Origin of the sequence: Vibrio sp. 10N.261.51.F12 (genome assembly GCF_041471725.1) — a bacterium.
Taxonomy (GTDB): domain Bacteria; phylum Pseudomonadota; class Gammaproteobacteria; order Enterobacterales; family Vibrionaceae; genus Vibrio.
In genome coordinates, this window is sequence record NZ_JBFROV010000037.1 from 144592 (window position 1) to 199114 (window position 54523).

A 54523-nucleotide genomic window follows, 5' to 3' on the forward strand; every position below is an offset into this window, starting at 1 on the left:
TTCGTGATTCGTGATTCGTGGTTATAGTGGATGTTTACGATACCTGACGAGAAGAATGGCTTAATTATTTGGCGTTTAGCGCTTGATACCTAGCAGGTGTTTGGCCAGTCCAGCCAATAAAAGCACGATTAAAGTTAGAAGGGTCATTATATCCACAACGCCATGCTGTTTCGCTAGGTGACAATCCCTCCTCGTTAAGCATTGATTTGGCTGCTTTGCAGCGAGACTTGTCCCTGAGCGCTCTAAAGCTGGTATTGTTCTCTGTTAATCGTCGTTGAAACGAACGAGCTGACATGTCTATCTGTTTGACAAACCAAGTGATATTGAACCAAGGAAGCGTCGCGTAGGTATCGATGAGATTTTTGATGTTATTTAACCAGTCTTTACCTGTAGACAGGGTATTGAAGGGGATAAAGTCGGCAGGTAAGTCGATTGACAGGGCACCATAAGGTTCACCAAAACTAAATTTAACAGGGGCGAAACTCTTGGGAAGGTTTTTGTTTAAATGAGCAGGAGAGCTCATGAGCACTTGATTCGGCTTCCAACTGGCACCATTAAATTTACGGCAAAATGATAGTAAAGCAAAACTGCGAAACCATTCTGCTTGATCGTAGCCGGGCATTGTTGGCCGGTATGCGCCGCGATGGCAAAGAAACCACTGCCCATTAATACATTCAACCCAAAGGACAATATGGCTACTGAACTCGGGCATGACCTCTATTATATGATGAATGGCACTTGCTAAATCGTCATAATTTGAGAGCGAACGGTCAAGATCGGGTGATATTTGTTGAATAGAGATTAAACGGCCAACTTCCAAGCCAATTTTCTTTTGGGTGGATGCGACCATGGCCATCAGAAAGTTCATGGCATGTTGTGTCGGAACCCAAGCGGATTTACTCGTAAGATCTTGAGGAATGTGGTGTTGACTTGCGATATCACGCCACGCAATGCCATGCTGTTCAAAATAAGCAATAAAGGGAATAAGATTATTGGTCTGGCTGATGTTAATTTTATTTGGCATCAGAATATAATCACCGATTTTTTAGTGGTAGCTTAGTTTGACTCTGAAATGGGTATCTGAACATCTTTAGCCATATAAATCGAAATTCTCAATACCAAATAGCTTAGTCATTAACTCAAGACTAAGCTACTCAATATTAATAATTTCAGTTATTTAAGACGCGTTGTTTTATTTGATTTGTTCTTTATTGCACGTGCGAAACGCAGGCGGCGCTCTGCAGAGCTTTGTTCATCTGAGTTGTTGCTTCGGCTTTGACGGTCTTTATAAGCTGGTTTGTTGTGCATTTTGTCTAGCAATGCATCGCGGCTAGCCGGTTCATAACCAGCAAGTTGAATACGCTTGATTCTTTGTTGAATCAGCTTTTCAATTTGTACTAGCGTTAGTTCTTCTTCGCGGCTTACAAAAGAAACAGCGTGACCTTGTTGTCCTGCTCGGCCGGTACGACCAATACGATGCACGTAATCTTCAGCTAGGAAAGGCATGTCGTAGTTAACAACGTGAGGTAGACCTTGAATGTCTAATCCACGTGCGGCCACTTCGGTTGCAACCATTACGCGTGCTTTACCTGTTTTGAACTCGTCTAATGCACGGCGGCGGGCACTTTGTGCTTTATCACCATGACAGAGCACGGCGTTAATGCCATCCAGTTTTAGCTCTTTAACCACTTCATTAGCGGTTTCTTTGTAGTTCACAAAAACCAGCACTTGTTGCCAGTTCTTTCTACCGATGAGCTCGGACAATAACTCACGCTTGCGAGTTTCATCTACTGGATAAACAACATGTGCGACGGTGTCGGCTGTTGAGTTTTCAGCACTCACGATGATGCGTTTCGGTTTCTTTAAAAGGTCTTGTGCTAATGCGTTCATTTGTGGTGATGAGGTCGCAGAAAACAGCATTGTTTGCGGATGGCGGCTTACCCCATTCATGATGGTACGAATCGCACTGATAAAACCCATATCCAGCATACGGTCGGCTTCATCAAAGACTAAAAAGTCTAGGTGGGCGAAACTGACGTTGCCTAGCTCAAGGTGTTCAATTAGGCGGCCTGGTGTTGCAACAAGAATATCAACACCAGCACTAAGTTTGCGCTCTTGAGAGGACATTTTCGCGCCACCAAACACAGCGGCAACCGAGATGTCGACGTATTTTGTGTAGCTCTCGATGTTCGCTGCGATCTGGTCAACAAGCTCACGTGTTGGCGCTAGAATTAACGCACGTACTTTTGCACGGCCACGTGGCTTCGGCTGCTCAACGATCTGCTGAATGATAGGCAAAGAAAATGCAGCGGTTTTACCGGTACCAGTTTGTGCGTGTGCAAGGATATCCTGACCACGACGAGCGTGTGGGATAGCTTGTTGTTGAACGGGCGTGAGTTTTTCGTAACCACACTCAGTTAGTGCGCGCACAATATCCGGTGAAAAACCTTGTGATAAAAATGACATTCTTTGTTCCTAAAAGCAGATGGCGGTTTTATATGGCTTTCATTTGAGAAAGAGAAAACAGCGGCTGACCAAAAATACGGTCGCTGATTATAGAGGAATAATCGGCGTTGGTCGTGACTAATTTTGAATGATCGAATGAAATTTGTACAGGAAAGGCGCTAACAGCCTGAAAAGAAACGTGTCACGGCATGGATGAATGCTACCAGCGTGCTTGTGACCCAAGGTATTGGATCGAAAAACACCTTGGTTAACGGTTTTATCACCGTGAATCATCGGTGATAAAACCGTTAAGGCGCACGTTGAATCAGCTAAGGCCGATAACTTGTATCGTTAGTACGATTTAACGAGCTCTAGATTTCCGCGTTAACGTCTATTTGTCGAATACATCTAATAAAGATGTTTTGTCTAACGGCAGGGTTTGACCTAGGCGGCTACTTTCCATCGCTAACTCAATGAGCTTGATGTTCCAAAGTGCATCTTTGGCACTGACGGGTGGGCACGAACCGTTCCGAATAGCGTTTGCTATTTCAGCAAAATATCCTTGATAGTGGCCCGGTTCGGTAGTGATGACTTCGACAGAATCGTCACGATACAAATGCCCGTAATGTTCAGGGTCTTCTTCTGTCCAATTTTTGTTGAGCGGCGAAACTCCGGCGATCAAACGTGCTTCTTGAGGGTCTACCCCCGTTTTCTCATAGCTTCCTTGTGTTCCTTTTACACTAAATCTTGGGTTGGGTCCGGCACTAAAAAGATCACCATGTAAGCTCGTAATGTGGTTTGGGTAATGTAAGACAACGTTAAAGTAGTCGACGTTGGATGAGCCTTCACGCAACATTAAGCATTGAGCGGTTACGGCATCCGGTAGGCCGAACAGAACCAACGCTTGGTCAATAAGGTGAGAGCCGAGATCGAAGAGAATACCGCCACCATTTGTGGTTTGTTCGCGCCAGCGCTGTCGGACCTCAGGACGAAAACGGTCAAAGTGTGATTCTATATACTTAACGTCACCGAGGCGCTGCTCTTCGATTAGTTTTTTAACCGTGAGGAAATCGCCGTCCCAGCGACGGTTGTGGTAGACACTTAGGACACGTTGCTGCTTTGCCGCCAACTCAATTAATGCTTCACCGTCTGATACCTGAGTGACAAATGGCTTTTCCAAGATGACGTGTTTGCCGTTCTCTAATGCTTTTTTTGCTAAATCAAAATGCACATCATTGGGCGCAGTAATAATGACCAGTTCAGCATCCGATTGGGTCAGAAGCTCATCAGCATTTTGATAGTGAGCGACATCGGGCCAATCCTTATTGACTAAGTCGGTTTGGCTGGTGCTGATCGCGCTAAGCTCAAATTCTGGCATGCTAGCAATAAAAGGGATATGGAACGTTTTTGCTGAAAATCCGTAGCCAATGATGGCCGTTTTAATTGGGGTCATGGTTATGCTCGCTGGCTCTTGATTGAAGGCGTGGTGAGGATCAGTTCAATATCATTGGCAGAAATGATATTGGCAATGGCGGCAGGTGGTGTTTTATCGCAAATGATGACATCAACCTGTTCAAAGCCACACACATGAAAAAAGTGTTGCTGGTCAAACTTGCTACTGTCGCAGACGAGTATGGTCATCTCCGCTTGAGCGATCATGGCTTGCTTCATCGAGGTTTCCAAATCACTGGTTGTCGATACGCCATGTACCGATAATGCACACACACCAATAAATGCTTTATTAATTCTATATTTTGTAAGCTGTTGAATAGCATACGTTCCCAATATTGCTCGATGAAAAGGATTAAACTCACCGCCTAATACGTGGACGCCGATGTTGGCGTCTGAATCTTTGGTCAGCGCTGACAAACCATCGACGGAATTAGTGACCACTGTAAGAGGCGCACGCAGGTAACTTGCCATCGCCGATAATGTGGTGCCTGTGTCCATTAAAATGAAATCGTTAGGATCAACAAAATTGGCGGCCGCTTGGCCAATATCCCGTTTTTCTTGGCTCATGGTTTTTTGTAGGTAAGCGGTGGCATGAGGGGTGATTGGTGCAGAAATTGCACCGCCGCGAATCCTTTGAATACCAGGTAGCTGGGTTAATTTGACGAGGTCACGCCTTGCTGAATCTCTTGAAATTTCAAAGTGCTGGCACAGATCATTTAATGTGATCTTTCGTTTTTGCTCTAGCAATACTTGAATTTCTAACAATCGTTCGTCTTGTGTCATTCGCTTATTATTACTTGTTTTGGTAAGTGATTGTGTGTGATTGTAAGGTGATATAAGTGATTGTGCACGTGGTTATCGATGTGAAGGTGACTGAATAATCTTGAATTAAGCCTGCCTCAAGAGCTAAATCTTAAGGCGCTATCTACCTTGATTTTAACCAATATGGAAAATAGTGTTCGACTGTCAATATAGTTTAGTTTGCATAAAATCGGTGAGGACCGCAGTGAAAAGCTGAAGTTTAATTTGTTGCTATGCTGAGCGGGGGGTCGACTTGCTTAAAGTGGCACTATCGAATGTGATTGAGTCTATGTTCTGGATACATTCTGATCTAAGTTGAAATTGGCATATCCATTAATAATCTGGATATGCCAATTTTTCATTCTACGGTTAGCTCTGTGGATTACTTAGCAATCCCTAGCGGTGAAAAGACGACGTACAAAATAACTACACCAACACAGATAATTGCGGCCATCGGTTTTGCAAACTTCCAATGCTCTAATTGAACGACATTCGCAAGTTTTGGTTGATATTCAGATGCACTAGGAAAGAGAGCCCCAATAATCAGCATCAGAATAGCTGTCGCGACAAATAGCACACCAGTCAAATGTAGAAAATGGATATCAAATTTAAACACAAACATCGATAGAATATAGCTGATCATAAAGAACGCAACTCCGATATTTGCAGCCATTGTTGGGACTCTTCGTGTAATAAAACCGACAACAATAATGGTACACATTGGTGCCATATAAAAACTGTTAATTGTCTGAAAGTATTGGAAGAAACCTTGTGGGGCATAATAGATAAATGGGGCAACAAAAATTGAGCCGAAGCCTATGATCCCACTGAACCTACGACCTACCTTAACTAATTTTGTATCACTCGCCTCAGGGTTAATCAGTGGCTTATAGACGTTTAAAGTAAACAAGGTAGAAGTACTGTGAAGCACATTATTGAACGAGCTCAGCACCGCGCCAAACAATACTGCTGCAAAGAACCCAAGCATTGGTGCGGGTAGTACTTCGCGAACCAGTGCAGGATATGCAGCTTCTCCAGATTGTAATGAATCACCAAATAAGGCAAAGGCAATAACACCCGGCAGTAGTAAATAAAATGGGCCTGCAAGTTTAACAAGTCCAGCCCAAAGAACGCCTTTTTGACCTTCTGCTAAATTTTTTGCCCCTAGTGCACGTTGAATGATCGATTGATTTGTTCCCCAATAAAAAAGGTTGAGGATAAGCATACCCGTAAAAAAGGTTGAGATAGGTACTGGGTCATCATCTCCACCAATCGCATTAAGTTTTTCTGGGTGCTCTGTCATCAATACTTGGAATCCATCCAAGGCGCTCCCGTGGCCAAGCGCGGCTAAACCGAAGAAAGGAATAAGAATTACACCACCAATAAGTAGCCCAACTCCGTTAAATGTATCGGCATACGTAATCGCTTTTAGGCCACCAAATACAGCATAGGAAACCCCAATAAAGCCTAGTGCAAAAACCATTACCCATAAACTACCCCAATATGAAATTTCGAGTACTTCAGGTACATTAAAAATACCACTTAAAGCAACAGAGCCCGTGTATAGAATTGGAGGTAACAGATTGAAAATATAGCCAAACAAGAATAGGAAAGTACATAAGTACATTGTACTTTTCCCATATCGATCTTCGATAAAGTCTGGAATGGTGCTGAACCCGCCACTTAGATATCGAGGTAACAAGTAGAGCGCAACTAAGACTAGCGTTAAAGCAGCACAGACTTCCCATGCCATAGGCGTCATGTTTGCTGTATAGCTTTGGGCATTAAGCCCTATTAGTTGTTCGGTAGAAAGATTGGTTAAGATAAGTGAAGACGCGATGATTATGCCACTCAAGCCTCTTCCCGCCAAAAAGTAAGAATTCGCATCTTCTTTTTCTGTGTTTTTTTTAACTTTTAACCATGAGCCAATGGCAACCATGGAGGTCAGTAGGACAAAGGTAATTGGAACTATCATAATGAGCTCTCTATATTATTTTTTAATTTTCTAGCAGCTTGATTCTTTTCTCAAAAGCTGGGGGGGGGTATTTGTTGTTCACTTAATTAACTGTGATCACCTTGATGCCTTCCATACGAATATTGGTTTCGATTGCTTCTGTGAGTTCAGATAGTGGGTATTCGTGTGTGACAAGTTTTTTAATTGGGAGCCCAATACGCTTGATGCCTTTCATGCACTCTATTGCGTTCGGATAATCTTCGGGACTATAAGCCCAAGAGCCCACTAGGGTGATCTCTTTGTTACAGATGTCCAGGTGCGGATTCATGGTTGTTTCGCCGTTATCAACAAAGAAACCCACTTCACATAAGCCGCCCCCGCGTTCAATTAATTTAAGAACAGTAGAGGCAGCTGAAGGAACACCGGTACATTGGAACGCAAATTTTGCTCCACGACCATTAGTCAGTGATTTAACTTTTTCAACAATGCCCTCTGTACCGTCATAGTCCATAAAGTTAATCGTCTCAGTTGCCCCTAACTCTTTGGCTAATTTCAGGCGGGATTCTTGACCATCGATCGCAATTATATTTTGCACTCCGAGAGTTTTTAGTACTGCGATCACGGAGAGTCCGATAGGACCAGCACCTTGAATAAGTACCGTAGAAGCAAAGTTAATTAATTGCGTTGTTTTGGCGCGTTCAACGGCATGAACCGCTACAGCAACAGGTTCTATTAGGATACGTTCTTTTAGGTCAAAATCTGACACGTTAAAGAAAGTCGAACCTGACTTAAGTACGAGATACTCCCCAAACCAACCATTAAATCGGTTTTCAGGCTGATCACCCATAAGCCCATAACAACCCATATTTTCGCAGAGATTGGTTCGGCCAGGTGTGCTAACGCAAGGCTCACACTCACCACATGGAATGATACTTGTAATAATTTTCGAACCGAGTCCGACAACGTTACCTACTGTATCTTTAGTGATTTTGCTACCTATTTGAACGATTTCGCCGGTTCCTTCATGGCCAAGGACGATAGGCATAATGCCAAATGGGTCATTGCGATATTCATGAACATCGGTACCACAAACACCACACCCTTCTATTCGAATTAGAATTTCATCATCTTTAATACTTGGAAGTGGGTATTCCATAAATTGGATAGTTTTAATGTCCTTTAGGACAGCAACCTTAGCTTTATTTGGAATGTGCATAGTAATTTTTTCCTTGATTCATCATAAAATTGAGGTTTCCCGCACCAATACATCACTGCGTGGTGCGGGTTGAATTTAGAAATTGAAGCGCGTTGTCAAAACTGTGTGACATCGACAGTTTTGTTGGACTGAATCAATCGCTTTTATACGATGGAGTTGACGGCTTTAAGACGATCTAAAACGACAGCTTGAACGTGAGGGATAACCTCTTTCATGATCGCTGGTGGGTAAGCGGAAGCGACATCTTGAGAAATCTTTGCATGGGCTTCTCGCATATAAGTGGTGTGGACAATCGTGCCGATGTTAATCTTGGCAATACCCATGGTAATCGCTCTTTGAATATCTTCATCGGCGATACCTGTCCCACCATGTAATACCAGTGGATTAGATACGGCATTAGCGATCTGTTGTAAGCGGTCAAAATGGATTTTTGGCGTGGTGGGCGTAAAGCCATGAGCGGTACCGATACCAATTGCAACGCTATCCGGTCCCGCTTCTTCGCATAGAGCAACTACATCAGCGACGGAAGCGAGGTAGTCATCCTCGCTCTTAATGACTACATCTCGGCCCATAATTTTCCCAATCTCAGCTTCAACGGACACTCCCGCGCTACGAGCGTAATCTACGACTTCTCTTGTCATTTTTATATTGGCTCTAAGATCACTATGAGAGCCATCGATCATTACAGAATCGTAACCATCATCAATAGCGCGCTTACATAGATCAACAGAAGTACTATGGTCTAAATGTAAGTAGATTTTTTGATTAGCAATTCGTTCAAAGCCATCCACCATTTTACGGCACAAGTAAGTGCCATTTAGCTCTGCAACAGGAGGGTACGTCATCGCCATAAATGGCAGATTGAGTTCGTTTGCAGCTAGTGCAACGGCATGAAGGTCATAGATATCATTGATATTAAACCCAGCAAGGCATCGTGCTTCTTTACGGTATTGGTTGAGTAGCGCTGTTAAGTTTGTAGACATAATTCATTTCCAATTTAGTTGGTGCAATTAATAATCAAGTTTCTTTGGCAGACCTCGGCCTGTCGTTGTTGCCGCTGTTGGTTCTAACTCACTGATGCCAGTCCAGTAATTGAACTCTCTGAGGTCTTCAAGTAGGTGTCCACGAGCGACAATCCAGTGATGGTCCATACCGTGGTTCATGATGGAACTTGCTACAGATTTAGAGTTAAGTTCTGTTGGAGTGATTTCGCCGTAACAGCCTCTATAGCGCATTGGTGAATCGACAAGGTTTCCCTCAAATGAGAAAATGGTTGATGCATGAGGATATTGATATTTGGCAATGGTGACAGGCCCTGTTTCTTGTAGGAATTCGAACAGCATTCCGTAAGATGTTTCTGGATCGTAATTATCCAATATGCTGTGGTTACGTATTTCAAGCTGACAACCTTCACGCATCAATTTGGTTGATGTACCACCGCAGTGCCACATACCAATTTTATTCTCAGCATGATTAACGAAGGAGAAATCCATTAATGTCGGTAGTCCTTGGCCCATAGTGATTTCATTTAAAACCGTCATGGTAAGCAACGCGCCCATGTCCGATTCATCCGCTACTGGGATGCCAAGGTCTTGCACCAAAGAGCCGGCACCATCGCCAGATATGCCATAATTATCAAAGAGTTCCGGCCAGTTTTTCAATGCCACACCAATGTAGCCTTCTTTGTTCGCATAGTCAGCGATAGCCAGGGCGAGCCTAATTGACTTTTTCATCTCATCGCGCTTTACATCGCACTTTGCAACGACTTGCGAGCTTACTAGCTGATCGACTAATGGGATCAATACGTCATCACTATATTTGGCCTCTCCATGGAGCCAAATGGTGTGCATGTCGATTCGTTCTATCGATAAACCAAAGTGCTTGGCAATCGACATTTCGTTGAGTTCACAGTCATAGAAACCGGGCACCCTCATCCCGCCTACCATCAATAATTTGGCATGTTTAAGGCGAGCTTTTGCTGACGTGGTACGAATAAAGCGGCCTAGTGATTCGTTTAAACTTTCAGCACCAGGCTCTTCAAATATCCATGAATATGGAATTTGCATTGACGAGAGGTTATTAAGTAAAAAATTTTGTCCGCATAAACGGTTAGCGGTTAGACTTCCACCAGTTGTTTCTGTATGGGACCAACTCAAGATCGGTACATTGTGATCAGCAAGCCAGAGTGCCAATGCCAAAGCCAAGTCACCTTGTATGTATGATGCTTGATAGACGATAAGCGCCTTCATGCCTCGAGCGTAATAATTTTCTAACAGAGCTAACATCTGCTCTTTAGTTTGAATTGGCTCCTCTTCTGCAAGCATTGAGTTATGCTGCGAAAAGACGCCAGTAACGTCCGATACTGCTTGTTTATAAGATTCTTTGGCTTTCGCCCAGTCAAAATGTAGCTCGAAACCAATACCGATAAACCCTACAGGTATATCGCTGCAGGTCGCTTTAGGGGTAATAAGTGATTTCATTTCTTGTTCAAGTATTCCAGAACGGAGCGGAAAATTAATGGTCATGGAGTTCACCTGTGATTAATAGTTTTTGATAAACGATTTAACGTCTGAAGGGGATGGGAAATAGGTTCTTCCACCAAAATAGGTCGCGACGATAGCGGCAAATGCTGAAGCGAAGATCATTCTTTCCGGTAAGGCGTCGCCTTGAAGTAGGCTGTACGCATAAGCGGCATGATAGGCGTCACCGCAACCAGTGGTATCAACCACGGCCACCTCAAAACATGGTTGGTAGTGGATTTCGCCCTGTTGTAGACCCCAGCTACCATTAGCGCCATCAGTGACTATTAGAAGTGCATCGGTGAGTTTACTCAGGGTTCGTAGGCAGTTTTCTGGGTCTTGTTCTTTGGATATGAACTGAGCAGCTTCCAGTGGCAGAATGACGTGGCTGCCAAGCTTGAGCATCGTTTTTAGCTGGGTAAGGTTACCTGCTTCCATATCGATAACAGAGGGAATACCTTTAAGTTTAGCTAACTCCAACAAGGCGATGTTGCCATCGACGTCATAACCATCGACATACAACAGCTTTGTGTTATCAAGCCATAAAGGGTCGATATCTGCTTTACTAAGAGCACGGTATCCATTTGTGGTATAGAAAACCGTTCTTTCACCAGATTTGGCATCGACTTGAACTAGCGCTGTCGCGGGTACCATTGATGGTTCAGACAGCATCAAGCTGGTATCAACGCCGCATCGCTTTAGTTCATTACGAGCAATGTTACTTTGTGCATTTTCGCCAAGGTAACCTAAAAAGGCAGTACTTAGCCCTAAAGTAGCCATACCGCATGCACCGTTGCCAGCAGGTGCTCCCCCTTGAATTATGATGTTGTCGACTTCGTGCTTGTTTCCTTGGGTATACTGCTCAGGCAGTGTCACAAGCAGGTCGATAACATTTAAACCTGAAACCAAAACATCAAATGTCATTTGATTGCTCCATTAATAAGAGTGTTTGTTATTGGTATCAGACTACGAGTTATTTATGTGATGGGCTAAATACTCAATTTGATTTGGTGTGTACTATTTTTCCCTTTATGGTGTTTTATTGGTTTTAATTTCGGAAATTTAGAACTTGATCATGGTTTTTAAATCGCTACAAGTCCCGTTTTTGATTTGCACATTCTTCTTTTATCCATAAAGCTCATTTACATGATGAGAGGTTTATATCAACGATGCAGTTAATGTGGGGCGAAACTTTGTATCAATTCAAATGAATTGATTGGGGCCGTTATTTTAAGAATGGGTATTTTGAATTGCCGAAAAAATCAGTAGGGCTTGTTGAATTGGACACCATAAAATGTCACGAAGCCGCCCAAAAAGGAGGGGGGGATATGCACGGCTTATATAATGCACAAGCGTGCGGTTAAGTTTGTTATTCACCCTAACCGCAGCCATGTTTTAGTTAACAGCAGTGGAACATATTGCTGTTGTTATAAAGGTTAACGTCAGAACTATTTTTCTATTTTAAGTCTCCATAACGACTTTCATACAGCGAAGCATGAAACACTTTAGCGGCGTCAACCAAGTCTTGGTATGGCGTATCAGTGACCGTCACAAAACCGTTATTGTAGTTTTCGCCATCCCAAGCACGTCCAGTGACAGGGGAGTCCAAGTATTGGAACCAGTGCGCTCCAACAAAATAGGGGTTATCGACAACACTTTGCATGTAATGCTTGAACATATCACCGCGCCATTTTTGGGATTCGCCACTGATTGGTCCTGGATGGAACATGCCACTATCCATCGCTCCAAAGGCAAATTCACCAATAAAGCTTGGTTTATCCAGTTCTTCTAGTCGACTCCAGTCTCCTTTTGACTGAAGATCATAGGCATATAGGTTATAAGACATTACATCTACATACGGTGCTGCTGCTTTTGTTGCTTCTGGTGTTACGCCCCAATCCGCAAAGCGAGAGCCAAGGTAAAGATGATTGGGTAATTCTTGCTTTACTTCTTCACTAACAATCTTGAAGAACTCGTTGGCGTGTAACGTTAAGAACATGGAAAAATCAGCTTTGAGCGCATCCGTGTATTCACCAGAGAATTGGTACCCGTCTGAGAGTTCATCCCATGATGCGAGTTGCTCACCCCACGCAGTATTGAGAGCACTAATGTCACCATATTCACTTTTCAACGCGTCGACATAGGCGGATTTTGCGAAGCTATTTTTTGCGTCTAAACGCAAGGCTCCGATGGCAAGAGAGTAGTGATTTGCATCAAGTTGCATGTTGCCCCATGTGAGCTCATTATCAACAAAAATACCAATACACCAAGGGGAATCAACGACATCTTGAGCCACACCTTTCACCATTGTTTTTACTGAGTTTCTAAACTCTGGATCAAATGGGTCGTGCATGGCCCCCCAGTAGTCGTTACCCGTTTTTATTGTTTGGTGATTGCCTACGTCCAACCATGGGCAGTGTAGGGGACTTTCGTATTGCTGTAGTATCCGGTATCAGACCAGTTTCCTAATGAAGTAAAGCCCCAATCCATCATTCGAGATAATACAACCTCTCGCCAACTCGCTAGTGCTTCATTAAAGGATTCAGGGGCGAATTTACGTTGTAAGTTTGCACCGTAGAATGAGAAAACTTCGCCGTGATCAAGAGGGCCATCATGGATCATTTTTCTGTATTGATAAGACTGGGCTAAGGAATCATTGTAGTCGGGTAGCCAACTGAACATATTGCGTCGCAAATCAGAAAGCTCAGTCTTCTCACCTTTTTGGTCTAGATACGGAACACCAGAAATCTCACTTGGCCGGTAGTTAGCCGTATCTGGTTGGTCAATTTTGGTAAAGCCAACGCCTGTTGTCGTATACGTATCATCTAACCTAATGTTGTCGAGACCTGTTGCAAAATAAAGGTAGCCTTCAGGATCAACAAGTGCCCATTTACCTTTCACTTTTTCAGTGCGAAAGTAACCCGTCGCATTGAGTTTTGGACCTTCCTTCCAACCGCCAAATTTTGATCTGTCTGGCATTAAGCTGGCACTTTTTACGAGGTTGATGTCTTTCTTTGCTTGTTGTGCAAGTTGCTTGTCATCGGTGACTTTTTCATGCCAATTTTCTTCTTTGTATTGGCCATATTGGTCAATCAGGTTTTCAAAACGAGTGGAGTCAGCGGCGAGGTTAGGCAGTAAAGACACGGCCGATATTTCTAGCGTTGCTTCGTTTTGTGGGTTCATTTGAAACAGTTGAATACTGACAATGTTACTGGTGTCTAACTCATCCGCACCCCACCCAAACCCCATTTGCTGTGCCTGATACGCTTTTCTTGGAGGCAACCCTCTCATACCCGCATCAAACGTTTGGTCTAAATTTTTCAGGGTAAAATAATATGTCCCTTCATCATTGGGTGATAGTTGTACGTACCCTGTACGACTGTGTTTGACGCCGTCTGCTTTACCACCCAGCTTGACATCGACTTCATCATCCACCCGCACATAGAGCTGGATGGGGGTATCACCGGTATATTTGAGATCGAAGCCTAGAGTGATGTCTTCGTATTGACTCCAGTCCCAGGGTTTATCTTGAGCTATCTTGACGGTTGGGTAATCTTCATCCGTACCATAATGAATTTCCAGCGATTGCTTGCCATTGTGATCTACAATACGAATGTCAGAGCCTGTATGACGCTCGATCATGTCTAGATTAGTATCACTGAATGAAATGACTGGTGCGATAATATCAATGGGTGCATCGATCACTTTTGTTTCTCGAACTTCTGATTGTACCAAATCCCCGGTTCCTTCAAGAAAATCGACGTTGTGAATTAGCAACGTTTGTTTTTCCGCAGGTCCCACTGTGTAGAGGGTCATCTCATACAATTGACGTAAGTTGAGCTCTTCTCCCCCTCGATAGCCAGGCATCTTCATGGCTGAACCACTGAAATAAAACTCGACGGTACGCTTCTCATTGGGTTTTAAATCGACAGCAAGGTCAAGTTGATGATCGGCCGCGCCCATGATACCCACGGTGTCGGCAAGTTTTATTTCGAAGTGCAAAGGGGTATCGGTTGGGTTTTCTACCTCCATTGAGAACCCGCCTTGTGTGTTCCAGTCCCAGGTCTCATTTGGAGCGAAAACCTTTAGTCCTGGCCATTTTGAATTGGCTTCGCTTTCGCTTATGGCATCAAACTCAACAGTGAGAGTGTTTTCTTTTTTTTCAAAGGTGACATGGCTTGCTTGCATCTTTGCCATGATTTCGTTGGACGTAAGATCAAGTTCTTCCGCCGTGTTTAAGGTGTTTTGGTTGGTCCAGTATGATATTGAATTAAAGTTCAACCAAAAAGTTTGTAGGTGAACCTATTTCACTCATTGAATTGTGACTGCAGCGACTGAAAGTGGTGAGATTTGAAAAAGATATTTGATTTAGCCCTTACAAACGGCATATTTACGTGTTTGTTCATTACATTTTGGTCGCGTTGATACCATGTGTAGGTTAAGTTGTTTTGATTATTTAAAAATAAAATGGCTTTTGCGATGCGGATCAAGGATTGGTTTGTTATGTTGAGTTAGATTGGTTGACAAATTTATTAAGTGCAGTGTGCTTGTCTTGGTACTGCCAGTTTTGAGGTAATTATCAATATGTCAGTATCAGCTAATGACGCCGTGACGTTTTCTGAACATGATACATCAATTTCGCTATTTGACTTCACTGAAGCAAATATTCCAAGCCAATTTTCGTTTGAAAACATTGAGGCGCATATTGTATCAAGCGGTGAAGGCATTACTGCTGGAAAACATGCGTTAAAAATTCATACCCACAGTAAAGAGAACTTTTATACGTCGATTGTCCTTGAGCCAAGCGACGACGAAGTATGGGATTGGAGTTTGTTGCCAGCGTTTAGTTTTGCTTTTGATGCTACCAATATCGGTCAACGTTCAACACAGCTTTTTATCAATTTGTTTGATCATAAAGGGCAGATGCATAGCCGTTGTGCCACAATTCCATCTCAAACAGATGATACCTACTTAGTTGAATTAAAAGGGGAGTTTCTAAAAGGAAAAACTAACTTTGATTCTGGCTTACGTTCTAATCCGGCATCGTTTGATACTCCGTTTACTTACGCCACATGGATGTGGGGATTAATGAATGTGGATTTGACGAGTATCGTAAAAATTGAACTGAGCATCCATGGCACTTTGATTGATCACGATCTAGTCTTTGACAATTTCCGATTGATGTTAAACCCAGAGCCAAACCCAACCTTTTTAGAAGGTGTGATCGACCAGTATGGTCAAAACCGTGATGCGTTTTATTCTGAAAAAGTAACGTCTGATGAAGATTTACTCGCGCGTACGAGTCGTGAATTGCAACTGCTTAAAGAAGGTGCGATGCCGGATAGAGGTAAATTTGGCGGATACATCGATGGTAAACGTCTGGAAGCAACCGGATTTTTTAGAACGGAGAAAATTGATGGTAAATGGTCGCTCGTTGATCCGGAAGGTTACCCCTATTTTGCAACGGGCATTGATATCATTCGCTTAGCTAATGCCTATACTATTACAGGGGTTGATTACGACCATAATAAAGTGGAATCTCGTACCTCCGATGATGTCACACCAGAAGATTCCAAAGAGAAAGTCACCGTACCGTTTGCCGCCAAAGAAAGTGCGCATGTTGCCAACAAAGCAAGGCGTGACATATTCCAATGGTTACCAAGTTATGAAGAACCTCTTGGTGACCATTATGCTTACATGCGTGAGTTGTTTGAAGGGCCTGTCGAACGTGGCGAAACGTTCAGCTTTTATGCGGCCAACTTACAGCGTAAGTATGGTCTAGACTACTTAGAGAAATGGCGTGAAGTCACACTCGATCGAATGTTGAACTGGGGTTTTACGTCTCTGGGCAACTGGACCAATCCAGAGTTCTACAGCAACGAGAAAATCCCCTTTTTTGCGAATGGTTGGATTATTGGCGACTTTAAAACCGTGAGTAGCGGTGATGACTTCTGGGCCGCACTGCCTGATCCATTTGATCCGGTCTTTAGAGAGCGCGCTCGCGCTACAGTGACGCAAGTACGTGAAGAGATCAAAGAGACGCCATGGTGTGTTGGCATCTTTATAGACAATGAAAAAAGTTGGGGCCGAATGGGTACCATCGAGGGTCACCACGGTATTGCAATTCATACCTTAGGCCGTGATATGGCGGACTGCCCAACCAAGTTAGTATTTGTTGACGCACTGAGAGCGAAATACACCACGATAGACGCATTAAATGCCCGTTGGGGTACCAGTATTGCTTCATGGGACACGCTGGGAGCAGGCGTTAAAGGGCTAGATCATAACGAAGCGCAACTAGAAGACTATGGTATGTTGCTTGAAGTGTTTGCTTCCGAGTATTTCCGCGTTGTAAATGAAGAATTAAAAGCACAATTGCCAAATCATTTGTATCTTGGTGTGCGATTCGCAGACTGGGGAATGACACCAGACGTGGTACGTGCAGCGGCGAAACATTGTGACGTTATTAGTTATAACTATTACAAAGAAGGACTGCATCCTGAACCATGGAAATTCTTGCCAGAGATTGATATGCCAAGCATCATTGGTGAATATCATATCGGCTCAAAAGATGTCGGTTTTTATCATCCGGGGTTAGTCTGCGCGGCAAACCAACAAGAACGTAGCGAAATGTATGAGAGTTATATGCATACCGTTATCGATAATCCATATTTCGTTGGGGCACATTGGTTCCAATATATCGACTCTCCTATTGCGGGTCGCTCGTTTGACGGCGAGAACTACAACGTTGGTTTCGTGTCTACCGCGGATGTTCCTTATGAGCCAATGGTTGAAGCTGCCCAAAGACTGCATAGCCAGATGTACAAGCGCCGTTATCAAAAATAAAGATTGTTTCAGTTAATCACAAGGGCTGATATTCATTTATCAGCCCTTAACTCGGAGAGAGGCCATGGCATTTTATAGAAAAATTGTCGTTTTGTTATTAATCAATACAATGCTTTCACCGTCATTGTTTGCCTGTGCATTTCATGATCTTGCCACTGACAACCTCACTGAAGAATTGTCTTATACCGTTGGCCATTACATTAAAGTCGGACGCACTCAAGGAAAGATTGAAGAACCAAGCAATGACAGTATGGCCATGTACTTGTTTTTGAACTCATTACATAAAAAGTCCGCCGAACTAGCCATTTTTCATTTTCGACAGCCTATCGACGGTCACATGTCGACCATTGATGTGACGAGTAAGCCTACATTTATTGAATACAACCCGGAGCGTACATTGCCAATGTTAATCACAGAAATGGACATATTATGGGGGTTAGCGCAGGGACGATTTACTTGGCAGTGGGTGAAATCTGAAGGTTTGGCGACGATTAATGGTACAACTAAACAGCGGTCAAAATTAGATAAGATATTGAGTGAAACGTACAGTTAGTTAATGATTATTTTGGTGGTATTACGTTGTCAATAATACGTGGCTTGGCAATGATGATTGATATTTAGTTTATTATCGTATTATATAACGCACTATATCTCCGTTATAAGTTTTATATCGATTGGCTGATACTATGCGTCTTATATAATTTTTAACGTTAGCAGTATGATTTTATTATTAATTATTTTCCGGTTATGGAAGATATATCAATCACTCACGTTAATTACCAAATACTTGAGTTGATTGTATTTTTGGGTTCACGATGCTCACCGTGACACTGTTTATAATTATTAATAATTGTATTTTGGCCAGAAGTATCAATGTAAATTCATAGCCTGTATTTATGATATATAGGGTAAATAATGTGAAATAATTATTAGCATTAGGGAAGAACGATGAAAGGATTCAAAAAGGATTTACTAGCGTTATCTTTAATTGGTTGTTTTTGCACATTGTCTACAACATCGTTAGCAAGCAGTACACCAGTTGTCGTTAAACCAGCGGTTCCGGTCGTATTTAGAGAAACGATAGATAGTACCGTTAAACGGCTTGTATTAGAACTAGATAATCTAGGAGAGTATGCAACCGTCAGCGTTTACGTTAATGGTCATTTGATTGTTGATAATATGAATGTGCCATCAAAAGGCAAACAAACGCTATCTGTATTAGTGAAGTTTTCTGATTTAGGCCGAGTAGCGTTAACCGTAAAGTCGTTAACATCATCATTGGTGATCCATAATTTAACTCTAGAAACAGTTGATGATTTAATTGTCCCTCGTTATGAAGATATATCAGTGAAGGCTGGGCTTGATAAAGTTAATTCGCTTAAATATGGAGGTCCGTCCGTTGCAGATATTAATAATAATGGTTACTACGACTTTGTCATTAATAATCATAATGAAGAAAGCAGCAAACTGTATTGGAACAATGGTGATGGTACTGTAACCAAACATCATACAGATCTTTCTCGTTGGTATATGCATGATTTACACGGAACGTCATTCGCAGATTACGATAATGATGGTGATTTAGATCTAATTTTGGCACAAGGTGGCGGTAACGGTAGAAACCCATCGAGAAATAACTTTTATCATAATAATAATGGTGAATTTGTGCTTTACACGGGTGATGTCGGTATTGAACGCGGTGCTCGAGGCCGAGGCTCTAAGTGGGGAGACTTTAATAAAGACGGCAAGCTAGACTTTGTCATGATTAATGAGAGAGGGTTGTACAAAGAAACACCACAACATCATTTTTATGAAAATATGGGAGATGGTAAGTTTAAACTGCGTTCGGTTGAAGGTATTGAAAATGAAACGCCAGAGCGCGCATTAATTACGGACTTAAATAACGACGGTATTGATGACATCATTCTCTATGGTCACCGGGATACCATGTCAGTGTGGTTAGGAAATGGGGATTTTACTTTTACGAATATTACCTCTCAGTTTCCTAAAGCCCTTCGCGATGCGAAACAAATTTCAGCGGTGGTTGATTTAGACATTGATAACAACGGTAGAACAGATTTGTATTTTGCCCGCGGGAATGAGTTTGAGCATGGCCGAGGAGAATCGCCTTCGGTTGATTTTGATCCAGAAACTAAACAGTTCTCCATTAAACCACGCCCGTATTTTGGAAAAGAGCAGTGGGAATTTACCGCTGATGGAACATTAAAATTGGATAACTACTATTTCCTAGGACAAAATGGGTTTCGTCATAAAGACTATCCGATATTCTTAGGTAAAGATAAAAACGCGACGGCAGTCCCTTCAGGTGGCGAGTTTGAATTTTCTGCCGACGATGCACAGGGCTGGCCTGATGACATAAATAAGAGTGGCGTCTATTTCGGACATATAGGAAACGGGCAATGGAAAGCAGCGCTAGTTCGAAAAGGGGACATATTTTGGGCGTACAAATTTAATCTTACAGGAGTCACATCTTACGATTTAGATTTTACGCCAGAAAATCGAAATCGTAGAGATTTCTTGATTAGAAATGATGGCGATAAATTCGTTGATGTGTCGGAAGAATGGCAGATCCCTCGTGGTGGCAATGCGCAAGGAGTGACTACAGGTGATTTTAATAACAACGGCCAACAAGACCTTCTCGTTTATCGTTGGGGTAATGTTAACCATCGTATTTCTGACCTAATGTTGCTCAACAATAATGGTCGATTTGACGCCGTCACTATGCATGGTGCGTCTGATGTTGGCGGTCCTGGTTATGGCGATATGGGACAAGCATTTGACTTTGATATGAATGGTCGAACTGACATTTTAAGTGGCAGTGAGTTTGGTGAGTGGTATCTCTACAGTAACCAAACAGAAGGCATTGGCAATTATGCTTCGGTTAGAGTTGGCTACTCACCAAAAGATAACATTGATCCCATTGCTGCGACGGTCACTGTGAAAACCGCTGATGGAGAGTGGCGCAAGCGAGTTGGGTCTGCCGGCGAAATTTTCTCTCAAAGTTTGTTGAATATAGTGCATTTTGGGGTCGGTGATGCTGAGGAAATTGAGTCTATTGTGGTGACTTGGAGAAACGGCGAGTCTGTAGCGTTTCGTAACAAAGCGGTGAATCAACAGTACTACACCGACAAATTAGATCCTGAGTCACTAGAGATTGAATCCGAGTTTGAACACATTCGTGAGAATACAGAAATTGCGCTTGGATTAAGTTCGTTGCCGTCAAAATCTGATGCATCTGTAGTATGGTCAAGCAGTAATAATGATGTCCTAGTTGTCAACCCGGCGGGTGTGGTCTCTGCCGTTGGGCAAGTTGGTCAATCTGCGACGATCTCAGCCTCAAGTAAGGTGGCGGAACTCAGTGCTAAGCGCACGTTTGAATTAGTGGATTGGTACCCTAACCCACTACAATTAGTGGAGCTATCAACAGACCAAGCATCGATGGTCGCTGGGGAAACCATGATGCTTGACGTTGCGATTCATCCGACCCAGCCTGATGATGGGACATTGAATTGGTCGAGTAGTGATGAAGCGATTGCGACAGTGACGGATGATGGCCTCGTCAATGCTCTCAGCGCGGGTGACGTTACCATTACCGTACAATCTAAGGTTAGTGACACCATTGGTAGTGTGATAAAACTGACAGTTGAGCCAAATATAGAGGGCTTTGTGAGTATTATAAGCAGTGACGCATACGCTCGGCAGTCTATTGTGATTAAAGAAAATATGACGGTTAAGGTTAATTACCATGCGGGCACTGACAATAAAGTTATTTCGGCTGATGAAGGAGGGCTGCGAATTTGGCTGCGTCATTTCCAACGTAAATGGTTACCTCAACGTGACATTGTCTTAGTGGAAGCCGAGGCGATTGATACCGAGTCTGGGAACGCCAGTTTTACTATTCCTCTTGAGGGTGTTGTTCCGACCAATGAGTTGCCAGAAGGACACTTTTACTCGCTTCGAGCGACATTTACCGCGAGTGATGGCACCATGCATAACCATGAGATTTATCCGCTTAACTTTGTGGCGGAATAAACATGATAATTGTTAATCACAAAGCCTGTTGATACAGACATCGTCTGAAACTATCAGAAGTGTTAGGCGAAAAGCCCGACCTTGATTTCAAGGTCGGGCTTTATTTATTACTCTTACCTATTTGTTACACATGTTGGTCTTTTTACAGCTTAAACCAAGTACTATAAATGAGAGTGGAGACCGTTTTAGGGGTTGTCGCTTAAATTATGCGCAACATGGCGTAGTATATGTACTATTTTGTACGCTATATTGTTTTAGCAAGGTTTTAGTTGGAAAATAAGAACCTGACCATATTTCCAAGGATTATAATGAGACCGATACTTGAACATGTGCCTAACACTGAACAGCAGTTTTTGTATTTTAATCGTTATGAAAAGATGAGCTTTACCTTCCCTTGGCATTACCATCCACAGTGGGAGCTTAATTATATTATTGAGGGGACGGGGTCGGCATACACAGGTAACACCATTCGTCATTTCGTTGCCAACGAACTGGCGTTGGTTGCGCCAAACGTTCCTCATTGTTGGAAGAGTAATATTGGTACAAAGAGTGGTGTAAAGTCGATATTTGTTCAGTGGGATAATCGTTTTCTTGGTGATAATTGGTTGGAAAAGCCAGAATTCACAAGTATCAAGTCTATGTTTGAAGGGTGTAAAGCTGGGCTATCGTTTCGCCATTCTGACGTCTTTGGTGAGCGTATGATTGGTTTGCAATTAAAAAGTCCATTCAAACGCATGTTAGGGTTCATTGATTTATTACATGATCTAAGTATGCAAACAGACATCATGCCATTAGGGGAGGGCATGATGATGACACCCTCCATGGCTGCGGACAAACGAATCATTGCCATTTTGGATTATGTCAGCCAACATTACGCAAAAAAAATAACGGCACAGAATATGGCAACATTGACCAATATGACGCCCGTTTCTTTTAGTAAGTTCTTTACGCGAACCTTTGAAAAAACGTTTACTCAATTTCTCAATGAATATCGGATAAGTCAGGCGTGCAGTCTATTGATATCGACTCGTCTAACGGTAGAACAAATTGCTGATCAGTGTGGTTATCAGAATATGTCGTTCTTTCATCGACAGTTTAAGCTATTAAAATCAGGAGTGACGCCGATTGCATTTCGTCGCTCTTATCTGCAGGTCACTAATCAGGAACCTGCAGATAGTACGTTGTGACTATTTTTTGACGGGTTTAAAGACGCGTATCCAGTCGACTAACATGGTGTTGCGGCCAGAAGTGTCAGCCAGCTCTTTGTCAGTCGGGTTTGACGTCCACCAACTTTGCAGCTCATTGTTAATAATGATATCCATTGGCTTATTGAACCCTTTACCATCTTGATAATTGTAGGGATCAATAACAGATGTTGGTGAGCGTTCACTTGCTTGCTTTAAATAAGAAAAGTTAAATTCGCCTTGCTCTTTTTTATAAATATCAACTGCTTGATAGCCTTTACCATCGTCAGATAGATTCTTGTTGCCGTTAACTTTCGGGTAGCTGTAAGTCCACGTCCACTCGCCACGATTGAACATTTTTGTAGCAAAGGCATTGTTGTAGACAACACGAACGAGTTCGCCATTAATATAATATTCAAAGTGGAAAGGGTTAACCCAGTTCACACCAATTTGAATGTATTGACGATCGCCATTGTTCCAAGTGTAATCTCCCCAACTTGCGTGCCCTTCACGATCGCCAAGCCACCAACTGTTTGTGTCTCGAGGTTGATAATCTGTAAATGGGTCACGGATGAATGAGTGGTGGCTAAGATGAATATACTGCGAGAAATGGCCATTATTGTTGTCTTTGCCGGGATACGCTTCGAGAATATCAATCTCTTGCGTGTCATCAGGGCTGAGTAACCATACTGCCGTTGCGAGTGAAATATCAGCAAGACTCACACTGGCTTCAACAAAGACAGGATACTCGACCTGAGTATTAGAGGTGATACAACCAGCATTGACTCCTGGCTTTCCTTGTTTTTCCGTGCTCGGATTCCGTGATAGGTAGAATTCTAGATTGCCGTCTTGGACACCAATGTGATCGTGTTTCCAGTAGGTGGCGCCAGGGCCGTCCCACCCATTATGATAAAAGTTGTACCATTTACCTTCGCCGAAATCAGAGCGCTCAGTGGTAGGTTCAAATGTGTACTTGAAGTCATCTGAGATATGAGTTTGTGCTTGCCATTGTTGTTGCTCTCCCGCTGATGCAGGCACATCAAGTAACAAGTAATCACCTGCAGTTGGGTCGAGCCCGATTGCCTTGTAGCCGCCTTTCGACGCGGCCGTTAGTTCGGTTGTGCTGTCTGGGCCGGGTTGGGCTGAAATGACGCGCTCATAACCCGTTAATGTAGGTTTGGTGCTTGTTGATGCACAACCGGCTAAACCTATTGAGATCGACGTAATAATGAGGGTGCTTTTTTTCATTGAAATTGAATCCCTAGTATCAATCATAAAAAAATGCCAAAGATTGCTAATGAGTTAACTAAGCTTTGGCAATGTCGAGAATTTGGGTGTTATTGCGCAACGGGTTTGAAGACACGTACCCAATCGACAAGCATGACATTCTTACCTGAATTATCTGCCAGTTCAGTATCTGTTGGATCATGCTCCCACCAACTTTGGAATTCATTGTTTATGATGATATCCATTGGTTTGAAGAAACCTTTTCCGTTTTGATAGTCATAAGGGTCAATAACAGATGCTGGAGAACGCTCGCTGGCTTTTTTAAGGTAGCTGAAATTAAAATCATCACTATTTTGTTCATAAATTTCGACCGCTTGGTAACCCGTATTGTCACTCATTAGGTCGTTATTACTATCGACTTTTGGATAACTGTAATACCATGTTGACGCGCTACCGGAGTACATCTTAGTGGCAAATGCATTGTTATAAAGCACTCGAACCAATTCACCATTAATGTAGTACTCGAAATGATAAGGGTTGACCCAGTTCACGCCGATTTGTACGTATTGGCGGTTACCACTGTTCCAAGTATATTCTCCCCAAGTCTCATGCCCTCCCATATGATGGTCGTCGTTTGAACCTTGCCACCAACTATTTTTATCGCGAGGTTGATAATCAGTGAAAGGCTCTCGAATGAAAGAGTGATGGCTTAGATGAATAAATTTCGAAAAGTAGGTATTCCCGTTTCCGCCGCCAGCGTACGATTCAAGAATATCGATTTCTTGGGTATCATCTGGGCTTAATAACCACACTGCAGCAGCCAGAGAAATATCTGACATACTGACACTCGCCTCTACAAAAACGGGAAATTGAACTTGTTGGTTTGAAGAAATACACGCCGCGTTCACACCCGGTTTATCTTGTTTATCTATTCTGTCGCTTCGAGATACGTGAAACTCGGCTTTACCATTTTTTACCGTAACGTGATCGTGCTGCCAATAGGTTGAACCTGGACCGTCCCAGCTAGAATGATAAAAATTGTACCAACGGCCATCTCCGAAATCTTTTCGCTCTGATGTGGCATCAAATTGGTACTGGAAATCATCGGACATATCCGTCTGCTCTTGCCATGTCTGGTTGATGCCTGCATCTGCAGGCACAGCTAGATTATGGACGTCAGATGGTTCTTGGGTAACAGAAGCATAACCGAGTCTAGAAACATCCGTTACTATCGTTGAGCTATCAGGTCCAGACTGAGGAGGTGCGACACCATTTTGCCCACCTGGATCCGTCGGACCATCGCTTGAGTCTCCGCCACAACCGACAAGCGCAGTCGTAATTACTGTTAGTAAAAAAGTACGTTTCATTGTTTCCAATACCTTTAATGTATGTCTTTATACTTTGGATAAGCTTACACATTTCAATCAATGATCTCGTGGTCAACCAATTATATTCAGCTGGCAACCCAATATGAAATGTTATTCTCGCCATTATTGTGACCTACTTGGTGATTTGTGCAGATAAAGTAACGGCTGAACCAATTGGAACAGCCTTAATACTCTAGGATGTTAGATTTTCTTTATATGCTCTTTTGGGATTTGAATTAGCTGACAATAGAACTTCAATTTGTTCAATGGATTTGTCCTTTGTTTCTGGCAATAGCTTGGTGATCAGTGCTAAACCGATACCGCTAAATATGGCGTACATTAAGAATGTGTTAGCAGCCCCTAAATTAGCCAGTTGCCAAGGGAAGAACTGCTGAATCAAGTAACTAGCAATACTAGTGACGATGGCTGAGATCGGTATGGCAGCGCTGCGAACTGAATTAGGGAATATCTCAGAAAAGAGCACCCACATAATTGGACCAATTGAGATATGAAATGCGGCAATAAAACCAAGAATGCCAAATAAGACTAAATAGGAATTAACGATGATCGTTTTCTCAATAATACTCGCTTCATATTTCACCAATTCAATTGGAGAGTAGACCGTTGACAAAGCATCTTTAAATTCGACATCACTATTAAAAACTAATCCTTTGAATGACTCAAGTGGCGCAACGTCGATGGTTTCCGACAGTTGTTCAATGTTGGTATCTGTGAGCTCAAACTTGGCACTGTTAAAGCCATACCAGCATGTAAGATGGCTAAGAACAGCGCAAGTCAGGCCGATAAGTAATAGTGGACGGCGTCCCAATTTGTCTATGAACATAATCGCAAAGATGGTGAAGATGACGCTCGTTAAACCAATATATATCGCTTGTTGGAATGCCGCGTTACCACCAAATCCTACCTGTTCGAAAACTGTCGGTGCATAGAATAGGATGGCATTCATGCCTGTGATGCCTTGAACGATAGCGATCGTCACGCCAATCACCAATGCGGTGCGATACTTCGATGTAATGAGATTTTTAAGTTGATGACTAAAGGCTGGCTGCTTATCTTCTTGCATCGTAGCGTTGACCTCTTTTACTGTATCCATCAATTCTTCAGGTGTATACAGCTTGCTCAGTACCTCTTTTGCTTCCTTAACTTTACCTCTGGTGATTAACCAACGAGGTGATTCTGGGACGGTAAACAGTAACCCAAACCATAGGATTGCAGGAACCAGTTCTGACGCTAGCATGGTTCTCCAAATACCCTCTGATGAAAGTAAGTAGACGTTCTCATTAAGATTGATGACAAGGTAGTAGTTAATAAAATAAGCCATGGATAAACCAATGACGATATTGAATTGGTTACATGACACCAATTTACCTCGTAATCGAGAAGGGGCGACTTCACCAATGTACATGGAGGCCAAAGATAGAGAACTGAAGGCAAGACCACCAATAAAACGCGCGGCGACAAGCATCTCATAACTCGTTGATAATGCCGAACCTATTGCGGAAAAAATATAGAGTCCTGCTATAAGGATAAGGGTGTTTTTTCTTCCCCAAGTGTCGGCTATTTTGCCGGCAAAACATAAGGCGATGATTGCGCCAAGGCTCGGCGCACTTACCACCGTACCAACCTGTAAATTTGACAACCCAAACTCCATACTAATATAGCGAATGGTTCCCGATATGATCGCGGCATCAAGGCCGAAGACAAACCCACCCAGAGCGACAATCATCGCGTATCGAATGACATTTTTAGTGTGATAGTTCATTGGGTATTACCTACTACAAAGAAAGATGAACCAATAGTTCACTATAGGTAACCCAAATACTGTCTGGTTGATCACAATTGGTCGATCAATTAGGTTTATTTATGTGTTTTTATCAACCGATTTTGCTTTTGGATCGAAAAAAACACTATGACGGTGGTTTTTTCATTGTGAAAGTGAGATTATTTCACCGTACCTGCGGTCATCCCAGACAAGATTTGTTTAGGAAGTGCAAAGAATACGCACTGCAAATGGTTTCAGCAGCGGAAAAATGATGTACCAATAAGTTTTCAAAAAGGAACTTCCATCTAGTCGAGCGGCTTCTTCGAGTCCTTTCGGAATCGCTTTTATAAAGCTCGTGTAAAAAAGATCTCGAAAGGCAAATTCCCCACCGCATAAACAAATAAAGAGGGTTTTGTTGCTGAATTCAGGCAAAGGGCAAACACTTGTTAAATTGTTCGTATTTTAAATGATATACTGAATTTGGGGCATACCTATCCCAGTTAGCTTATTGAGTACTTTGAGCATGGCGTAAGTCTCCCCAACTTGCGCGTTGTAATTGCGAAGCGTGAGTGAGGCTCCCATTATCTGCTTCACGCGATACATAGCGGTCTCAGATATTGAACGCTTATAACAACCATACTTCTGTTTCCACCTTTTGCGCGAGCCATATAGTTTTGGCAGCCAACCGCCAGATTACGTGGATGACCTTTTTCCCAGAAGGCTGCATAAGGGGACTGCTTTCCTAACCGTAATCGCCCTGTGGCACTCCCTAGGATCGCATGCGCCATCTCCGAGCTCTCCCTGAGTGAACGGCGTGTTTGTTTGAGCTGATTGGGGAGTACTTCCGCATCGGTCACTCCTGTTAATGTCAGTTCAGACGCGATAATTTCATGGGTATCAGTATCAAAAGCAAGATGGAGTTTACGCCAGACTCGACGCTTGCCAATCTAAAAATGGAGTCGATGGATCCTCGTAGCGCCTTAAAAGGTAAGGAAAAGATGCGCTTTACCATGAGAGCAGTTGTGGTGGCCAAATCACTAAATAATCGTGGCCTACCACGTCTATTCTGTCTAGGTTGCTTCCACTCTGTTATCGCCTCTTAGTCAATCCAAAACGTGAGTGAACCTCGGTTAACTGGGGAGTTATTGTACTTGCGCCAGTTAGTAATTTTGTAGCGAGTCTTCGGCATGAAATCAAAGTCAGTGAATGAATGTCCGTGATCTTATCGTAAGATTCTGATTTAGTTTACTCGATTTATGCACTACGCCTCTTGCCGAATGTGCTCAAAATTTGGCCTACCAAAAATATACATTGCTATACCATTTATTGCTAATGAAGCGTGCGATGGTTTGCTGTTGTGGTAATTCTGAGCGCAAATTGCACGTAATTTAATTAATAGTATGATTTTATTTGTTAAAATATGTTTACCATTTTGTGAGGTTTGGTGTTGTTTGTAAAATTTAAGGTTGTATAAATATGTACCTGATCAAATTTTTGCATGGATTTTTTACTTCCGAAAGCGAAATGCTACTTTCGTCACGTTAAATTGGGTTACCAATATTTAAACTTATCAATGTGAGTGTAACATTGGTTAAGCAAACCCTTGCAAGTTTAACTGTAGTGTCTATCAGTGTCTTTTATAAGTAATCAATTAACTAACGACTTTAATGGGTAAATAAAAATGAAAAGGAAATTTCTTTCACTTTCTCTTATCGCTGTTGCGGTAAGTAGCTTATGCGCACCAGCGGTGGCAAAAAATGCCACTAGAGATTTAGATGGTTTCAAATTTTCAGGTTTCGGCCGCGCCGCTGTCGGCGTTACGCAAGATCAGCTTGTGAGTAAAACCGCTCAGAAAGCACATAATGGCGTCAATATCATTCAAACGGCGGGTAACCCATATAAACCAACAGGTAAATTGGGTAACCAAGGAAGCCAAGCTGAACTTCATTTTGATTATGGTATTAGCCAAAATAATATGAACTGGGTTGTGCATACAAACCTTTTTACCGGTGCCAGTACTTATAACGATGATCCAACAAGACCAGCGTCAAATTACTTCTTTCTCGATGAATGGTGGGTTCATGGTACAGGTATTATAGATTCAAACCCGAATGCTGCGGTTTGGATGGGGAAACGTTATTACGGACGTTACGAAGCATCATTGAATGGATTTCAACATGTTAACCAAGATGGTCTGGGTGGCGGTCTTGATAATTTCGATGTGGGTTTCGGTATGTTAAATCTTGCGGTTGTAAAGGATTCTTTCGGCGGCCCAACCAACGAGTTCTGCGAAGTAAAGGATATATGGGAACAATGTGCGGACGATTCGGTTGAAGGCTTCAGTGGTGGTAATGTTTCGTTTCTTACCAAGTTACACAGTATGCCCATTACCGACAGCTTGAAAAGTGATGTGTTCTTCAACTACGGCCGCTATTTTGGCTCCGATGCCGATATGAAAGCTCATATTAGTGATGGAAATTATACGCGTTCTGCACGTGAAAATAACCCAGATTCATACCAATTGGGTTTGGCGCTCACACAAGGCGATCGAAGCGATTGGAACCGACTTCTTGTTCGTTATAGTAACAAAACCAGTACCTCAATGACGCAAAGTTGGTTGCATCGTCCAAGCTATCAAGTGGGTGGTTTTTTTGACGGTGTACAAGAAATTACTGATTCGGTTCGCTTAGCGTACATGCTTTCACATGAAACTGCGTCTTACGGTGATGATGTTAAAGATCTTAAAGTAAACCGAGCACTGCCTTATGAAAAAACGACATGGAACCAAGCAGCGGTTCGCGGTACTTATAGTTGGAGCAGCAAGTTCTCAACGGTACTTGAACTGGCTTATGACCAAATGGATTTTGAAGTCAACGCTAGAGGTGCAACAACTGGAACAGACGGTACCAATTCTTCCGCAAAAGTAACGCTCGCTCAAGATATTCATCTAGGTAGTGGTTACTGGGACAGACCCGTTATTCGTCTATTTGTTACGTACGGCCAACTCGATACTAATACTCTCGCATTCCAAAGCTACGGTACAGGTTCCGACTGGCAGGCGGGTTATAACCCATACATTACCGAATTGGGTAAGAGAGACGCGACAACTTTTGGCTTGATGTTTGAAACTTGGTGGTAATTTACCTGAGAGGCAACCTATTTAGGTTGCCTTATTCAACATCGATGTTGAGTAATATTGCTTTTCTCAACAGTATTAAAAAAGAACAGAAGATTGATAGAGGTATGGATTGAATTGATTGTTATGATCATTTAGGAAGCTCTAAATTAGCTGCACTTAAGTGTTGTTATACGTTAGTGTCATGATGCAATTGCTTAGATGTTCTTCAATAGCATACCTGTAGCGTACAACAAGAACTTAGAAGTGATAACTGATGGTCAGTAACAATAGTCTTCATATTGACGTGTTTTGAATTAGAGCGATTTTTTGAAAATAAAACGTAATTAACCTTTCATTCTATTATTTTATCGTATTCAAAATGATGGGTCTTAGATTAAATTATAACCAAATTATGCCACTTATTTAAGTGACATGAACTGCTAAGGTTAACTCGAGTCGCACTATTTAAAAATGCTTATTATGAGCGGAGATCTATATGAAAAAAAGTAATTGTATAAATAGAATAGCAATAATACTGTTTGTTTTTTTGTTGCCGTTTAATTTGCATGCAGAAATAAAGACGCCTATGGTGTTTCCAGGCAAAGATAGTCTTATTTTAGAGCTTGTTGAACTGGCGCTTCAAAAAAGTGGTAAGTCACATACGGTTAACCACGCTACTGAATATTTATCAGATGCAAGATTGGTGGAGGAAGTCCGCAATGGACATATCGATTTGATATGGGCTGGTGCATCTCAAGATCTACAAAATCAATTGCAAGCAGTTAAAATACCAATTTTTAAAGGTCTTGCGGGATATCGAACCTTTGTTATTGAAAAAAACAGTCAATATAAGTTTGCAACTGTTAGAAATATCCATGATTTAAGAACCTTGAAAGCTGGGTTGGGGCGCTTTTGGTCAGATACTAAGATTCTAGAAGCAGCTCATTTAAACGTGATTAAACCAGTTAAGGCTGATAGTCTTTTTCATATGGTAGAAGGGGGACGTTTTGACTTTTTACCTCTTGGAGTCCATGAATCACGAGGTGTTGTGGAAGCCCAAGATGGTCTAAATTTGGCGGTTGAAGATAACATTCTTTTGGTGTATCCATCGGCGATGTATTTTTACGTATCGAAACAAAATACAAGTCTCTTTCAAGACATTAATAACGGGTTGGAAATAGCGATAAAAGACGGCAGTTTTAACGAGATTTTTTATAACTCAGAGCTTATTAGAACTACATTTGAAACAAGTAAACTTACTGAAAGAGTTGTAATTAATATAGATAATCCATACTTGCCAAAAGATGCACCAATCGAGCGGAAAGAGCTTTGGTTAGATATTAATCGATAATGTAAGGGCGAATAAATGAATAATAGTTTAAGTAAAGCACTCTCAATTTTTCTTATAGTAGTCGGTTTTATTGGGATTTCTATTGGTGGCGGAGCCAGCTATTTTACGGTTAAAGATAGATTAAATACCGATTACACTCAAGACGTGGAATCTACCGTTGGTTTGGCTGATGCGGCGTTGGTAGAAGCGATTTTTGCGTATGATTTTGAGCAAGCACAGGCTGTAACCGATGCTTTGATTAATTCTGAAATTTTGCGTTCTGTTGTTGTGGTTGATCAACGAGGAAAAGAGATATCTAGTTCCGGTATCTCAGTCAAAAATTTGTCTAATACAGAGCATTCTGTTGTTCGTGGTGATGCAAAGATTGGTACTATTACCTTTCAATTTGATCCAGCAATTATTGGCCAAAGTATGCAAGACGAAATGTTATTGATGATGTTTTCTATTGTCCTGGTGTTGGTGATGGTCGTAGTTAGCGTATACTTCTTTATGCGTTCAGTGGTTATTCAGCCTATCGATGATGTGACTAATTCGCTGCATCGCCTGTCGACAGGTGATGCTGATTTGTCACAACGCATTTCGGTTAAAAGCAATAATGAAATTGGTCGGTTGACTAAGAATTTTAACGATCTTATGGATAATCTGACCGATATGATTGGTAGTGTCGCCAATATTAGTGACAACATTAGCGATATTTCTAACACGTTGACTACGGTCGCAAGAAAGTCTCAAGACGATGCTCAATCTCAACAAGCATCAATGCAGACAGCGGCAACGTCACTTGAGGAAGTGAGCGTCACCGCAGAGGATGTATATCGCAACGCTGAGGCAACACTGGCTAAGACTCAAGAGGCCATTAATTGTGTTGAAGAGGGTGGACGCTTAGTTGAGCAGAACGGCTCACTAGCGACAAGCCTTTCAGAGCAAATCAGCGAAACGTCACAGCGAATCGATGCTTTAATCCAATCTTCTTCTGACATTGGCTCTGTGGTTGAAGTGATATTAAGTATTGCAGAACAGACAAACTTACTCGCATTGAATGCGGCAATTGAAGCGGCGAGAGCTGGTGACCAAGGGCGGGGTTTTGCTGTTGTCGCTGATGAAGTGAGAGCATTAGCTCAAAAAACGCAGAACTCCACATCAGAAATAGAAACTATTGTTTCGAGCTTACAATCTAATGCAAAAAGAGCAGCTGATTCGATGGATGCGAGTTTAGTATCATCACAAGAGGTAACGGCTGCAGCGATAACGTTGTCAGCGAATTTACAGAAAATTTCGGTTGATATCGAGTCCATTAATAGTATGAATAGTGAAGTGGCGGTGGCGACAAAGCAACAAAGTGAGGTCACCAAAACCATCGCTATCAATATAGATGATTTAAATCAATTATCTTCATCTTTGTCGGCGAGTGCGACGGATGTAAATGCTAAGGTCGAAGAAATTCAAGGGGTTAACTGTGATTTGACCAGCAATATTGGTCGGTTTAATATGTAAGAGTATATTACTTTTTACCTTCGTTATGTGATGCTTTAAACATATGTAATAAGTAGATTAAAGGCTGGCTCGTTCTGATATGAGGTGATACTTTTAGTTAAACGCTCGATGGACATCATCGGGCGTTTTGTATTTTAGAACTGTGTTCGGCCTCTTTTTATTATAGGGCCTAACTGACTCGCAACTATTTCCCAAGTTCCTGCTATTTGTAATAGTTAGCTTTGGGACTGTTTTTTTCGTAAGCTCTCCATAAACCCCGCATTCTCATCACCACCCACGAATAATAAGATCAACTCTCCAACCCAAAGGATATTTGAAATGGCAAAACGACGCACCAATAAAGAATGGTAAACTCTTATCGAGCGCTATGAGAGCAGCAATATCACTCAATGCACCTTCTGTGAACAGACTGAACTGAGCCTATTAGCCTGTCCACGTGCTTTGCGAAACTAAGTTATCTACAAGCAACAACACCGTCGACGCCAGTCGGCTTTGTTAGAGCCAAAGTCGTCGAAAAGACGACAAAATATCAGGCAGCCCAGCTACCAACAGCCAGCATGACTCCAACTTGCCTCTTTGTAGCGATGCATTATTCGTATTTACCAATAAACAACGCGATAAAATCAAAGTGTTGTACTGGGATAAAACGGGCTTTGCCCTGTAGTATAGACAACTTGAAAAAGCCACGTGTAAGTGCCCTTCTACAGAGAAAAACCAGGTGTTTACCCTAACTCAACTCGTGCTCGATAGACTGCTTTCAGGCTTCACGATTATCGGCCATAAACCCGTTATAATAAACGTCATGAAAAACACGCCAGATATCAACCAGAAAGTCAAGATGTTGCCGAGCTACAAGCGATGGTAGCAGTACTGATGTCGGAGGAAAATGACTGGAAATAAGAGCTTCAATCGCTGTTTGAACAACTCAAGCTTGCCTTCGGTCGCCAGTTCGTAAAACGCCCGGAAGTGTTAAAATCTTACGATGAATCACAAGGTGACGTCTTCAGCAGTCGAATGTGAAGCTGATAAGGAAGACGAAATTGAGGTGACGATAACCACAACAACGAAGATGCGTGGTAACCGTAAACCTAGCCTCGTGAGGTTATCGAACTTGATTTAGACGACGATGAGAAGCAGTACGCTTGGGGCAAGCATGGCCTGCATAGAATCGGTGAAGAGCGCAGCTAGAAACTAGAGTTCACGCCAGCAGTACTCAAAGCACTAAGTATGCTTGCCGCCAATGCGAGATAACCAAGGACAACATCAAAAGCCAGCCCTACAGAGCATCATTCCTAAGAGTTTCGCAACTGAAAGCTTAATGGCTAACATCAACCTTAGTAAGTACCAATACGCGATGCCACTTTACTGGCAGGAATCATTATTTACACAATCAGGTATAGAGCTATCAAGTAACACTATGGCAAGTTGGTAGTTATCCAAGCGAAAAGTTCGCTCCGTTGTATGCAGCTTCGAGAGAGTACCTACTCAACCAGGTACTTAAGGCAGAGAAACAGTGTTTCATGTGGATTTACTGTTTGGGAGTGGATTCGTCTAAAACACCAGTACCAAATGCGAACAATATCGCGCAATATGCTTATAAGGTGGATAAAAAACGCCCGATGAAATAGAACTGGGCGTTTTAGTCATTAAGTGTCATTTAGATCGGAACGTGTTAATACGCTAGCTATCGAATTACTTATAATTTAGATATACGGTTTTTTTCTGCAAGTAACCTTCAAGACCATGTTTACCGTCTTCTCCGCCAATACCTGAGCGTTTGAATCCAGTGTGGAATCCATTAAACAACTCGCCATTTGGTCGGTTGATATAGATTTCGCCCACTTCTAGTTCATTAACCGCCTGCATAATCTTACTCATGTCGTTGGTGTAAACATAACCAGAAAGGCCTAGATCGATATCATTAGCATATTCAAGAGCCTGTTCGAAGCTACTGACAGGCATGGCAGATACGATTGGTCCGAACGTCTCTTCCTTCATTATATCCATGTCGTTCGTTACATTAGTAATAATGGTAGGTGAAAACCAAAACCCTTTATCAAATGCTGCGCCTTCTGGTTTACCACCGCCGAGTTCGATTGTGGCACCTTGTTCTTTTGCACGATTGACCATACGAGTGAGGTTTTCAATCTCTCTGGCGTTCACTTTTGGACCAATATCCGTATCGCTGGCAAACGGGTCACCCACTTTGAGTGTTTTCGTTTTGGCGATAAATTTAGTCATAAAGTTATCGTAAATCGCTTCGTGAATATACATACGCTCGTTAGATGTGCAAATTTGTCCACAGTTGCCAAAACCTGATTTAACAGCCAAGTCGACTACGTGATCAACGTCAACGTCCGCAAGCACGATAAACGGTGCTTTACCGCCCAGTTCTAAGTTAAGCGCGGTAATATTCTTAGACGCAGAGCGATAAAGAATAGAGCCTACTTCAGAGCTGCCTGTTAACGTTACTAGCTTGGTGATTGGGTTGCGAACCAGTTCATCGCCGACTACGGCGCCTTCGCCAGAGATAATATTAACAACACCTTTTGGAAAATTGCATTCAGTGATGAGTTTAGAAAATTCCAATACTGCAAGGGGGGTATCTGCAGGAGGCATGATAACCATAGTATTCCCAGTAACCAGTGCATTACCAAGTTTTCTTGCTGCAAGTGCTAATGGATAATTCCACGCGAGTAATCCAACAGTTACACCAAAGGGCACGCGTTGAATCCAGATTTGCTCGTCTTGATTTTCGCTGGTAATTATCTCACCTTCTATACGTCGAGCGGATTCCGCAGCATAACGAAGAAAACCAACAGAACCGGCGACTTCGCCACGAGCGTCGCACAGTGTCTTACCTTGTTCAGTGGTTAAAAGCTTTGCAAACGACTCGGTGTGCTCCTCCAATTTGTCTGCTAATTTAGAAACATATTGCGCTCGAGTTTGTGCAGGGAGTTTTGCCCAAGCTTTAGAGGCTTTTTCGCTAGACTTCAGTGCTTTTTGTGCGTCTTCTCGTGTAGCTTTTGGCGCGTAACCCACGATGTCCTCGTTACTAGGGTTAATAACTTCAATAGTCTCTGAATCAGAAGCTGCTAACCACTGACCATCGATGTATAAATTGCTATATAAAATAGGCATATGAATCCTCGTCGAATACAAATAATATACATCTAATATAACTCAAATACGGCCATTGGCAAACCAAATCATTCTATTGGTAGATGTATTTGTGATTTCACTAACGTATTGATACACTAGTTATATAGTGTGTACGGTTCTTAAGATGTATATCACAAATACTGCAATAATGGATGAACTCAACAAATTTGTTGCGCTTTAATTACACTTTCTTGATAAAAAAAGCTGTAACTAGTGGTAAAGTACAGACTTACTATAAAATAGGTTGACCGAATTAACCTGACAACCCTGGAAAAATGATGATTGAATCAAATAATACAAAACGACGGTACTATGATATCGGGTTACAAATTGAAGAACTGCTTCACTCTGGAGTTTTCAAAGCTGGTGAGCGTTTACCTTCTGAACGTGAATTAAGTGATCGGTTTGAAACCAGCAGGGCGACGATTCGCGAAGCTATCATTATGCTCGAGCTGAAAGGTTTAGTTATCGTTCGGCAGGGAGCTGGTATCTATTTTATTGATTCACCTGATAAAGCTTCAAATAGTGCTTTTATCCCCAAAAGTGATATCGGTCCTTTTGAGCTATTGCAGGCTAGACAAATTATCGAAAGTAGCATTGCCGGATTCGCGGCGACTCAAATAAAATTTAATGAATTAAGAGAACTTAAAAAAGTTCTCAACCAGCAAGAAAGTGAAATCAACGGTAGCAGCGAAAAGTTTGAACAACTTGATGAACAGTTTCACCACTTGATTTCAGAGTCGACTCAAAATCGTGTACTTATTCGCCAGGCTGCTGAAATGTGGAATACAGTTCGTATTAAAAACCCGTTATGGCGAGAACTGAACCACAAGTATTTGCATGAAGAGCGTCTACAAACCCAATGGATTAACGACCACAAACGTATTCTGATGGCATTACAGAAACGTTCGGCAGAAGAAGCGAAACAAGCGGTCTGGCAACACATAGAGAACAGTAAAGTTGAGCTGTTAAAAATTGCCTCATCAGAAGGTGTAGATGAGGAGCTTGATGATTTTTTCTTTGCGCTTGATTTAGACATTGAAAATACTTAATACACATGTGTTTTAAAGGCGAGCGTATAGCAGTTTTTTATGTAGCGAAGTGCTCTTGTAGTAGCATTGTGAATTTGGCCACCTGATTAGAGGTGTTAGAATGCACCTCTAATCAGGTGAAACTATCATAAACGTATGAGAGAACTTTCAGTCCCGAATTTAAGCTAGAGGCTGCGCAGTTGGTCACCACTAGGGCTATACAGTTGTTGAAGCTGAGTGTAAGCAAGTTAGCAATGGATCAGCGGATGAGGCAACTCAAGCAAGAGAGGCAAGGCGTAACACCGAAAGCTTCGCCGCTCACTTCTGAGCAGATCGAGATCCGAGCGCTTAAAAAGCGGATTGCTGAGCTGGAAGAGCATAATAAAAGAGCAATTGCTCTGTTGATGTTGGACCCACTGAACAATTCTCGATAATCGAGAAACTCAAGTAGAGCTGCAGTGTTTCAAAGCTGTGTAAAGTGTTCGGTATCCATCGAGCAGTTTTAAGTATTGGTGTAAGAAACCCAAGACTCAATCTGCAGAAGATGTCCATCTACGTGCCCAAGTTCAAGAGGCTCACAGCGTTAGTAACGGCTCTGCCGACGCGAGAACCATTGCGAGTATCGAAACTAACTCGCGGTGGTTCTTTCTCGTTACAGAGCAACTAAGCTGATGAAAAACTCGGGCGGTTAGTCGTTAACCTCCTAAACACCGATATAGCGCAGCAATCCAGGAACACATTGAAATTATAAATCATTTAGATGACAGTTTGCTGTGACTGCTCCTAATCAGATCTGGTTCGGCGACGTACCTATATTTGGACCGGAAATCGCTGGAGTTATCTTGCAGTTGTTATCGACCTCTTTGCACATAAACCGATCGGTTGGGCGATGTCTTTTGCCCGATAGCTAACTGACATGTAAGGCGCTGAAGATGGCCTATGAGTCGCGAGGTAAGCCCTCCAATGTGTTATTCCACTGCGACCAAGTTAGTCATTATACGAGTCGTATGTACCGCCAAGCACTCTGGCGATCTCAAATTAAACAGAGTTTATCTCGTCGAGGAAATTGTTGGAATATATACCTAATTAACTTGAAGATGCTGGTTTGAGAGCCTGAATATTATCATTGATTCGAGACACCAGCGAAACTGCGATCTCTGGAAGAGTCACAGTAAAAAATTGGTCAAAAGCTGCTCTATCGGATTGAGGTCGGGGCTATAAGACGGGAGGTAATGTATTCAATATTAAGGACAAATGCTGCATCTTTGACTAAATTACGTCGGTGATATCCTGCTCCATCTAATATGATATGAAGCTTATGGGTTAATGGGTAGCTCTCTCGTAGCTTGCAGAAAAAGCGAACAATGTTTTCACTGTTAATGCTTTCGAAATTGCTAATAATTGTCGCTCCGATATCCGATAGATTCAGCGCAGCCACAATATTCAGTCGGCTACGGTTACCTGTCGTTTCAGCCACTTTATCTTAACCAGTGCGTATCCAACCATGGGATATTTTGGTCGATAATGTTGGGTGAACATCATCGATAAAAACTATCGATTCATCCTTGCCACCACTCGCCTTTAAAGCTTTGTAAGCCTCAATGAACACTTATTGTTTTTTACATTAAACTTGTGTGGGACACCTTTCGGTTGCTTGTAGCTAAAACCATTGTGGTGAAGCCATTTATTCATGCCTGAAACCTTATAGCTAAGGTCGAACACCTCTATAATATAAGCGACAATTTGATGAGTATGCGAATAAGTATTTTCGGTCAAACTCTCGATAAGGTGCATGGTTTGAGTGGAAGAAAGTTTACTTTGGCTGCCACCATTTTCAAGCTTAATCTTTTTTGAGAGATAATGGTCTGACTCCCAATGAGTCAGAACGATTATATTGGGAAAACTCTAAAACCGTGGCCAATTTTAGCTGACCACTACAGTTCCAGTTGCTGCTTTTGTTGAGGAGTCAGTGTAATTTCATTGTGCTTAGCATGATCCTGCTTTAACAAAAAATCAAGCATCTTCAATGATCACGGGTATATAGAAGCTCAATAGGATTGAGGTTAGGGCTATAAGGTGTGAGGTAATGAGGACAAACGCCGTATCTTTGACTAAATCACTACGGTGATATCCGGCTACATTTAAGACAATATGGAGTTTGTGGGTTAATGGTAGATTTCTCTTAGCTTTCATTAATAGCGAACAATGCTTTTACTGCTAATGCTTTCGTAATCACTAACAGTAATCCTTCCAATATCCGACAGATTCAACGCGCCAATAATATTCAGTCAGCTACGATTATCTGTCGCTTCAACCACTTTATCTTGACCAGCGCGTATCCATTCATGGAATGTTTTGGTCGATAATGTTGGGTGAACTGCATCGATGAAAACGTTTGGAATTAACGCCGTTTGCGAACAACGTAACTAAACTGAGTTCGTGCTGTTCGCATAAAACACGCTGAGTAATATTGTTGTTTTCATAGTGTTCAAAGAGTGCGTACCACTCCTGAACAGAGAGTCGTTTTGCCGTTTTAAATTTTTTTGGAGTTAGAGGGGCGATGTTAATATTGGTGCAGAGTGATTTGAATGCGGGGTTTATGATGGATTTACTTTTCAGTGACCGCTAATTTGTAATGAATTCAAAAAAACCCCTCTATTGAGGGGCTTGGTGTTATTCATTTTGTTAGGTTAAATGTATTTTAGCAGTTGGTGTCATCACCTGCAGGAGTGATGCAAACTGGATAGGCTGCCGATTGTTGTTTTTCTGTCGCATCTGCATCGTTCTCGAACACAACAAATAGGTAGTAGAATTGATCTTCAGGTAGCTCTTGAGTTGGAACCAGTCCGTCATTTTGATATGAAGGGAGATCTAGCGAGAAAGTAATGTTTTCGCCTTCAATCGTACCAGGAGTTCCAGGTACGATGTCAAACTGAGCATCATCCCCACCTGCGTAATCCTTGACTAGTGCCCAGGTAGGTTTCTGTAGAAGACGTAGGTAAATCTTGACACCATCAGGCGTTGTTTTGTGAGAGCCTGCGTTATAGTTAAACGTTACGTCTAACGGCTCATCAATTGGATTTGCTCTAGTTTTGTATTTCCAATCGCTATCTAGTTTAATAGACATGTCTATATAACTTTCAACGGTCATTGTGATTGAGTCTGTCACGGCATTTGGATTTTGACTGCCATTCGCCGTCGCAGTAATTGTTACCTCACCTTCTCCGGTTCCTGACACAATTCCATCAGATGAAACAGTCGCGATGGAGTCATCTGAAGAGGTCCATAAAATCGACTCATCGTCAGGTTTCTCTTCTTGATCACTAGATGTGAGTAACGCTTTGAGTTGAATTGTCTTATTTACATACAGGTAGCTATCATTTTGTTCTATCGTGATGTCTGTGACGTAAATAGGGTCAAATTCACCTACAGAAATTGCAATGCTCTCGCTCACTCCCTGAGTAGCTGAAGAGGTCACTGTGATAATGGTATCTCCGAAGCTGAGAGCAGTGATATCCCCTTCACTATTGACACTTGCAATTGTACTATCAGAACTTGTATACGTTACTTCAGGTTTCGCATTTAGTGGTGTGAATGACGGTTCTAAAGAATAAGTATCATTAATGCCTAATTTTTTCTCACTACGCGCGAGTGTGATTTCTGTTGGTACAGGCGCAAGACCGTCTGCTGATTTCAGTGTCTCACCAATGTTAGGCTTAATAAATCTAACCGATTCGCCATTACGCCAAGTGATGGTTGCTGCCTCAACTTGTTCTGTTTGACCAAGACCAAAATGCGTCAAGTTCATTACACTTTGTGAGAAAGATGCCCCACGTGAACCGACACGATGAGACGGTGTAGTACCGGAGGCAGTCTCTAGAACAACTCTAGCGCCTAGTGGATCAATGTTAGAGAATGGACTATAGCCGACGTCAACATTAAGGTAGTTTCCGGTATTAACTGTCGTGTTTTTATACAAATACCACATGCCATTTTCATTGCTTCCATTAAGTATGTCAACTTGGCCATTGCGGTTAAAATCGAATGCTTGTCCCATATCACCGTGACCAGGGTCATTAACATCGTGTGCGCCATGGGTTGTGGTTGTTTCAAATTTTCCTTTGCCATTGTTAACCAATAGTAAATCCGAAACACGTTCTGCAATGAAGCCAAAACGATGAATGAAGAGGTCATTCCACCCGCTATTGTTGAAGTCTCCGAATGTTACTCCCCAGTGGTTACCGCCCGTCGGCACATTCCATTCTTGTGTGGCATCAACAAACTTGTCACCGTCGTTTATAAGCAGCATATCGCTTACGTTACGGTTGGTTGGTTCCCAATCTGTCGCAACGCTGGTAACATTTTCAAGTGAAAAAGAGACAGCCCAATAAACATTTTGATTTCTGACCCATTCTACTTTCCAGTTACCGCCGCCGGTGTGACCGATATAAATCCCATTTTCATCACGGACTTCTGGAAAACCAACGGCATCTTCAGGTTGGACATCTAAAAATTCCGGTGCATCTTTCATGTCTGGATGAAGTTGACTTTCTTGGAAGCCTTCTGCGTAAACCCACTTTTTCTCTTTTGAGTTACCGAGGTAGATTGGATAACCATCATCGTATTGACGATAGGTCAAGCTTAGGTCTTTAAGCGTTAGTGTCGCATTTTCATCTGTTGTAATGTCGATCAGCGTTTTACCGGTTTCGCCGTCATCGCGGACGTCGAATTTTTTTGTCGTTGGGTTGAAATCATAAGATTTGTTTGACAGTTGGTATTCAGGAAGACCACGAGATAAATAAATGTCAAAGTGGCCATCGTTATTTAAATCTACTTCCGCAGCAGATTGTACCTGGTCTAAGCCTATCGCATTTGCTGGTAGGCGCTCACTGGAAACATCAGTAAAAGTGAAGTCACCATTGTTTCGCCATAAGGATACGGGTGAAAATAGCAGTAGATCTTGTTTACCATCGTTATCGTAATCTAGAATGAGTGCACGTTGGCCGAGTGTGTGCTCTAATCCAGCCACGCGTTTTTGTGTGAATGTACCATCGCCGTTATTTTCATAAAATAGTTGAATAGGACCATCGTAATCGGGTGTTTTTGCATTAACCAGTATTAGGTCCAATAAGCCATTGTTATTCAAATCAACCCAGCGGGGGGCTCTTCCGCGCGCAGGGGTTGTAATGCCACCATTGCCTTCTACTTGAACAAAATTGCCACCTTCGTTTTTGAAAAGAATATAAGAAGAAGGATTCGTTCCGTTTGCTCCACCAATAGCGAGCATCATATCGAGGTGACCGTCACCAGTGTAGTCACCCAAAGCGGTACCATGGTAATCTTGTGGATTAGGGAACATAGGGACAACATCTACCGCGCCACCGTCTAAGTTTGTTACTACCTGTGGTGCAATGTAGTTATGGTTGTTTAGAATGGCATCATAGTATCCAGTATCGTTAATGTCGCCAATCGATGGACCGCCATATTTGAGTGTAACTTCTGTTTCCAACCCAACTTCAGCGGACATGTCGGTAAACTCTGGGAGGGTGATGTCTCCAAGTGGTGCTGCAGTCATTGAATTGACTTTCACAGCGCCTGTTCTGACAGCAATAGTAAACGGTGTTCCGTTGTCAGACTGAGTTGCAATGTCGTTTAGTTTTGTTATCAACCGCAAAGAATGATCGCCGGACGAGGGAATATCGACTTGATCTAAAAGAACCTTCGTTCCCTGAAGCACAGAAATAGAAGCGTAAGCTGACTCGATAGTAACATCTAATTCTAATGCCTGAAGTAACTCTGGAGAAGTAACATCGACATCAACATTGATATCTTTTCCTACTTCAGTCGTTGCAGGAAGTGTAACTGCAGGATTTTGATCGCCAGGTGGGACAGACCCATCTGAGCTGCTAGAACTACTATTGCATCCAACGGTGGAAGCTATAGCTAGTGCTAAAATGCTAAAACCAATTTTTTTATTTATTGACATTATGTTTTCCTTACGTCGTCAAAAATATTTCTCCCGTAGTTTAATTGAGCATAAATAATTGGTTTGTGACTTCTGTCTATTGGTTGTACAAAGGGCTATTTTTAATGCTAAATTCTTGAAATAGATCAACCTATTTTGATTTGGATAGACTTTTAGTATAAAAAATAGCAGTTTTTAGACTCTTTTTAGTGTTTGTGACGTAGGTTATTTAGAATTACGTACTAAACTGCTATCTTTTGTTCAACCAATTTTTTAGCATTTAATAAAAAGGTGAGTGTTGTATGAAGCGTTATCAAATGTACGTAGGCGGTGAGTGGATTGATGCAACAAATAATCAAGTTGAACAAGTCATTAGTCCGTCAACTGAAGAGGTTATTGCAGAGATTCAAAATGCTGATGAGAGCGATGCAAAACGAATTCTTGAAGTAGCAAAACAGGCGCAAAAATCTTGGGCTAAAACACCAGCTAAACAACGGGCAGATATTCTGCGCAAGTTTGCTCAATTGATTCGAGATAATAAAGAATACTTAGCTGAGCTACTTGTTAGGGAGCAAGGAAAGCTCTATCGCGTCGCAATGGGGGAGGTAGAGGTGACCAGTACCTTTATTGAATATGCGTGTGATTGGGCTAGGCAGATGGATGGTGACATCGTTCAATCCGATAATGCAAATGAGCAAATCATGATCCATAAAGTGCCTCGTGGAGTCGTTGTCGCAATCACGGCTTGGAATTTTCCGTTGGCTCTTGCTGGTCGTAAGATTGGGCCCGCGTTGGTTGCAGGTAATACTATTGTAATTAAGCCAACGTCTGAAACACCACTTGCGACACTTGAGCTAGGGTATCTTGCTGAGGAAGCCGGTATTCCGGCTGGTGTTTTAAATATTGTCACTGGCGGAGGACGGACGTTAGGTAACGCTCTTGTTGGTGATAGGTTGACCAATATGGTGTCAATGACGGGTAGTACTCCTGCTGGTCAATCTATTATTAAGGCATCTGCAAATAATATGGCGCATGTTCAGTTAGAGCTGGGAGGCAAGGCGCCTTTTATTGTAATGGAGGATGCCAACCTTGAACAAGCAGTCGCGGCAGCACTGCACTCACGTTTTGATAACTGCGGTCAAGTTTGCACGTGTAATGAACGTATGTATGTGCACAGTAGAGTTTACGATAAATTTATGCGTCTTTTCATGGATAAAGTCGCGTCAATTAAAGTGGGTGACCCAATGGATCCTACGAGTGACATGGGGCCAAAAGTAAACGCTCGTGAGTTAGCTCATATGGAAGAGCTCGTTGCCCAAGCGATCAATGAAGGTGCTACCCTAGCATACGGTGGTGAACGTGTTCAAGGGGCCGGTTTTGAAAAAGGTTTCTGGTTCCAGCCCACTGTACTGACTGATGTGACTCAGGCAATGACTATTGTTCATGAAGAAGCGTTTGGTCCAATCTTACCTGTTATTCGATTTGATACTTTTGAAGAAGTGATCGGGTATGCCAACGACAGCGATTATGGTCTTGCGGCGATGGTTTGCACTAATAACATGAAATATGTTAACCGATTGTTGTCGGAGTTGGAGTCGGGTGAGGTTTATATCAACCGCGGACATGGTGAACAACATCAAGGTTTCCATAATGGCTATAAGCTAAGCGGGACAGGTGGTGAAGATGGTAAATATGGATTTGAACAATATTTAGAGAAAAAAACATTCTATGTGAATTTTGATTAACGGAGAGGTAAGAGAACAAAGCTTTGTTCTCTTATCAGAGGATTCGCCATTCTTCGACGACATGAATAGCTTAGATCACTAAATGGTTAAGCTAATAACACAGCGTTGTTATGGAACAACGAGAATCCAGCTTCGGTAAGCCATATTTATTTCGTGGCTTACCGATTCGAAAGGCTGTTTTCAGACATAGATTAAATGCGTACGACATTAGTCCATCAAATGGCTGGGCGCGCGATTCAGTGTTTACCTCCTTGCTAGTGTTTGTTATTTAGTGATTGATTTAACTCATTTAGAAAAAGCGAGATGGCGGTATCAGTTCGAACTGTGGTGAACTGATATTGGCCACGCTCTTAGAGTTTAACCAGAACAATCGTTCTGATTCATTGGGTGTTAAACCACCGTTGTATTGGTGCGGGTGGAGCTGGCAATAATAACCAATAATGTATCGAGTAATTTCTTGTTGCGCCTCTGCAACGCTCCTATAATCTACTGTTGGTATCCATTCCGTTCTCAAGCTTCTAAAGAAGCGCTCCATTGGTGCATTATCCCAGCAATTTCCTCGACGAGATAAGCTTTGCTTGATCTGAAAGCGCCACAATAACTGCCTTGATCGCTGTGGAACATGACGCCTTGTGGTTTACCACGAGACTCATAAGCCATGGCAAGAGCCTTACTTGTTAATCGACTATCGGGCGACAATGACATTGGCCAACCAATATTTTTCTAGCAAACAGATCGATAACAACGGCTAAGTACATCCAACGATTACCTGTCCAAACATAAGTAACATCACCAACCCACACTTTGTTTGGCTCCGAAACTGCAAACTGGCGGCCTAAGTGGTTTGGGATCTCAATATATTCTTGTGATGTTCTGCGATATCAGTGTTTTGGTACTTGGCAGCTCACTAGGCCAAGGGCTTTGATGAACTTCGTTGCACTGTCACGACTCAGGTTAGTTCCCTGAGTCGTGATTATGTCAGCAATGGTCCTAGCGCCCGCAGAGCCGTTGCTTGCGGCGTGAGCCTCGCTAACTAAACTATGGAGCTTTACTGTTTCAGCATTAATCTCTGCTGGACGTTTTCGCTAGTAGTTTAGCTGCTTCGATGAATATTGAAAACTACACATAATATTTTTACGCTGTGGCTCTGCTTGAGTTTCTTGATTATCAAGAATTGTTCATTGAGTCCGACATCAACAGAGCCGTGGCTTTTTTTAATATTTCATTATGCTCTTCAAGGCGAGCTAACTTCTTCTTTAATTGCCGTATTTCAATTTGCTCAGGCGTCATTGGTGATACTTTAGGTGTTTTCCCCTGACGTTCTTCTTTTAGTTGGCGAACCCACTTATCCATCGTGGATTTACCAACGTTCATCGCTTGAGCAGCCTCTGCCACTGAGTGGTTCTGATCTAGAACTAGTTGTGCCGCTTCCAATTTGAAATCGGCACTAAATAGTCGTCTTGTACGCTTTGTCATAGTGTCACCTGTTAACTTATCAGGTGATGATATCACCTCTAACTAAGTGACCAAATTAAGCGTACCACTACAGAACTGATGGCGATACGGGTTAATCGGTAATGATTAGCTTGTGGCTTTACGATACTCAACTGGTTAAGTAGTTACTCAGTAGTAGAGACAAAAAGTAACGTTATAATCAGATTTGTATACTAGACATTTATGACGGAGTTTTTTGGAAAATACTTTTATCATTTTGTTAATGAGATCATTCTATTGTCAACCAAATAGTGCGATTTGTTATGTGCGTCACGTTAAATTGGTTCTCCAATTGTTAGTATAAGTCTATCGGGTTAATTGAATAATAACCTTAGGGCTGGACCACTATTATTAGGATGAAAATGACACATTTTGTATCTTCTGAGATCTAGGTCTTTGAAGAGAGCGAGTGAAGTGAATATCATAACAAACGTTACTGATATTGGTAACCCAAAGCGACAGAGTGTTAATTTTGACATGTAAACATCATGTTTATTGGTTAACCGTGTAAATGCTTGTTGGGGGAATTGATTATCAGGGTGATAGCAAGTGAAGTGCAACAAGTAATGAGGCCTGTCCCAGACATGTTGTTAACCCATATTAAATAACTATATCCATCAAGGAATTGATCATGAATAAATTTAAAACTACGGCTCTTTTAGCGGCTATTGCATTGACAGGTTTTGGTTGTCAGTCAACGACGGGTTCTGCTGGCGGTGCTTCTGCTTCTGCTTCTGCTGCGGTAGCTCCAGCCCCCGATTTTGAAAGTGCTCAATTTGCGCAATCGATAAAAGGTAAAAAGTCTAAAGTTGAATTAGTTCAAGGTACAGGCGTTACCGTGGGTAAAAATGCGGTTAAAATTGATTTTGAGGGCGTATCTGAAGCCAATAAGAATAAATTTTGGCCTAACGCATTTATGACTCCAGCAGGCGGTGTCTGGGATTGGAGTGATAAAGAAAGTTTTACAGTTGATGTCACTAACCCTACTGATGAACACGCATTTATTAACTTCAAAGTTGTTGATCAAGCTGGAACTACTGGTGGTGGCATGCCTCGTCAGTTGAACCATAAAGTAATGATCCCAGCCGGCGCAACTGAAAACGTTGAAGTTGTATTCCGAGCAAGCCTTTACAGTTTGCCAGGATACTGGGGTGGTGATGATCTAGATCTTAGCAAGATTAAAGAGGTTAAAATATTTATTCAAGGCCCGATTGAGAAACAAACAATTATTCTTGATAATTTCACCTTAATCGGGCCTCAATCTTAGTGGTCTTTTTACAACCCTTCTAGCTGAGTAAAACATGGATACGAATAAATCTAAAATAGCGATTATGCTCTCTACTATTTTAGTGTCTTTATATGGGTGTAAGTCTACACCCATAGATGCACCTGATAGTAATGTAAGCAGTAACTCTGTCAGTATTAATTTACCTGACTTCGAGACCGCAGCTTTTGTTAATGCGTTGACATCAACAAACTCAAGCGTTGAGCTTGAAAGTCTCGTTGGTGTAACTAATGGGAAAAATGCACTAAGAATTAATTTTGATGCTGTTTCTAACGAAGAAAAAAACAAAATATGGCCAAGTGTTAAAATAAAACCTCAGGCTAGTCCTTGGAATTGGAATTCAAAAGGAAGTTTAAAATTAGATGTAACCAATCCATCGGGAACAGCTATAAATGTTATTTTTAAATTATCTGACAATGTCGGGATAATGGGGGAAGAAAATAACCAACTTAATTACTCAGTGACCATTCCTGCGGGTGCAACCGAACAAGTTGAAATGCTATTTAATGGTTCTAAACGCAAATTAGAAAACTACTGGGGTGGTGAAAAGTTAAATCTTCGCCATCTATCCGAGCTTCAAGTATTTGTGCCAGGCTCAGTGAAACAACGATCTGTGGTTTTAGATAATTTTGAGTTAGTGAACGCTACGGGTGACTTCATCTCTGCAGAAGAAAAGGTTGTTGATGCAGGCCCAATTCCAACGTTACTAGAAATTACAGATTTTTCTGACGATAAAAAAACATTCGTGAGTAAATCGTACAGTAGAGGAACTTCGACCCAATTGGTCGATACGCTGTCTGGGCAAGGTTTAAACGTTACGTTCTCATCTAAAAATGCGTATCCTAATATTGCTTTTAGAGCAGATAAACCTTGGGATTGGTCTAAAAAAGGGGATTTTAATTTAGCGTTAGATATAGACAACCCAACTAATGATGCTGTCCAACTCTATGTGCGAATTGATCAAGCTGAAAATGCTCAAAAAGGCGGCACTGCTAACGGCGTAAAAGACAGTATGTCTAGTTATGTTACGTTATTACCGGGCAAAAAAAGTACCTACTATATGGCGTTGCAGCCATCGAGTAAGGGCAATACTGTATCAGGAATGCGAAGTGAACCACCAAAGCTATCTTATGATGCTCAGGCCATTAGCTATGGTTGGGGCGAGAAAAGCTTAAATACTTCAGAGATCCATACAATAAGTCTTTATCTTCAAAATCCGACGAAGGACGCGGAAATTATTGTTGATACTATTCGGTTAGTACCTGATCTCAGTTCTGATACCAGTCGATATGAAAATATCGTTGATAAGTACGGTCAATTTACCGGTGATGAATGGGAAGAAAAAATTTATTCTGATGAAGAACTTCGTGCAGCAGGCAAAAAAGAGTTAGCGAATATTGGTAAAGCTAAGCCACTCAGTGATCGCTGTACTTACGGAGGTTGGTCAGAAGGGTCTAAATTGGAAGCCACAGGTTTCTTTAGAACTGAGAAAGTAGACGGTCAGTGGACATTGGTTGATCCTCAAGGGTGTAAGTTCTTCATGACCGGTCTCGCAAATATTCGCATGGCAGATACCGTGACCATCACTGGTGTTGATTTTGATGATGTGTCGACTCGTGAAGGGGCAAAAGTTCATTCAGAGCTACGTAACTCTATGTTTGAGTGGCTACCAGAGTACTCTGACCCACTTTCTGAAGCATATAGTTATGCAGGGTATGTCCATTCCGGTGCGGTAAAAAAAGGTGAAGTCTACAGCTTCTACTTAGCTAACCAGATGCGTAAATATGGAGTGTCTAAAGAAGAAGCTAAGTCAATATGGAAAGATGTCACGCTTGATCGTATGACCGATTGGGGTTTTACCACGCTTGGAAACTGGACGGACCCAATTTTCTTTGGCTCTGAACGAGTGGCCTATGAGGCACATGGCTGGATTCGTGGTGATCACAAACGCATTAGTACAGGTAATGATTATTGGGGACCTATTCACGACCCGTTTGATCCAGAGTTCAAAACAAGTGCCCGTAATATGGCGGAAAGCGTTGCTTCTAGAGTAAAAGACAGTGATCCTTGGCTTATCGGTACCTTCGTTGATAACGAAATTAGCTGGGGCAATGTAATGAATGAAGCCAACCATTATGGACTCGTTATCAATGCATTGAGCTACGACAGTGCAGAAAGCCCGGCAAAGAAGGCCTTCTCAAGTTACCTCAAAGATCAATACAAAGAAATTTCAAAGTTGAATTCTTCATGGAACGTTCAAGTTAAAGATTGGGCAGAGTTCGATAAGTCTTTTAACTATCGTTCTAGCCTAAGTAAGGGGATGAAAAAAGATTATTCAACCTTGTTACAAATGTTGTCTGAGCAATACTTCTCGACTGTTCGTACGGAAATTAAACGTGTGTTACCTAACCATCTTTACCTTGGTGCACGTTTTGCTGATTGGGGGGTGACTCCTGAAATAGCAAGAGGTGCTGCTAAATATGTTGATGTCATGAGCTATAACCTTTATGCCAATGATTTGAATGATGGCAAAAAAGCACACTGGAAGAAATTATTGCCAGAACTGGATAAACCAAGTGTGATTGGCGAGTTTCACTTCGGAGCAACGGATACAGGGTTGTTTCATGGCGGGATTGTTACTGTAGCTAATCAGAAAAAACGTGCAGAAATGTATGCTAAATATATGGATAGTATAGTAGATAACCCATATTTTGTTGGTGCACATTGGTTTCAATATATTGACTCTCCAGCATCAGGTAGAGCATGGGATGGGGAAAATTATAATATTGGCTTCGTGACTATCGCTGATGTTCCATATGTTGAATTAGGGAAGGCGGCCAAAGAGTTTAACGAAAATATGTATAAAAAACGGTTTGATAAATAATAAAATATCTGACCAAGCTGTTGAAGATAAACTGCCCACAATAAACTAATAGGGAAGAAGATGAATATAATTAGATTAAGTGCTTTAGCTCTAGCTATAAGTGCGTCCTGTTCGGCTAACGCCATTGAAACAATGGTGGCTGACTTTCAGGCGAATGGTATTACCGCCGGTCAGCCGATCGATGCTGCTTCGACTACAACGAACAAAGTAGTCAATAATAATGGCGATAAATATTTACAAATAAAGTCAACGGGCCCAAACAATATGGGCGTTAAATTATTCCCGTATTCATCGGGCGGTTGGAGTAAAGACTGGACAGGTCAAAAGCTATTTAAATTAGATGTGTTGACCAATTCTGGAGTGGACTTGCCACTACTAGTTAAAATAAGTGATGGTGATTATAGTACGCCCATTTGGGGGAAGGTCACACCTTCATCAAATTCAGAATACCAGACGGTAGAATTCGCAATTCCTGATCCACTGCCTGATGGCTTTGATATTACAAATGTCACTGAAATTAACTTTTTATTAGACTCGGAACCTACCGGTTCAGAAGTAACCTTTCAAATTGACAACATTCGTTTAGAGGATGGTAAAGCGAGTGGTGGCGATATTATTGTCCCGGGAGACGATGAGACAGTTATAGTATCATTTGCTGATAAATTTAATATAGGGGATACCATTGACCAAACTAGAGATGGTTTTAATGAAGTGTCAGATTACGCCTCTAGTGATGGTGACGGTGCTTCTTGGGAAGTTGAGTATACCGCAGCTTGGCAAGGTACCACTATTTATTCTGAAGTAGGCGGATGGAATGTTGATTGGACTTCAGAAAGTGGCTTTAAGCTTGATGTGTTAAATGGCACTGATAGCGCGAAGATCGCTATTAAATTAGTGTCAAATAGCAATGGTACTAGTGTCCCCGCAGAGTTTTTATTCGCTGTACCAAAAGACGATACATTCCACACAGTTGAGATCGATTTCAATGAATTACCTAGTGGCTTTGTCTTATCCAATGTTACGGGTGTCCAAAGCTATTTGACTCAAAATAAACCAGGTAAAGTGTACTACGACAGCTTCCGAACCGTCGCCGGCACGATTGATCCAGGTCCAGGTCCAGGTCCAGATCCAGATCCAGATCCAGATCCAGATGTTACACCTATCGTCACTTTTGATAAGTACGTAGGAAAAGTGATTGATACTTGGGACGGTGTCGCGCCAAATATTGGCGTTCAGGATTCGGATTTCGATACGGACGGTGACGACAGTGCTTGGCAGATCAGTGCGATGGATGACTGTGAAAAAATGGATTGTCGTTTAGTGAGAATGCGACGTCAATTTGTAGACCAAGTTGTATCTTGGGATTGGTCAAATGAAAAATATGTAGAGCTTGATCTTATGACTGACTCTACCAAAGATGAGTTGGTGGAGATTAAGCTTGGGAGTACTGGTTATACTGGTAATGGTTGGGCGGATTTTGAAGATCATGTGCTAACCAGTACTATTACGGTTCCAGCATCAGCAACAAGCAATACAGCTTCAATCAGTGCGTTTGCAGCGAGCGCGGTGCAAACGATTAGTATAGATTTGAGTGCAACTGCAGGTGCTAAATTTGACGCGTCAAAAGTTGAGTTTATTCAAATTGGGGTTGTTAACCAGCCTTCAAACCCAATCAACTTATATGTTGATAAAATAGTGACTACCTCAGAGGCGAGTGGAGTCGTGCCTGAAGATCCAGTATATCCTAGTTATACTGGAGCAGGTGGTAGCTTTGGCCCTTTAGGTCTGCTTTTCTTGCCACTGTTAACATTGTTTAGAAGAAGAAAAAGTTAATTGCCTCTTTCTTCGTGTCAATGCCAGTGTGTTCCACACTGGCATTTTTTATGGTTGCGTATTGATGCGCTTATATCATCGCTTTTATCTTGAATCTACGCGCGCACTAAGGCAGGTCGGGCAACACCAATACACGGTAATAGTATATCGATATCCGCTTGTGTTCTTAGCTGTGAAGATAGATGTCATTATAAAATGTACCCTAAGTTCACTTCTTCCTCCTAGAGGACTTGTGGGCTGCATCCATGAACACCTTCCTTTCTTTTCCAATAAAATAATCATCGTTTTCCTCTAGGTACCATTTATTTTCACGACAGAACGAATGTGCCCCAGTTCGCTAAGGTCTTCTTAAAATTTAATCTCGTTTACAAAGATGCATCACATAATTGGATTACCAATTTGGATTTATTGGTCTGGCAGTGTTATGGTTAACGTATTCTGAGAAGCGCAAGGTTTGGTCTAAAGTTTATTTTTGTTAGTAGGTAAATCTGTAACATCAGTCTAAATCAGAATTCTAGATAATGAGGATATTGAATATAAATAATGTGTCACCTAGAGTTAGGTAAATGGATTTATCGTTTAAAGCGATAAATATTATAATGATATATTAAGAGTTAAGGGAAAGATAATGGGTGGTATTAGCATCTGGCAGCTTTTAATCGTCGCAGTGATTGTAGCGCTTCTATTTGGTACAAAAAAATTACGAGGTATTGGAGGGGATTTAGGTGGTGCGGTGAAGGGCTTTAAGAAGGCAATGGATGAAAGTGAACTTAGTCAGTCTGACCATAAAGATACAGGTTTGAATAAAAACTTGGGGCAGCATGAAGCAAAAGTATTTGCTGACATTAATCACGAAAAAGAGAAGGCGTAATCGGTGTTCGATATTGGCTTTTTGGAACTGTTATTAATATCTGTCGTTGGATTAATCGTTCTTGGACCTGAACGATTACCCCATGCTATTAGAAGTGTTTCAAAGTTTTTTGGCACGGCGAAGAATATGATGAATAGTGTAACAGATGAGCTTTCAAACGAACTCAAGGTTAAAGAGTTGCAAGATAATCTACGTAAAGCTGAAAAAATAAATGTTAATACTTTATCTCCAGATTTGAATTCATCGGCAGAAAAAATTAAAAAGTAGTTCAATAACTGGTATCTTCTAGTTCAAGTTGAGATTAGATACCATCGTTTAAATATGGATCTTAACCCTAAGAGCTTTGGTTGCCTTGGCTAGAAAAGTGCTCACGGTTCTGCTCCCTGAGAGGCTGTTAGTAGGTCCTTCCATTCGTATTATGTAAATTGAAAGTAAGGGCCCTTATGTCTTCTGTAGAGCAGACGCAACCTTTAATTAGTCACTTGTTAGAATTGCGTAATCATTTACTTCGTGCATTGGTTTCAGTTCTAGTTGTGTTTTTAGGGTTGATATATTTTTCAAATGATATCTATGAGTTTGTCTCTGCACCTCTTGTTGAGCGACTCCCCGAAGGCGCAACCATGATTGCCACTGATGTGGCATCTCCTTTTTTTACACCACTTAAATTGACTCTGATTGGTTCAGTTTTTATCGCCGTACCTTACATTCTTTATCAAGTTTGGGCATTCATTGCACCAGGTTTATATAAGCACGAGCGCCGGTTGACTATTCCGTTAATGCTATCTAGTTCTTTATTGTTTTACTGTGGTGTGGCGTTTGCTTATTTTGTCGTATTCCCATTGGTATTTGGCTTTTTTACCGATATCTCTTTGGGTAATGTTGAGTTTGCAACGGATATCGCTAGCTACTTAGATTTTGTTTTAGCGTTGTTTATGGCCTTTGGCATTGCATTCGAAGTGCCCGTGGCAATTATCTTATTATGTTGGACGGGTGCTACCAGCCCTGAAAGCCTGAAACAGAAAAGACCATATGTCGTGGTTTGTGCGTTTGTTTTTGGTATGATGTTAACACCACCAGATATGATTTCTCAGACCCTTTTAGCGATTCCTATGTGTTTTCTTTTTGAGGTCGGTTTATTTTTTGCTCGCTTTTATCGTAATGAAGGTGAAATAGAAGAGGCAATATAATCCTATCCTTTTCAAATATGGTTGAATATTGTAATGATATGGTGAGTTTGGCTACATAGTTAATATGGGCGGTGATTAAATAGCTGGCAATAAGGTGATGAGTTTTTCATGTCATCATGAGCCTTACTCCGAAAGGTACCACTCTATTGCATCTAACGATATTCATCGCTGCGATGAGTTTGCTCATGAAATATATTGAGTTCAGCGATTCTATTGTATACTTAAAACACTTAATAGGCTTTGTTTCCTAAATCAG

The 54523-nt window shown here is 41.9% G+C and carries 31 protein-coding genes and 8 pseudogenes; 18 read left to right on the forward strand and 21 right to left on the reverse strand.

Features of this window, described 5'->3' with window-relative positions:
* Positions 1–64: 64 nt before the first annotated feature.
* The 11 genes from AB4405_RS19680 to AB4405_RS19730 form a co-directional block, all read right to left on the reverse strand.
* Positions 65–1024: a helix-turn-helix domain-containing protein gene (locus tag AB4405_RS19680; RefSeq protein ID WP_372062499.1), complete on the reverse strand. Its 960-nt coding sequence runs from the start codon at positions 1022–1024 to the stop codon at positions 65–67.
* Positions 1025–1173: 149 nt separating this feature from the next.
* Complete coding sequence (locus AB4405_RS19685; protein WP_102469020.1) at positions 1174–2466, reverse strand: DEAD/DEAH box helicase; 1293 nt, start codon at positions 2464–2466, stop codon at positions 1174–1176.
* A gap of 370 nt (positions 2467–2836) precedes the next feature.
* Positions 2837–3898, reverse strand: a complete 1062-nt coding sequence (locus tag AB4405_RS19690) for an oxidoreductase (protein ID WP_372062500.1) — start codon at positions 3896–3898, stop codon at positions 2837–2839.
* Positions 3899–3900: 2 nt separating this feature from the next.
* Positions 3901–4680, reverse strand: a complete 780-nt coding sequence (locus tag AB4405_RS19695; RefSeq protein WP_372062501.1) for a DeoR/GlpR family DNA-binding transcription regulator — start codon at positions 4678–4680, stop codon at positions 3901–3903.
* A 400-nt stretch (positions 4681–5080) separates the two neighbouring features.
* Positions 5081–6673 (reverse strand): solute:sodium symporter family transporter, encoded by a 1593-nt coding sequence (locus AB4405_RS19700; protein WP_102469023.1) that lies wholly within the window; start codon positions 6671–6673, stop codon positions 5081–5083.
* Between the two features lie 82 nt (positions 6674–6755).
* On the reverse strand, positions 6756–7868 hold the full coding sequence (locus AB4405_RS19705; RefSeq protein ID WP_102469024.1) for a zinc-binding dehydrogenase: 1113 nt from the start codon (positions 7866–7868) through the stop codon (positions 6756–6758).
* 143 nt (positions 7869–8011) lie between these two features.
* On the reverse strand, positions 8012–8851 hold the full coding sequence (locus AB4405_RS19710) for a class II fructose-bisphosphate aldolase (RefSeq protein WP_372062502.1): 840 nt from the start codon (positions 8849–8851) through the stop codon (positions 8012–8014).
* A gap of 27 nt (positions 8852–8878) precedes the next feature.
* Positions 8879–10393, reverse strand: a complete 1515-nt coding sequence (locus tag AB4405_RS19715) for an L-fucose/L-arabinose isomerase family protein (RefSeq protein ID WP_102469026.1) — start codon at positions 10391–10393, stop codon at positions 8879–8881.
* A 15-nt stretch (positions 10394–10408) separates the two neighbouring features.
* Positions 10409–11311 (reverse strand): carbohydrate kinase family protein, encoded by a 903-nt coding sequence (locus AB4405_RS19720; protein WP_102469027.1) that lies wholly within the window; start codon positions 11309–11311, stop codon positions 10409–10411.
* Positions 11312–11843: 532 nt separating this feature from the next.
* Positions 11844–12740: a beta-galactosidase gene (locus AB4405_RS19725; RefSeq protein WP_372062503.1), complete on the reverse strand. Its 897-nt coding sequence runs from the start codon at positions 12738–12740 to the stop codon at positions 11844–11846.
* A 44-nt stretch (positions 12741–12784) separates the two neighbouring features.
* Complete coding sequence (locus tag AB4405_RS19730) at positions 12785–14584, reverse strand: hypothetical protein (RefSeq protein WP_372062504.1); 1800 nt, start codon at positions 14582–14584, stop codon at positions 12785–12787.
* A gap of 387 nt (positions 14585–14971) precedes the next feature.
* Here AB4405_RS19730 and AB4405_RS19735 point away from each other — a divergent pair, with 387 nt between their 5' ends.
* From AB4405_RS19735 to AB4405_RS19750, 4 genes are all read left to right on the forward strand, one after another.
* Complete coding sequence (locus AB4405_RS19735) at positions 14972–17233, forward strand: beta-galactosidase (protein ID WP_372062505.1); 2262 nt, start codon at positions 14972–14974, stop codon at positions 17231–17233.
* Between the two features lie 64 nt (positions 17234–17297).
* Entirely contained in the window at positions 17298–17786 is a 489-nt protein-coding gene (locus AB4405_RS19740; protein WP_102469030.1) for a hypothetical protein, read from the forward strand.
* A 395-nt stretch (positions 17787–18181) separates the two neighbouring features.
* The gene (locus AB4405_RS19745; protein WP_372062506.1) at positions 18182–21286 is read left to right on the forward strand and encodes an FG-GAP-like repeat-containing protein; all 3105 of its coding nucleotides are present in this window, start codon (positions 18182–18184) and stop codon (positions 21284–21286) included.
* Between the two features lie 308 nt (positions 21287–21594).
* A complete protein-coding gene (locus AB4405_RS19750) occupies positions 21595–22473 on the forward strand; it encodes an AraC family transcriptional regulator (RefSeq protein ID WP_102469032.1) in 879 nt (292 codons plus the stop codon).
* Here AB4405_RS19750 and AB4405_RS19755 read toward each other — a convergent pair whose 3' ends face one another.
* From AB4405_RS19755 to AB4405_RS19775, 5 genes and pseudogenes are all read right to left on the reverse strand, one after another.
* Positions 22474–23718 (reverse strand): hypothetical protein, encoded by a 1245-nt coding sequence (locus tag AB4405_RS19755; protein ID WP_372062507.1) that lies wholly within the window; start codon positions 23716–23718, stop codon positions 22474–22476.
* 89 nt (positions 23719–23807) lie between these two features.
* Positions 23808–25064: a hypothetical protein gene (locus tag AB4405_RS19760; protein ID WP_372062508.1), complete on the reverse strand. Its 1257-nt coding sequence runs from the start codon at positions 25062–25064 to the stop codon at positions 23808–23810.
* Positions 25065–25257: 193 nt separating this feature from the next.
* Positions 25258–26847, reverse strand: coding sequence for a sugar porter family MFS transporter (locus AB4405_RS19765; RefSeq protein WP_372062509.1), 1590 nt, complete (start codon positions 26845–26847; stop codon positions 25258–25260).
* Positions 26848–27066: 219 nt separating this feature from the next.
* On the reverse strand, positions 27067–27279 hold the full coding sequence (locus tag AB4405_RS19770) for an ABC transporter permease subunit (protein ID WP_102469036.1): 213 nt from the start codon (positions 27277–27279) through the stop codon (positions 27067–27069).
* 30 nt (positions 27280–27309) lie between these two features.
* Positions 27310–28036: pseudogene (locus tag AB4405_RS19775) on the reverse strand (transposase).
* A gap of 492 nt (positions 28037–28528) precedes the next feature.
* Here AB4405_RS19775 and AB4405_RS19780 point away from each other — a divergent pair.
* The 5 genes and pseudogenes from AB4405_RS19780 to AB4405_RS19800 all read left to right on the forward strand — a co-directional run.
* A complete protein-coding gene (locus AB4405_RS19780) occupies positions 28529–29986 on the forward strand; it encodes a carbohydrate porin (protein WP_372062510.1) in 1458 nt (485 codons plus the stop codon).
* Positions 29987–30461: 475 nt separating this feature from the next.
* Positions 30462–31316, forward strand: a complete 855-nt coding sequence (locus tag AB4405_RS19785; RefSeq protein ID WP_102469038.1) for a transporter substrate-binding domain-containing protein — start codon at positions 30462–30464, stop codon at positions 31314–31316.
* A gap of 15 nt (positions 31317–31331) precedes the next feature.
* Complete coding sequence (locus tag AB4405_RS19790; protein WP_372062511.1) at positions 31332–32810, forward strand: methyl-accepting chemotaxis protein; 1479 nt, start codon at positions 31332–31334, stop codon at positions 32808–32810.
* A gap of 568 nt (positions 32811–33378) precedes the next feature.
* Complete coding sequence (gene tnpB, locus AB4405_RS19795) at positions 33379–33474, forward strand: IS66 family insertion sequence element accessory protein TnpB (protein ID WP_372062512.1); 96 nt, start codon at positions 33379–33381, stop codon at positions 33472–33474.
* A gap of 138 nt (positions 33475–33612) precedes the next feature.
* Positions 33613–34426: pseudogene (locus tag AB4405_RS19800) on the forward strand (transposase); the annotation flags it as partial.
* Between the two features lie 76 nt (positions 34427–34502).
* On the opposite strand, the gene aldA (AB4405_RS19805) reads toward AB4405_RS19800, so the two are convergent.
* Positions 34503–35951: an aldehyde dehydrogenase gene (gene aldA, locus AB4405_RS19805; protein ID WP_102469041.1), complete on the reverse strand. Its 1449-nt coding sequence runs from the start codon at positions 35949–35951 to the stop codon at positions 34503–34505.
* A 296-nt stretch (positions 35952–36247) separates the two neighbouring features.
* Here aldA (AB4405_RS19805) and AB4405_RS19810 point away from each other — a divergent pair, with 296 nt between their 5' ends.
* Positions 36248–37024, forward strand: a complete 777-nt coding sequence (locus tag AB4405_RS19810; protein ID WP_241903247.1) for an FCD domain-containing protein — start codon at positions 36248–36250, stop codon at positions 37022–37024.
* A 179-nt stretch (positions 37025–37203) separates the two neighbouring features.
* Positions 37204–38079 (forward strand): annotated as a pseudogene (locus AB4405_RS19815) (IS3 family transposase); the annotation flags it as partial.
* Between the two features lie 10 nt (positions 38080–38089).
* Here the strand turns inward: AB4405_RS19815 and AB4405_RS19820 are convergent.
* The 3 genes and pseudogenes from AB4405_RS19820 to AB4405_RS19830 form a co-directional block, all read right to left on the reverse strand.
* A pseudogene (locus AB4405_RS19820) lies at positions 38090–38872 on the reverse strand (IS630 family transposase); the annotation flags it as partial.
* Between the two features lie 169 nt (positions 38873–39041).
* Positions 39042–39396 (reverse strand): annotated as a pseudogene (locus AB4405_RS19825) (transposase); the annotation flags it as partial.
* 308 nt (positions 39397–39704) lie between these two features.
* Positions 39705–42989 (reverse strand): FG-GAP-like repeat-containing protein, encoded by a 3285-nt coding sequence (locus AB4405_RS19830; RefSeq protein WP_102469043.1) that lies wholly within the window; start codon positions 42987–42989, stop codon positions 39705–39707.
* Positions 42990–43270: 281 nt separating this feature from the next.
* Between AB4405_RS19830 and aldA (AB4405_RS19835) the strand changes: the two genes are divergently transcribed.
* Complete coding sequence (gene aldA / locus AB4405_RS19835; protein WP_102469044.1) at positions 43271–44713, forward strand: aldehyde dehydrogenase; 1443 nt, start codon at positions 43271–43273, stop codon at positions 44711–44713.
* Between the two features lie 289 nt (positions 44714–45002).
* On the opposite strand, the pseudogene AB4405_RS19840 reads toward aldA (AB4405_RS19835), so the two are convergent.
* Positions 45003–46189: pseudogene (locus tag AB4405_RS19840) on the reverse strand (IS3 family transposase).
* A gap of 649 nt (positions 46190–46838) precedes the next feature.
* On the opposite strand from AB4405_RS19840, the gene AB4405_RS19845 reads away from it, so the two are divergent.
* The 6 genes and pseudogenes from AB4405_RS19845 to tatC all read left to right on the forward strand — a co-directional run bounded on the left by AB4405_RS19845 (position 46839) and on the right by tatC (position 54267).
* Positions 46839–47474: a hypothetical protein gene (locus AB4405_RS19845; protein ID WP_102469045.1), complete on the forward strand. Its 636-nt coding sequence runs from the start codon at positions 46839–46841 to the stop codon at positions 47472–47474.
* 34 nt (positions 47475–47508) lie between these two features.
* Positions 47509–50376, forward strand: coding sequence for a beta-galactosidase (locus AB4405_RS19850; RefSeq protein WP_102469046.1), 2868 nt, complete (start codon positions 47509–47511; stop codon positions 50374–50376).
* A gap of 60 nt (positions 50377–50436) precedes the next feature.
* On the forward strand, positions 50437–52209 hold the full coding sequence (locus AB4405_RS19855; RefSeq protein WP_372062513.1) for a hypothetical protein: 1773 nt from the start codon (positions 50437–50439) through the stop codon (positions 52207–52209).
* Between the two features lie 628 nt (positions 52210–52837).
* Positions 52838–52970, forward strand: a pseudogene (tatA, locus tag AB4405_RS19860) (twin-arginine translocase TatA/TatE family subunit); the annotation flags it as partial.
* A gap of 113 nt (positions 52971–53083) precedes the next feature.
* Positions 53084–53344, forward strand: a pseudogene (gene tatB, locus AB4405_RS19865) (Sec-independent protein translocase protein TatB); the annotation flags it as partial.
* 179 nt (positions 53345–53523) lie between these two features.
* Entirely contained in the window at positions 53524–54267 is a 744-nt protein-coding gene (gene tatC / locus AB4405_RS19870) for a twin-arginine translocase subunit TatC (protein ID WP_102469050.1), read from the forward strand.
* Positions 54268–54523 lie beyond the last annotated feature (256 nt).

What these genes read in the sequence shown, in the direction of transcription:
- AB4405_RS19790 (WP_372062511.1), top strand. Translation starts at nt 31,332, where the DNA reads ATGAATAATAGTTTAAGTAAAGCACTCTCAATTTTTCTTATAGTAGTC.
- AB4405_RS19680 (WP_372062499.1), bottom strand. Translation starts at nt 1,024, where the DNA reads ATGCCAAATAAAATTAACATCAGCCAGACCAATAATCTTATTCCCTTT.
- aldA (WP_102469044.1), top strand. Translation starts at nt 43,271, where the DNA reads ATGAAGCGTTATCAAATGTACGTAGGCGGTGAGTGGATTGATGCAACA.
- AB4405_RS19725 (WP_372062503.1), bottom strand. Translation starts at nt 12,740, where the DNA reads ATGCACGACCCATTTGATCCAGAGTTTAGAAACTCAGTAAAAACAATG.
- AB4405_RS19695 (WP_372062501.1), bottom strand. Translation starts at nt 4,680, where the DNA reads ATGACACAAGACGAACGATTGTTAGAAATTCAAGTATTGCTAGAGCAA.
- AB4405_RS19850 (WP_102469046.1), top strand. Translation starts at nt 47,509, where the DNA reads ATGGATACGAATAAATCTAAAATAGCGATTATGCTCTCTACTATTTTA.
- AB4405_RS19760 (WP_372062508.1), bottom strand. Translation starts at nt 25,064, where the DNA reads ATGAAACGTACTTTTTTACTAACAGTAATTACGACTGCGCTTGTCGGT.
- tatC (WP_102469050.1), top strand. Translation starts at nt 53,524, where the DNA reads ATGTCTTCTGTAGAGCAGACGCAACCTTTAATTAGTCACTTGTTAGAA.
- AB4405_RS19700 (WP_102469023.1), bottom strand. Translation starts at nt 6,673, where the DNA reads ATGATAGTTCCAATTACCTTTGTCCTACTGACCTCCATGGTTGCCATT.
- AB4405_RS19715 (WP_102469026.1), bottom strand. Translation starts at nt 10,393, where the DNA reads ATGACCATTAATTTTCCGCTCCGTTCTGGAATACTTGAACAAGAAATG.
- AB4405_RS19765 (WP_372062509.1), bottom strand. Translation starts at nt 26,847, where the DNA reads ATGAACTATCACACTAAAAATGTCATTCGATACGCGATGATTGTCGCT.
- AB4405_RS19830 (WP_102469043.1), bottom strand. Translation starts at nt 42,989, where the DNA reads ATGTCAATAAATAAAAAAATTGGTTTTAGCATTTTAGCACTAGCTATA.
- AB4405_RS19740 (WP_102469030.1), top strand. Translation starts at nt 17,298, where the DNA reads ATGGCATTTTATAGAAAAATTGTCGTTTTGTTATTAATCAATACAATG.
- AB4405_RS19720 (WP_102469027.1), bottom strand. Translation starts at nt 11,311, where the DNA reads ATGACATTTGATGTTTTGGTTTCAGGTTTAAATGTTATCGACCTGCTT.
- AB4405_RS19745 (WP_372062506.1), top strand. Translation starts at nt 18,182, where the DNA reads ATGAAAGGATTCAAAAAGGATTTACTAGCGTTATCTTTAATTGGTTGT.
- AB4405_RS19705 (WP_102469024.1), bottom strand. Translation starts at nt 7,868, where the DNA reads ATGCACATTCCAAATAAAGCTAAGGTTGCTGTCCTAAAGGACATTAAA.
- AB4405_RS19845 (WP_102469045.1), top strand. Translation starts at nt 46,839, where the DNA reads ATGAATAAATTTAAAACTACGGCTCTTTTAGCGGCTATTGCATTGACA.
- AB4405_RS19690 (WP_372062500.1), bottom strand. Translation starts at nt 3,898, where the DNA reads ATGACCCCAATTAAAACGGCCATCATTGGCTACGGATTTTCAGCAAAA.
- AB4405_RS19685 (WP_102469020.1), bottom strand. Translation starts at nt 2,466, where the DNA reads ATGTCATTTTTATCACAAGGTTTTTCACCGGATATTGTGCGCGCACTA.
- AB4405_RS19730 (WP_372062504.1), bottom strand. Translation starts at nt 14,584, where the DNA reads ATGGCAAAGATGCAAGCAAGCCATGTCACCTTTGAAAAAAAAGAAAAC.
- AB4405_RS19780 (WP_372062510.1), top strand. Translation starts at nt 28,529, where the DNA reads ATGAAAAGGAAATTTCTTTCACTTTCTCTTATCGCTGTTGCGGTAAGT.
- AB4405_RS19750 (WP_102469032.1), top strand. Translation starts at nt 21,595, where the DNA reads ATGAGACCGATACTTGAACATGTGCCTAACACTGAACAGCAGTTTTTG.
- AB4405_RS19855 (WP_372062513.1), top strand. Translation starts at nt 50,437, where the DNA reads ATGAATATAATTAGATTAAGTGCTTTAGCTCTAGCTATAAGTGCGTCC.
- AB4405_RS19755 (WP_372062507.1), bottom strand. Translation starts at nt 23,718, where the DNA reads ATGAAAAAAAGCACCCTCATTATTACGTCGATCTCAATAGGTTTAGCC.
- aldA (WP_102469041.1), bottom strand. Translation starts at nt 35,951, where the DNA reads ATGCCTATTTTATATAGCAATTTATACATCGATGGTCAGTGGTTAGCA.
- AB4405_RS19735 (WP_372062505.1), top strand. Translation starts at nt 14,972, where the DNA reads ATGTCAGTATCAGCTAATGACGCCGTGACGTTTTCTGAACATGATACA.
- AB4405_RS19810 (WP_241903247.1), top strand. Translation starts at nt 36,248, where the DNA reads ATGATGATTGAATCAAATAATACAAAACGACGGTACTATGATATCGGG.
- AB4405_RS19785 (WP_102469038.1), top strand. Translation starts at nt 30,462, where the DNA reads ATGAAAAAAAGTAATTGTATAAATAGAATAGCAATAATACTGTTTGTT.
- AB4405_RS19710 (WP_372062502.1), bottom strand. Translation starts at nt 8,851, where the DNA reads ATGTCTACAAACTTAACAGCGCTACTCAACCAATACCGTAAAGAAGCA.